Annotated in this window: 54 protein-coding genes and 2 pseudogenes (1 of these 56 cut by a window edge); 26 read left to right on the top strand and 30 right to left on the bottom strand. The window is 63.3% G+C overall.

Features of this window, described 5'->3' with window-relative positions; genetic code table 11:
- The first annotated feature begins 37 nt into the window (after positions 1–37).
- The 5 genes and pseudogenes from trpB (at position 38) to NKH57_RS09620 (ending at position 4907) form a co-directional block, all read left to right on the top strand.
- On the top strand, positions 38–1258 hold the full coding sequence (gene trpB / locus NKH57_RS09640) for a tryptophan synthase subunit beta (protein ID WP_352943763.1): 1221 nt from the start codon (positions 38–40) through the stop codon (positions 1256–1258).
- A 2-nt stretch (positions 1259–1260) separates the two neighbouring features.
- Complete coding sequence (gene trpA, locus NKH57_RS09635) at positions 1261–2100, top strand: tryptophan synthase subunit alpha (protein WP_023761150.1); 840 nt, start codon at positions 1261–1263, stop codon at positions 2098–2100.
- 47 nt (positions 2101–2147) lie between these two features.
- Entirely contained in the window at positions 2148–3074 is a 927-nt protein-coding gene (gene accD, locus NKH57_RS09630) for an acetyl-CoA carboxylase, carboxyltransferase subunit beta (RefSeq protein WP_023761149.1), read from the top strand.
- 62 nt (positions 3075–3136) lie between these two features.
- Positions 3137–4462, top strand: a complete 1326-nt coding sequence (locus NKH57_RS09625; RefSeq protein WP_352943760.1) for a bifunctional folylpolyglutamate synthase/dihydrofolate synthase — start codon at positions 3137–3139, stop codon at positions 4460–4462.
- A gap of 26 nt (positions 4463–4488) precedes the next feature.
- Positions 4489–4907: pseudogene (locus NKH57_RS09620) on the top strand (VOC family protein).
- A 34-nt stretch (positions 4908–4941) separates the two neighbouring features.
- Here the strand turns inward: NKH57_RS09620 and NKH57_RS09615 are convergent.
- The 15 genes from NKH57_RS09615 to NKH57_RS09545 all read right to left on the bottom strand — a co-directional run bounded on the left by NKH57_RS09615 (position 4942) and on the right by NKH57_RS09545 (position 23856).
- Complete coding sequence (locus NKH57_RS09615; protein WP_352835172.1) at positions 4942–5355, bottom strand: type II toxin-antitoxin system VapC family toxin; 414 nt, start codon at positions 5353–5355, stop codon at positions 4942–4944.
- Positions 5352–5600: a hypothetical protein gene (locus tag NKH57_RS09610; protein ID WP_023761145.1), complete on the bottom strand. Its 249-nt coding sequence runs from the start codon at positions 5598–5600 to the stop codon at positions 5352–5354. The genes NKH57_RS09615 and NKH57_RS09610 overlap by 4 nt, the downstream gene beginning before the upstream one ends.
- A 70-nt stretch (positions 5601–5670) precedes the next feature.
- Positions 5671–5952, bottom strand: a complete 282-nt coding sequence (locus NKH57_RS09605) for a cupin domain-containing protein (protein WP_352943758.1) — start codon at positions 5950–5952, stop codon at positions 5671–5673.
- 245 nt (positions 5953–6197) lie between these two features.
- Positions 6198–6521 (bottom strand): thioredoxin, encoded by a 324-nt coding sequence (gene trxA / locus NKH57_RS09600; protein WP_352603141.1) that lies wholly within the window; start codon positions 6519–6521, stop codon positions 6198–6200.
- 74 nt (positions 6522–6595) lie between these two features.
- Positions 6596–10114: a double-strand break repair helicase AddA gene (addA, locus tag NKH57_RS09595; RefSeq protein WP_352943755.1), complete on the bottom strand. Its 3519-nt coding sequence runs from the start codon at positions 10112–10114 to the stop codon at positions 6596–6598.
- Positions 10111–13245, bottom strand: coding sequence for a double-strand break repair protein AddB (addB, locus tag NKH57_RS09590; protein WP_352943753.1), 3135 nt, complete (start codon positions 13243–13245; stop codon positions 10111–10113). The genes addA and addB overlap by 4 nt, the downstream gene beginning before the upstream one ends.
- Complete coding sequence (locus tag NKH57_RS09585; protein ID WP_352943751.1) at positions 13242–13970, bottom strand: nucleotidyltransferase family protein; 729 nt, start codon at positions 13968–13970, stop codon at positions 13242–13244. The genes addB and NKH57_RS09585 overlap by 4 nt, the downstream gene beginning before the upstream one ends.
- The gene (gene tsaE, locus NKH57_RS09580; RefSeq protein ID WP_352943749.1) at positions 13967–15478 is read right to left on the bottom strand and encodes a tRNA (adenosine(37)-N6)-threonylcarbamoyltransferase complex ATPase subunit type 1 TsaE; all 1512 of its coding nucleotides are present in this window, start codon (positions 15476–15478) and stop codon (positions 13967–13969) included. The genes NKH57_RS09585 and tsaE overlap by 4 nt, the downstream gene beginning before the upstream one ends.
- Positions 15479–15486: 8 nt before the next feature.
- Positions 15487–18042, bottom strand: a complete 2556-nt coding sequence (locus NKH57_RS09575; protein ID WP_352943747.1) for an ATP-binding protein — start codon at positions 18040–18042, stop codon at positions 15487–15489.
- Positions 18043–18241: 199 nt separating this feature from the next.
- Positions 18242–19642 carry an adenosylhomocysteinase gene (gene ahcY, locus NKH57_RS09570; protein ID WP_352943745.1) on the bottom strand — a complete coding sequence of 467 codons (1401 nt, stop codon included), beginning with the start codon at positions 19640–19642 and terminating at the stop codon, positions 18242–18244.
- Between the two features lie 176 nt (positions 19643–19818).
- Positions 19819–20130 (bottom strand): HPr family phosphocarrier protein, encoded by a 312-nt coding sequence (locus NKH57_RS09565; RefSeq protein ID WP_352729305.1) that lies wholly within the window; start codon positions 20128–20130, stop codon positions 19819–19821.
- Entirely contained in the window at positions 20127–20528 is a 402-nt protein-coding gene (locus NKH57_RS09560; RefSeq protein WP_023761135.1) for a PTS sugar transporter subunit IIA, read from the bottom strand. The genes NKH57_RS09565 and NKH57_RS09560 overlap by 4 nt, the downstream gene beginning before the upstream one ends.
- 164 nt (positions 20529–20692) lie before the next feature.
- A complete protein-coding gene (locus NKH57_RS09555; protein WP_023761133.1) occupies positions 20693–21157 on the bottom strand; it encodes an HPr kinase/phosphorylase in 465 nt (154 codons plus the stop codon).
- Between the two features lie 71 nt (positions 21158–21228).
- Complete coding sequence (locus NKH57_RS09550; protein ID WP_352603129.1) at positions 21229–23013, bottom strand: sensor histidine kinase; 1785 nt, start codon at positions 23011–23013, stop codon at positions 21229–21231.
- A 141-nt stretch (positions 23014–23154) separates the two neighbouring features.
- Entirely contained in the window at positions 23155–23856 is a 702-nt protein-coding gene (locus NKH57_RS09545) for a response regulator transcription factor (RefSeq protein WP_013528337.1), read from the bottom strand.
- 343 nt (positions 23857–24199) lie between these two features.
- Here NKH57_RS09545 and NKH57_RS09540 point away from each other — a divergent pair, with 343 nt between their 5' ends.
- From NKH57_RS09540 to NKH57_RS09530, 3 genes are all read left to right on the top strand, one after another.
- Positions 24200–25810, top strand: a complete 1611-nt coding sequence (locus tag NKH57_RS09540) for a phosphoenolpyruvate carboxykinase (RefSeq protein ID WP_352943741.1) — start codon at positions 24200–24202, stop codon at positions 25808–25810.
- An 85-nt stretch (positions 25811–25895) separates the two neighbouring features.
- Positions 25896–26333: an alternative ribosome rescue aminoacyl-tRNA hydrolase ArfB gene (gene arfB / locus NKH57_RS09535; RefSeq protein WP_352943739.1), complete on the top strand. Its 438-nt coding sequence runs from the start codon at positions 25896–25898 to the stop codon at positions 26331–26333.
- Between the two features lie 141 nt (positions 26334–26474).
- Entirely contained in the window at positions 26475–27104 is a 630-nt protein-coding gene (locus NKH57_RS09530; protein ID WP_352943737.1) for an alpha-ketoglutarate-dependent dioxygenase AlkB family protein, read from the top strand.
- Here NKH57_RS09530 and coaA read toward each other — a convergent pair.
- The 9 genes from coaA to hisB form a co-directional block, all read right to left on the bottom strand.
- Positions 27091–28050, bottom strand: coding sequence for a type I pantothenate kinase (gene coaA / locus NKH57_RS09525; RefSeq protein ID WP_023761128.1), 960 nt, complete (start codon positions 28048–28050; stop codon positions 27091–27093). The genes NKH57_RS09530 and coaA overlap by 14 nt on opposite strands.
- A gap of 23 nt (positions 28051–28073) precedes the next feature.
- Complete coding sequence (locus tag NKH57_RS09520; protein ID WP_352943735.1) at positions 28074–28397, bottom strand: phosphoribosyl-ATP diphosphatase; 324 nt, start codon at positions 28395–28397, stop codon at positions 28074–28076.
- Positions 28398–28470: 73 nt separating this feature from the next.
- Positions 28471–29265: an imidazole glycerol phosphate synthase subunit HisF gene (gene hisF / locus NKH57_RS09515; protein ID WP_352943783.1), complete on the bottom strand. Its 795-nt coding sequence runs from the start codon at positions 29263–29265 to the stop codon at positions 28471–28473.
- Positions 29262–30098, bottom strand: a complete 837-nt coding sequence (locus NKH57_RS09510; protein WP_352943733.1) for an arginase family protein — start codon at positions 30096–30098, stop codon at positions 29262–29264. Before NKH57_RS09510 ends, hisF begins: the two co-directional genes overlap by 4 nt.
- On the bottom strand, positions 30095–30844 hold the full coding sequence (gene hisA / locus NKH57_RS09505) for a 1-(5-phosphoribosyl)-5-[(5-phosphoribosylamino)methylideneamino]imidazole-4-carboxamide isomerase (protein WP_352943731.1): 750 nt from the start codon (positions 30842–30844) through the stop codon (positions 30095–30097). Before hisA ends, NKH57_RS09510 begins: the two co-directional genes overlap by 4 nt.
- Positions 30845–30848: 4 nt before the next feature.
- Positions 30849–31139, bottom strand: coding sequence for a DUF1330 domain-containing protein (locus NKH57_RS09500; protein WP_352943729.1), 291 nt, complete (start codon positions 31137–31139; stop codon positions 30849–30851).
- Positions 31140–31145: 6 nt separating this feature from the next.
- Positions 31146–31796 (bottom strand): imidazole glycerol phosphate synthase subunit HisH, encoded by a 651-nt coding sequence (gene hisH, locus NKH57_RS09495; protein ID WP_352943727.1) that lies wholly within the window; start codon positions 31794–31796, stop codon positions 31146–31148.
- A complete protein-coding gene (locus tag NKH57_RS09490; protein WP_352943725.1) occupies positions 31796–32272 on the bottom strand; it encodes a DUF2628 domain-containing protein in 477 nt (158 codons plus the stop codon). Before NKH57_RS09490 ends, hisH begins: the two co-directional genes overlap by 1 nt.
- Before the next feature lie 4 nt (positions 32273–32276).
- Complete coding sequence (hisB, locus tag NKH57_RS09485) at positions 32277–32876, bottom strand: imidazoleglycerol-phosphate dehydratase HisB (RefSeq protein WP_352603109.1); 600 nt, start codon at positions 32874–32876, stop codon at positions 32277–32279.
- A 213-nt stretch (positions 32877–33089) separates the two neighbouring features.
- Between hisB and hslV the strand changes: the two genes are divergently transcribed.
- The 6 genes from hslV to NKH57_RS09455 all read left to right on the top strand — a co-directional run bounded on the left by hslV (position 33090) and on the right by NKH57_RS09455 (position 38520).
- A complete protein-coding gene (hslV, locus tag NKH57_RS09480) occupies positions 33090–33641 on the top strand; it encodes an ATP-dependent protease subunit HslV (RefSeq protein ID WP_023761119.1) in 552 nt (183 codons plus the stop codon).
- 53 nt (positions 33642–33694) lie between these two features.
- Entirely contained in the window at positions 33695–34207 is a 513-nt protein-coding gene (locus tag NKH57_RS09475; protein ID WP_352943723.1) for a GNAT family N-acetyltransferase, read from the top strand.
- Entirely contained in the window at positions 34204–35358 is a 1155-nt protein-coding gene (locus tag NKH57_RS09470) for a hypothetical protein (RefSeq protein WP_352943721.1), read from the top strand. The genes NKH57_RS09475 and NKH57_RS09470 overlap by 4 nt, the downstream gene beginning before the upstream one ends.
- Before the next feature lie 49 nt (positions 35359–35407).
- Positions 35408–36007, top strand: coding sequence for a DUF2585 domain-containing protein (locus NKH57_RS09465; protein WP_352943719.1), 600 nt, complete (start codon positions 35408–35410; stop codon positions 36005–36007).
- Between the two features lie 4 nt (positions 36008–36011).
- The gene (gene hslU, locus NKH57_RS09460; protein WP_352729331.1) at positions 36012–37325 is read left to right on the top strand and encodes an ATP-dependent protease ATPase subunit HslU; all 1314 of its coding nucleotides are present in this window, start codon (positions 36012–36014) and stop codon (positions 37323–37325) included.
- A gap of 235 nt (positions 37326–37560) precedes the next feature.
- A complete protein-coding gene (locus NKH57_RS09455) occupies positions 37561–38520 on the top strand; it encodes a DUF1402 family protein (protein ID WP_502907273.1) in 960 nt (319 codons plus the stop codon).
- A 66-nt stretch (positions 38521–38586) separates the two neighbouring features.
- Here NKH57_RS09455 and NKH57_RS09450 read toward each other — a convergent pair whose 3' ends face one another.
- Genes NKH57_RS09450 through NKH57_RS09440 form a run of 3 tightly spaced genes read right to left on the bottom strand, consistent with a single transcriptional unit; the run spans position 38587 to position 41280 of the window.
- Positions 38587–39825: an NAD(P)/FAD-dependent oxidoreductase gene (locus NKH57_RS09450; RefSeq protein ID WP_352943716.1), complete on the bottom strand. Its 1239-nt coding sequence runs from the start codon at positions 39823–39825 to the stop codon at positions 38587–38589.
- Positions 39822–40136 carry a Rieske (2Fe-2S) protein gene (locus NKH57_RS09445; RefSeq protein ID WP_352943714.1) on the bottom strand — a complete coding sequence of 105 codons (315 nt, stop codon included), beginning with the start codon at positions 40134–40136 and terminating at the stop codon, positions 39822–39824. The genes NKH57_RS09450 and NKH57_RS09445 overlap by 4 nt, the downstream gene beginning before the upstream one ends.
- 52 nt (positions 40137–40188) lie before the next feature.
- The gene (locus tag NKH57_RS09440; RefSeq protein ID WP_352943712.1) at positions 40189–41280 is read right to left on the bottom strand and encodes a fatty acid desaturase family protein; all 1092 of its coding nucleotides are present in this window, start codon (positions 41278–41280) and stop codon (positions 40189–40191) included.
- Between the two features lie 168 nt (positions 41281–41448).
- Here NKH57_RS09440 and NKH57_RS09435 point away from each other — a divergent pair, with 168 nt between their 5' ends.
- The 8 genes and pseudogenes from NKH57_RS09435 to NKH57_RS09400 all read left to right on the top strand — a co-directional run bounded on the left by NKH57_RS09435 (position 41449) and on the right by NKH57_RS09400 (position 49334).
- Positions 41449–42480 carry a LacI family DNA-binding transcriptional regulator gene (locus tag NKH57_RS09435; protein WP_352943710.1) on the top strand — a complete coding sequence of 344 codons (1032 nt, stop codon included), beginning with the start codon at positions 41449–41451 and terminating at the stop codon, positions 42478–42480.
- Positions 42481–42774: 294 nt separating this feature from the next.
- Complete coding sequence (locus tag NKH57_RS09430) at positions 42775–43716, top strand: sugar ABC transporter substrate-binding protein (protein WP_352943708.1); 942 nt, start codon at positions 42775–42777, stop codon at positions 43714–43716.
- A 100-nt stretch (positions 43717–43816) separates the two neighbouring features.
- Positions 43817–44893 carry an ABC transporter permease gene (locus NKH57_RS09425; protein WP_023761107.1) on the top strand — a complete coding sequence of 359 codons (1077 nt, stop codon included), beginning with the start codon at positions 43817–43819 and terminating at the stop codon, positions 44891–44893.
- Positions 44894–44895: 2 nt separating this feature from the next.
- Positions 44896–45663 carry an ATP-binding cassette domain-containing protein gene (locus tag NKH57_RS09420; protein WP_023761106.1) on the top strand — a complete coding sequence of 256 codons (768 nt, stop codon included), beginning with the start codon at positions 44896–44898 and terminating at the stop codon, positions 45661–45663.
- A gap of 171 nt (positions 45664–45834) precedes the next feature.
- Positions 45835–46830, top strand: a complete 996-nt coding sequence (iolG, locus tag NKH57_RS09415; protein ID WP_352943705.1) for an inositol 2-dehydrogenase — start codon at positions 45835–45837, stop codon at positions 46828–46830.
- 37 nt (positions 46831–46867) lie between these two features.
- Positions 46868–47662 carry an SDR family oxidoreductase gene (locus NKH57_RS09410; protein WP_352603087.1) on the top strand — a complete coding sequence of 265 codons (795 nt, stop codon included), beginning with the start codon at positions 46868–46870 and terminating at the stop codon, positions 47660–47662.
- Positions 47663–47753: 91 nt separating this feature from the next.
- Positions 47754–48006: pseudogene (locus NKH57_RS09405) on the top strand (type II toxin-antitoxin system prevent-host-death family antitoxin).
- A 236-nt stretch (positions 48007–48242) separates the two neighbouring features.
- Positions 48243–49334 carry a 3-deoxy-7-phosphoheptulonate synthase gene (locus tag NKH57_RS09400; RefSeq protein ID WP_352829249.1) on the top strand — a complete coding sequence of 364 codons (1092 nt, stop codon included), beginning with the start codon at positions 48243–48245 and terminating at the stop codon, positions 49332–49334.
- A gap of 201 nt (positions 49335–49535) precedes the next feature.
- Here the strand turns inward: NKH57_RS09400 and NKH57_RS09395 are convergent, their stop codons facing one another.
- Positions 49536–50171, bottom strand: coding sequence for a LysE family translocator (locus NKH57_RS09395; RefSeq protein WP_352829251.1), 636 nt, complete (start codon positions 50169–50171; stop codon positions 49536–49538).
- Between the two features lie 128 nt (positions 50172–50299).
- Between NKH57_RS09395 and NKH57_RS09390 the strand changes: the two genes are divergently transcribed.
- Complete coding sequence (locus tag NKH57_RS09390) at positions 50300–50998, top strand: helix-turn-helix transcriptional regulator (protein WP_352829253.1); 699 nt, start codon at positions 50300–50302, stop codon at positions 50996–50998.
- A 35-nt stretch (positions 50999–51033) separates the two neighbouring features.
- Here NKH57_RS09390 and NKH57_RS09385 read toward each other — a convergent pair whose 3' ends face one another.
- Positions 51034–52143 (bottom strand): Gfo/Idh/MocA family protein, encoded by a 1110-nt coding sequence (locus tag NKH57_RS09385; RefSeq protein WP_352943702.1) that lies wholly within the window; start codon positions 52141–52143, stop codon positions 51034–51036.
- Between the two features lie 156 nt (positions 52144–52299).
- On the opposite strand from NKH57_RS09385, the gene NKH57_RS09380 reads away from it, so the two are divergent.
- Positions 52300–53145: a MurR/RpiR family transcriptional regulator gene (locus tag NKH57_RS09380; RefSeq protein ID WP_352729421.1), complete on the top strand. Its 846-nt coding sequence runs from the start codon at positions 52300–52302 to the stop codon at positions 53143–53145.
- On the opposite strand, the gene NKH57_RS09375 is transcribed toward NKH57_RS09380, so the two are convergent.
- The gene (locus tag NKH57_RS09375; protein WP_352943700.1) at positions 53142–54032 is read right to left on the bottom strand and encodes an AraC family transcriptional regulator; all 891 of its coding nucleotides are present in this window, start codon (positions 54030–54032) and stop codon (positions 53142–53144) included. The two genes, NKH57_RS09380 and NKH57_RS09375, sit on opposite strands and share 4 nt — an antisense overlap.
- 138 nt (positions 54033–54170) lie before the next feature.
- Between NKH57_RS09375 and NKH57_RS09370 the strand changes: the two genes are divergently transcribed.
- Together NKH57_RS09370 and NKH57_RS09365 are read left to right on the top strand one after the other, a co-directional pair.
- Positions 54171–54899, top strand: a complete 729-nt coding sequence (locus NKH57_RS09370; protein WP_352943698.1) for an SDR family NAD(P)-dependent oxidoreductase — start codon at positions 54171–54173, stop codon at positions 54897–54899.
- Positions 54900–55085: 186 nt separating this feature from the next.
- On the top strand, positions 55086–55851 hold the start of the coding sequence (locus tag NKH57_RS09365) for a bifunctional 5-dehydro-2-deoxygluconokinase/5-dehydro-2-deoxyphosphogluconate aldolase (RefSeq protein WP_352943696.1). It continues 1169 nt past the right edge of the window; only the first 766 of its 1935 coding nucleotides appear in the window; its start codon is at positions 55086–55088; its stop codon lies beyond the right edge, outside the window.

Genomic DNA, 55851 nt, shown 5'->3' with positions numbered 1-55851 from the left:
AGCATGCTCAAGAAATCAAGATGCCAGGAGATCGGCGATGAACAAGCCGGCGATACCCAATTCCTTCCGCACCGGGCCCGACGAACAGGGCATGTTCGGCATTTTCGGCGGTCGTTTCGTTGCCGAAACGCTGATGCCGCTGATCCTCGACCTGGAGCGGCACTGGAACGAGGTCAAGGACGATGCGGATTTCAGGGCTGAACTGACTGACCTCTCGACCCACTATGCCGGGCGACCCTCGAAGCTTTATTTCGCTGAAGGCCTGACACGCCATCTCGGCGGCGCGAAAGTCTATTTCAAGCGCGAGGATCTGAACCATACCGGCTCGCACAAGATCAACAATTGTCTCGGCCAGATTCTGCTGGCCAAGCGCATGGGCAAGAAGCGCATCATCGCCGAGACCGGTGCCGGCCAGCACGGCGTGGCGTCGGCCACGGTCGCGGCCCGCTTCGGCTTTCCCTGCGTCGTCTATATGGGCGCCACCGATGTCGCCCGGCAAAGCCCCAACGTCTTCCGCATGAAGCTGCTCGGCGCCGAAGTGCGGCCGGTGACCGCTGGTCACGGCACGCTGAAAGACGCCATGAACGAGGCGCTGCGCGACTGGGTGACCAATGTCGAGGACACTTATTACCTGATCGGCACCGCCGCCGGCCCACATCCCTATCCGGAACTGGTGCGCGACTTCCAGTCGGTGATCGGCACAGAGGCGCGGGCGCAGATCCTCGAGCAGGAAGGCCGGCTGCCGGACACCATCATCGCCGCTGTCGGCGGCGGTTCGAACGCCATCGGCCTGTTCCATCCCTTCCTGGACGACAAGGAGGTGCGCATTATCGGCATCGAAGCCGGCGGGCGCGGCCTCGACGGCATCGAGCATTGCGCCTCGATGAACGCAGGAAAACCTGGCGTGCTGCACGGCAACCGCACCTATCTCCTGCAGAATGCCGACGGCCAGATCATGGACGGGCATTCGATCTCGGCCGGTCTCGATTATCCCGGCGTTGGACCGGAGCACTCCTGGCTGCGCGACTCGGGTCGAGTCGAATATGTACCTATTCTCGACGACGAGGCGCTGGAGGCCTTCAAGCTGACGACCCGGGTCGAAGGCATCATCCCGGCGCTGGAGTCGGCGCATGCCATCGCGCATGCGGTGAAGATCGTGCCTGCGATGGACAAGGACCAGATCGTGATCGTCAACCTGTCCGGTCGTGGCGACAAGGACGTGCATACGGTGGCCTCGATGCTGGGCATGGAGATCTGATCATGGTGACCCGCATCGACCGCCGCATGGCAAAGCTGAAGACCGAAGGCCGCCCGGCGCTCGTCACCTATTTCATGGGCGGCGATCCGGACTACGACACCTCGCTGTCGATCATGAAGGCACTGCCGGGCGCGGGCGCCGACATCATCGAGCTAGGCATGCCGTTTTCCGATCCGATGGCCGACGGTCCGGCGATCCAGGCCGCGGGCCTCAGGGCGCTGAAAGGCGGCCAGACGCTGGTCAAGACACTCAAGATGGCGGCGGAGTTCCGGACCGGCGACAATGAGACGCCGATCGTTCTGATGGGCTATTACAACCCGATCTACATCTACGGCGTCGACCGCTTCCTCACGGACGCTATCGCCAGTGGCATCGATGGGCTGATCGTCGTCGACCTGCCGCCGGAGATGGATGAGGAACTGTGCATTCCGGCGCTGAAAGCCGGTATCAATTTCATTCGGCTGGCGACGCCGACCACCGATGACAAGCGCCTGCCCAAGGTGCTGCAAAACACGTCGGGCTTCGTGTATTATGTGTCGATGACCGGCATCACCGGCTCGGCGCTGGCCGACACCGGCAAGGTGGCGGCGGCGGTCAAGCGCATCAAGGGCCATACCGGCCTGCCGGTCTGCGTCGGCTTCGGCGTCAAGACCGCCGAGCAGGCCCGCGTGATCGGCGCCAATGCCGACGGCGTCGTCGTCGGCACCGCGATCGTCAATGCGGTGGCCAATGTGCTGGGGCCGAAAGGCGAAAAGACCGCCGACCCTGCCGAAGCCGTGGCCACGCTGGTCAGCGGTCTTGCGCAAGGTGTGCGCTCGGCCCGCCTTGCTGCCGCCGAATAGTTTCCTACCTCTTTACCCAACTCTTCGTCAGGACAGGAGCCGAAGCGATGAACTGGATCACCAACTACGTTCGCCCGAAGATCAATTCGATGCTCGGCCGGCGCACCGACATGCCCGAGAATCTCTGGATCAAGGATCCGGAGACCGGCGAGATGGTGTTCCATAAGGATCTGGAATCCAACCAGTTCGTCATCCCTTCGTCAGGTCATCACATGAAGATCTCGGCCAAGGAGCGGCTGAAATTCTTCTTCGACGACGGCAAATACGAGACCCTGGACAACCCCAAGGTCATGCAGGACCCGCTGAAATTCCGCGACGAGAAGCGCTATGTCGACCGGCTGAAGGACGCCAAGGCCAAGACCGGCCTGGAAGACGCGATCATCAACGCGCTGGGGACCGTCGAGGGCCTGCCGGTTGTGGTGACGGTGCAGGACTTCGCCTTCATGGGCGGCTCGCTCGGTATGGCCGCCGGCGACGCCATCGTGCATGGCTTTGAAGTCGCCCTGCAGCGCAAGCGGCCGCTCATCCTCTTTGCCGCCTCCGGCGGTGCCCGCATGCAGGAAGGTATTTTGTCCCTCATGCAATTGCCGAGGACCACGGTCGGCGTCGACAGGCTGAAGGAAGCCGGTCTTCCCTACATCGTCGTCTTGACCAACCCGACCACCGGCGGCGTCACTGCCTCCTACGCCATGCTGGGCGATGTGCACATCGCCGAGCCCGGCGCGCTGATCGGCTTTGCCGGACCGCGCGTGATCGAACAGACCATCCGCGAAAAGCTGCCAGATGGCTTCCAGCGCTCCGAATATCTGATGGAGCACGGCATGGTCGACATGGTGGTGTCGCGGCTGGAACTGCGCGAAACCATCGCGCGCCTGCTCAGGATGCTGCTCAAGCTGCCGGAGGAGCAAAAGCCGATCGAGCCGGAAATCCTGCCGCCGGCCACCATTCCGACGGAAGCCCGACCGCACGCCTGACGCGACATTGTGCGCCGCGAACCGCGATTGCGCGTGCTTTGCGGCCCGCATAGGATTCTTCCATGATGACGCTTGCCGCCGACCGCGAAATCGAAGCCCTGATGGCGCTTCACCCGAAAGGCTTCGACCTTTCGCTCGACCGCATTTCGCGGCTGCTGGAGCGGCTTGACAACCCGCAGGACCGGCTGCCGCCGGTCATCCACATCGCCGGCACCAATGGCAAGGGTTCGTGCGCCGCGTTTTCGCGCGCCCTGCTCGAGGCGGCGGACTACCGCGTCCATGTCCACACCTCGCCGCATCTGGTCAATTGGCATGAGCGCTACCGGCTGGCCGCCGATGGCGGCGGCAGGCTGGTCGAGGACAGGGTGTTCGCCGATGCCATAGCGCGCGTCGCCAGGGCCAACGAAGGCGAGACAATCACCGTCTTCGAGATCCTCACCGCCGTCACCTTCCTCCTGTTTTCCGAACACCAGGCCGATGCCGCCATTATCGAGGTCGGGCTCGGCGGCCGTTTCGACGCCACCAATGTCGTGAAGGAGCCTGCCGTATCGGTGATCATGCCGGTGTCGCTCGACCACGAGGCCTATCTCGGCGACCGTGTCGAACTGATCGCCGCCGAAAAGGCCGGGATCATCAAGCCTGGCTGCCCGGTGGTCATCGGCGCACAGGAAAGCGAGACGGCACAGCAGGTGCTGATCGAAACCGCCGATCGGCTTGAGTGCCCGACCTTCGTCTACGGCCAGGATTTCCTCGCCTATGAGGAAAACGGCCGCATGGTCTACCAGGACGAGGACGGGTTGATGGACCTGCCGCCGCCACGGCTGCCGGGGCGCCACCAATTCGCCAATGCGGCGGCGGCGATCGCCGCGGTCAAGGCGACCGGTTTCGAGATCAGCCATCGCGCTGCCGAAAAGGCGATGATCAATGTCGCCTGGCCAGGCCGCATGCAGAAGCTGGCGCAGGGCCGGCTGGCGGAACTGGCACCGAAGGGTGCCGACATCTGGCTGGACGGCGGCCACAATCCGGGCGCCGGCATGGTGATTGCCGAAGCGCTGGCCGAGCAGGAAGAAAAGAACCCACGTCCGCTCTTCCTCATTTCCGGCATGATCAACACCAAGGACCAGAGTGGCTATTTCCGGGCCTTCAAAGGCTTGGCCCGGCATGTCTACACGGTGCCGGTGAGCCTCAGCGAGGCCGGCGTGCCTAACGACGAACTGGCGATCCGCGCGACGGAGGCGGGACTGACGGCCGAGCCGGTGAGTTCGGTTGCCAATGCGCTGATGCTGCTGCGCGATACCTGGGACGGCCCGCCGCCGCGCATCTTGATCGGCGGTTCATTGTACCTGGCCGGCGCGGTGCTGGCCGAGAACGGCACGCCGCCGACCTGAGGCCAGACCTTCGAGAGGAGCCAGTCATGATCAAGGTCAAGCAGCTCGCCCATGTCTGCATCTTCGCGAATAACCTGGAAGCGACGCGAAGCTTCTATCGCGACGTGCTCGGCCTCGACACCCAATTCAATTTCCTGCGCGACGGCAAGATTTTCGGGTTCTACCTCAATTGCGGCGGCAGCAGCCATGTCGAGGTGTTCCAGAAGGACGGCACCGCATATAGCGAGCAGAACCAGATCAACCACTTTGCCTTGAGGTTGAAAACATCGACGCGGCGATCGCCCATATCAGATCGAAAGGCGTCGATGTCACGGATAAGAAGCACGCCTGCGACGACACGTTTCAGGCCTGGATACGCGATCCCAACGGTGTGAAGATCGAGCTGTTTGAATACACCGCCAAAAGTGCGCAATTCGTCGGCGGTGATCGCATCGCCGACTGGTAGAGCATTCCGCCTGTTCCGTGAACGGTGAGACGCCCTAGAAATCCCAAGGTGAGATCAGCTCAAGGTTGGCCGGGCCGAAGTCGTTCAGGTTACGCGTTGCCAGCCGACCGCCATTCACGCGCACTGTCGCTGCAATCATGCCATCGGGTGCCGACATGCCCCGGCCCTGGCGCGTCGCCGTTCCCATAATCTCGCCATAAGCCAGAGCCGCCTCCTCCGTCAGCCCAAAAATGCGACCGGCAAAGCGATGGCGCCATTGGGAGAGACCTTGCTCCAGGCGATCGGCACGCTCGTCAGGTCGTATCTTTTGGATGCCGAAAGCGATTTCGGCAATCGCCACCGTGGGAAGCGCCAGTTCGGCATCGTTGCGGACCAGCCAAGCCATGACAGCCGCGTCAGGCGCCTTTCTAAGGCTCTCTGAAATCACATTGGTGTCGACGAAAATCAAAGCTCCGGCCCTGTATGGACCTTGCGGCTTTCCCGGATGATTTCTTCCAGATCGATGTCGACGCCAACGCTTGCCGTCAGGCGAGAGTAGAAGGCGGATGCCGGTTCTCGCCCGGCCTCCCGAATCTCATAGGATTCAAGCGCGCGTTCGACGATATCAGCTATTGAGCGGTTTTCGCGACGAGCGAGTCGATGCGCAAGATCACGTGCTTTTGCGCTGCGGACGGAAAGCTGGGGTTCGGCCATTTCAAACTCCCTTTTGAGAAAGATAGCCTTTTCTACTCCTGCCATCAAGATGGCAGATGATGGCATGCCATCACTTCAGCTCGATCTCGATGAAGGCATAGTCGCCGTCATTGGCGTTGATGACGTCATGCTCGACGCCTTCCCTGCGGAAATAGGGCGCGCCCTTCTTCATCTCGGCGAAGGATTCGCCGTCCTTGGTCAACAGCTTTACCTTGCCGTCCATCAGCGGCACGACGACATAGTCGTGGCCGTGGCGGTGCCAGCCGGTGTTCTCGCCCGGCGCGAAGCGGTATTCGGTGACGATGACGCGTTCATTGTCGATGAAGACGGTGGCCTTGGCGGATCCGGTCATGTCGTTTCTCCCTGCTTGCGCTGCCAACAGAAGACATCCTGCATCGACAACAGAAGACATGGAGTGCCCGGGTGTGAGGGCCAGAGCCGCCCAGCGCATGACCCAGAAACTCGGTCTCGATTTTCCGAAAGGATCATGCGCCAATCCAATTGCTACAGCGTGCGGCCATAGACGCGCGGCCCTGTAGTGACGCCAACAAAAAGCCCGGCGCGAGGCCGGGCTTGATATCAGGAATTTCAGATGGATCAGGCGAGGCTGCCATTGATCCAGTGCGACAGCGCGGTCTTGGGCGCCGCACCGACCTTCATGTCGGCCACTTCGCCGCCCTTGAAGATCATCAGCGTCGGGATCGAGCGCACGCCGAACTGCGCGGCAAGCTCGGGATTCTCGTCGATGTTCAGCTTGGCAATCTTAATCTTGGCGCCAAGTTCGCTGGCGATATCCTCAAGCGCCGGCGCGATCATCTTGCAGGGACCGCACCATTCCGCCCAGAAATCGACGACGACCGGTACGCTGGCGTTAAGCACATCGGCCTGAAAATTGCTCTTGTCGACCTTGACAGTGGTCATGCAGAAATCCTTTCGAAATTTTTCGTCGCACCAAATGTGGTGGTGATCGCACCCTTCTTCAAGCAGGTGTTGTGTCACGCTCCCGTGAGTCGAGCAAGGGCGTCGTCCATGGCGCTCGCCGGCAGCTCGATCAGCCGCGGCGCCTCGGTGAACAGCAAGGCCGCCTGGACCGCGCGACCGGGATAAAGCGGCTGCAGCAGGGCACGATAGAGCGCCAGCTGCAGGACATAGGCCGGCGGGACCTCGGCCAGAGAGGCGGGTGCCGGCCGGTTGGTCTTGTAGTCGACGATCGAGACCGCGTCCGGCGTCACCGCCAGCCGGTCGATCTTGCCGGAAATCGAGCGCTTTTTGCCCTTGACCTCCAGGCTGCCCATGATCGCGACCTCGGCACGCGACGACGGCGCAAACAGCTGACTGAAGCGGGGATCCGCAAGGATCGAAGTGACCGAAGCCAAGGCTTTCTCCCGCTCTGACGGAGGCCAGCCGGCGCCGGTTCGTGCGAGGTAGCGTTCCGCTGCTCCCGCGCGTTCGGGCTCGGCAATGCCGGGCAGCATCTGCAGCAGCTTGTGCAGGGCAAGCCCACGCAGCACGGCAAAACCTGGCTCCGCATCGGCATCGAGCACCGGCGACGCCTTGTCGATCACGGCTTCCTTGCCTTCGTCGATCAGCGCCGCGGCGCCGGATGGCGACAGGGGACGCGGCAAGTCCTCGAACGGCGGCAAGGGCCGGAACAGGCCAGTCGGCAAAGGCTCGAAAGCGTCGGCTTGCCGTGCCTGCTCGCTGGACACCAGTGCGACCGGCGGCAGCCTGGTGACATGGAAGCGATGCACAGGCTCGCCGCCGGCGGGATGCGGATGCTGCTGGCTCTCTGGCGCGCCGACCAGTGCGCGGCTGACGATCGAGTGCCAGGTGCCGGCGTTCGGCGCCCGCTTGCCGTGATAGCCGCAGACGATCAGCCGGTCCTCGGCACGGGTCATGCCGACATAGAGCAGCCGGCGGTATTCGTCGTCGGCAAGTTCCCGTGCCCGCGCTGCCGCTGCTTTGGAAAAGCCGTTGGCGACGTCGCTGGCCGAGCGCCAGAGATAGCCCTTGCCATCCCAGGTGGCGCCGGAGCCGTCAAAGGGCATCAGGCGCGGCAGATGCTGGTCGCTGAACGGGGCGGAACCGCCATCGACCAGGAACACGACCGGCGCCTCCAGGCCCTTGGCGGCATGCACGGTCATGACCCGGACCTCGTCGCGGGTCTGGTCCATCTCACGCTTGATCTCGGGACCGGCGTTTTCCAGTGTCGACAGGAAGGCTTCCAGCCCAGGCAGGCCGGTTCGCTCCTCGGCGAGGCAGAAACTCAGGAACTCGTCGAGAATGTCGCCCGCCTCGGGCCCGAGCCGCGCGATCATCTTTTTGCGCACGCCATCGCGCGCCAGCAGCCCGGCATAGAATTCGAACACCGGCTTGAAGGCGGCCTCGCCCGCCCAGGTGTCGAGCTGGGCGACGATCTTTGTCAGTCGCTCGCTTTCGCCGGCACGCTGGCGCAGCGATGCGAGCAACGACAGCCCAGCTGCCCTCTCCGCAGCGAGCGTGAACAGTTCCTCCTCGGGCAAATCGAAGATCGGACTGCGCAGCACGGCGGCGAGCGACAGATCGTCCTGCGGCTGGATCAGGAGATGGCCAAGCGCGATCAGGTCCCTGACGGCGATATGGCCGGGCAGGCTCAGCCGGTCGGCGCCGGCGACCGGGATGTCGCGCCGTTTGAGCGCCCGGGTCAGCGCATGGACGAAGCGGTCGCGCTTGCGCACCAGCACCAGCACGTCACCAGGCCGCAGCCGCTTGCCGCGGCCTTCGATAATCTCACTGGTGCCGATCCAGCCGGCAATGGTGGCGGCGACGTTCTCAGCGACGCGCACCGCCGGCGCATGGGCATGGTCGATGGCTTGCGTCCAATCGTCGGGCTCGTCGACAATATCGGCACCGACCGACGGCCACACCTCGACATAGCCCGGCGCATCGGTGCGGATCGCCTTGTGGCTCAGCGGATCGGGATCATGGCTGATGCCGCGCCGCACGAGGGGATCGGCGAAGACGCGGTCGACGGCGGCCAGAACGTCATCGGTCGACCGGAACGACCAGGTCAGCTTGAGGTCGGCGAAGGACGCTTCGGCGTCGCGCACTCGGCCAGCAAACAACAGCCGGCTGTCGGCGAAGGAATCCGGCGCGGCTCCCTGGAAGGAATAGATGGACTGCTTCTCGTCGCCGACAGCGAAGACCGTGCGATGGACCCTGTCGCGGGCGCCGAGGCCGGCAAAGAACTCTTCCGCCAGCCGCTTCACAACCTCCCATTGATCCGGGCTGGTGTCCTGTGCCTCGTCGAGCAGGATGTGGTCGATGCCCTGGTCGAGCTTGTATTGCACCCAGGGGCCGGCATCGGGCCGCGCCAGAAGGTTGACGGTGCGGGTGATCAAATCGTTGAAATCGAGAAAGCCGCGGCTGCGCTTCAGCACTTCATAGCGGGCGATCAGCCAGTCGGCGATGGTCAGCGCGGCAACCGTGCCTTCCAGCATCCGGAACAGGGCCAGCCGATCGACGGTTTCAACGATCGTGCTGGCTGCTGAGAGATAGCGCTCCGCCAGATCCGGCAGTCGGTCGACCAGCGCCTTCTTGAAGGCTTTTGCCGGGTCGTAGGCGTCGCCATCGGTCTTGAGGAAGGCTCTTGCGAGCAATTGCAGGCGGCGAATGGGATCGCTCTCGGCGAACGCCTGGCGCGCATAGGGCAGGATGTTGTTCAGCACCGTCCTGGCATCGGCGGCATCGGCGGCCTGGGCGAAGCCGGCAAAATAGTCGGGCAGGAAGCCCGGCAGCGGCCAGACCGATGCCGCTATGCCCTCGGCGGTCTGGCCGGGGCGGAAATGGAATTCGTCGAACAGCGCCTGGAAGCGCGTGCCGTCGCGCCCGACCGCGTCGATGAAATTGCGCAAGCCGTCGCGCTTGCGCACGATCTCGCCCAGCAAGGCATCGAGCCCGGCTTCGCCGCCCCGGTCGAGGATAGTGGCAAAGGCCTCGGCCAGATCCCTGTCGCCGGCGGCAGTTCCCGAGATCATGTCGCGGCGCGCCGCGGCGAACAACGAAGCCTCCATCTGGCCGTCGAGCATCTCGAAATGGGCTGGGATGTTGGCCTCTAGCGGGAACTGGTGCAGCACCGATTCGCAGAAGGCGTGAATGGTCTGGATCTTCAGCCCGCCGGGCGTTTCCAGCGCCTCGGCGAAAAGGCGCCGCGCGCGGCGCATGGTCTCCGGATCCGGCCGGCGGCCTTCCAGGGCCTCGACCTTCGACGCCAGATCCGCGTCACCAAGCGTCGTCCATTCCGACAGTGTCGAGAACACCCGATTGGACATGTTGGCGGCAGCGGCGCGCGTATAGGTCAGGCACAGGATCTTCGACGGATCGGTGCCGCGCAGCAGCAGCCGGATGACGCGCTGGGCCAGCACGTGGGTCTTGCCGGAGCCGGCGTTCGCCGACACCCAGGCGGAATTCTGAGGGTCGGCGGCGCGGGCCTGGCTGGTCGCGGTGTCGCTCGGGATAGGATAGGCCCTCTTCATGCCTCCCCTCCCTCGTCACCGGCGTCGCCGCCGGCCGACCATTCCAGCACGCGGGCAAGATGGTCGTAATCGCCATCGGTCTCGCCTTCGCGAAACGGCAGTGCGCGCGACAGGTATCCGGTCGCCGGATCGGCATAGTGGATCAGAAGCTTTTCCAGCCGTGCCCAGGCCTCTTCGGCAAGATCGGTGGCGGTGCGCGGCTGGCGGTTGTGTTCGAGGATGGATTCCTCGAACACTTCGCCATTCGGCTTCAGCCTGATGAAGGCCAGCTGCGAGGGTTCGCGCGCGCCCAGATCTTTGAAGGCGCCGCGCCTCAGCAGAGCGCCCTCCAGTGCCAGTTGCGGCGCCAGCAACGTGTGCGCCTGCGCCTTGGACGGCGAGGAGCCGGTCTTGTAATCCAATATGTCGGCCATGCCGCCAGCCAGCAGGTCGACACGGTCGGCATAGCCGGACAGCGTCACGCCGGACTGGCCGACGACGGTCTTTCCGGCACGCTCCTCGGCATGCCGCCGGATCACCGCGCCGGCGCGCGTGCGCTCCCACTCGATGATGTTGGCGGCAAGCTTTTCGAAACGCGGCCACCACACCGCTTCGACATCGACTGGAAGGGCTGCATCGGCAAAACAGGCACGGCCGGCTGATATGAGGCCAGCGAGCGCGTCGGGCGCGCGTGGGTCGGCGACGCGCGCCGCGAACAGGTGCAGGATGGCATGGAACAGCGTGCCGCGCTCGGCCGCACCGGGGTCGCGGATGACCGGATCGAGCGGCATCAGGCCGAGGATTCGCCTTGCGTAGACGGCATAGGGATCACGACGCAGTGTCTCGATCTCGGTGACCGAGAAATGGCCAGGGCGCACTGACAAGGGCGGCTTCGGCTGCGGCCGCGGCGCGAAATCCTGTCTTGGACCGGAGTCGAGCGCGCGCGCCCAGGTGAGCAGTTCGTCACCACGGCGGCGCAGCGCTGCCGCCTGGTCGTTGCCGATGAAGGTGAGCAGGCGCTGCAACCAGCGCGACGGCACCGCCGGTGCATCGCCGGCACGCGCCGAGCGGGCCAGCAGCACCTTCTTCGCGCCCATGGCCATCTGGAAATCATGCGCGGCAAGGCCGATGCGCCGTTCCGGCGGTTCGAGATCGATGCCAGTCTTCATCAGCCGCGACATGAAGCGGTCGCTCTCGGGCTTGCGCGGCCATACGCCCTCGTTCAGCCCGCCGACGACCAGCGTGTCGACAGTCTGCAAGCGTGCTTCCAGCGCACCCCAGATGGAGATATTCCTGTCGGTGCCTTGCGCCGGTTTTACCGTTTCAGGCGCGACCAGCGCCGCCATCACGTCGGGCCATTCGTTCGCCGCGAACGACAAGGGCGCGGAAGCCGCGATCAGCCCGCGCAGCAGTTCGGCAAGCTTTTCGCCGGCGTCACCGGCATAGAGTTCGCCAAGGCCGCCATCGGCGGTGCGGCCGAGATTTTCGAGTGCGACGACGCTGGCTGTGACCAGCGCGGCAAGGTCGGCGTCATCCTGGCCCCGGAAGGCCGCAAGTGGCGCCAGTGCTTGCGTGAGACGGTCCAGCAAATTCCGTGCGCTTTCGATGGTGCGCACGGTCAGCCGGGAAAACCAGAAAGGTGGCCGGCTGCCGCTGCCCAGGCCGGTGAGGCGAGCCTCGAACAATTCCGGAAGCGAAACGATGTCGGGGCGGCCGGTGCCGCCGCGCAGCGCCACCAGTTCGACAAGCTCCGCCGCACCGCGCACATCAGCCCGTTCGAGGCCAAGGCCAAGCAGCGGATGCTTGAGCAGCGACAGCAGGCCGACGGGATCGCCTGGCCGGAACACCGCCTCGAGCGCCAGCCTGAGCAGGCTGGCCGCCGGGGTGTTGGCGAGCGGCGTGCCGCCGGAATCGTCTGCGACGACGCCGAAGCGCTGGAGCTCGATCGAGACGCGCCGCGCCAGCGCGCGGTCGCCGGTTACGAGAGCCGCCTTTTGGCCTGATACTTCGACCGCGCGCTTGAGCGCGACGGCGATGGCGACGGCTTCGTCGCGTTCGCTGGCCGCTTCGAGCAGGGTCACGCCGGCGAAGGCCCCGGCGATGTCGGATGCTGAAAAACCGTCGCGCGTCTCGGCCCACAATTCGGTGGTCTCGGCCGGCCGCAACGCTTCGCCGACAAGAGCGGCGCGAAGCGCGAGCCGTGGCACGGGCGCGCCGATCTCCTCGACATCGCCGCGCAACACCCCGATCTTGGCGATCAGCCTGGCCAGGCCATATTGCGGATGGCCTAGCACGGCCGGACGCGCACCCGGCGCGGCGATTGCCTGGAAGGACGCTTCGTCCAGCGTCCGGTCGAGGCCTGGCAGCACGATGGCGCCGCCGGGCAAGCGGGCGATCGCCGCAAGCAGCTCAGCGGTGGCCGGAATGGAGCCGGTCGAGCCGGCGGCGATGACCGGTCCAGCGGGCGGATTGCGCTGCAGCCGCGCCGCCTCGGCGCGGATCAGCGCGCTGCGATGCGCGGCTGGATTGGAGCGATCGCTTTCCGCGAGGAATTTCGGCCAGGCGTCGGTGACGATGCCGAGGAATTCAAGCGTCACCTGCCACCATCCGGCAAGATTGCCGGTCACCAGGTCGGTGAGCTTGGCCCAGTCCGTGCCTTCCGTCTCGATCTCGTCCATCAGCCTTGCCAGATCGCGCGCCAGCCAGATCGCATCGGCGGTGGAGGCCGGGATGACGATCTCCTCGGCGAAGAGCGCGGCGACATGCGCCGGCAGCCGGCGTTTCCAGGCGCGCACCAGCGGCGTCAGCAGCAACAGGCGCTCAGTCGCGGCTATCGGCGGTGCGAGATCGATCGCCGCCGCTGCCTCGGTCTCGAACGCGGCCTCATCCTCATCGAACTCGCCGAGTGGCCGGACAACCGGCAGGATCGCCGAACCGCCGCCGCCGCGTGCCGCCAGGCTGTCGACGAAGACACCCCGCAGCGCGCGCGCGGCGCGGCGCGTCGGCACATAGATGGTGACATCGGCCAAAGCGAGCGGGTCGCCGTCGAAGCGAAAGCCAGGAACAAGGCGGCCGGCAAGCAGCGCTTCGGCAAGCGTCGGTAGAAACGGCGCTCCGGGCGGGATCGAGAAAACGCGGCTTGAGCCGCTCATTGCGACTCGATTAACGCGCCGGCGACCGCCGCTTCGGCGAGCGGAATGGCATCGGGCGTGCCGACGGTGATCCACTGGCCGTGCATGGGCATGCCGAACAGCCGCCCGGCGGCGATGCTCGAATCGAAATAGGCGTTGAGCGAGTGCGGCCCGGCAGCTGCTTGCCCGAACAGCCGCGGATGGACGATCGCCGCGCCGGCGTAGATCAGGCCCGCCGGATCGCCTTTTGAACGCCGCAAGCCACCATCCGGCGCCACCAGGAAATCGGTGCTGCCGCAGTGTCCGGTCGCCTGATGGAGATCCGCCAGCATCAGCAGAATATCCATTTTCGCCGCGTCCCATGCAAGGGCGAGGCGCTTGAGATTGAGAGGACCGTCGTCGATCCAGAACGTGTCGGCGTTGAGGATGTAGAAGGGCCGCTCACCCAGTTCCGGCAATGCCTTGACGATGCCGCCGGCGGAATCGAGCAGTTTCTCACTTTCATCGGAGATAACAATCTTCGGCGACTGGCGCGCCGCGACATGGGCGACGATCTGTTCGGGAAAATAATGGACGTTGACCACGGCCTTGCCGACACCGGCGGCGGCCAGGCTGTCGAGGCTCCAGTCGAGCAGCGTCTTGCCGGCGATCCTGACCAGCGGCTTGGGAATGGTGTCGGTGATCGGCCGCATGCGTTTGCCGAGCCCGGCGGCAAGTACGATGGCAGTGTCCGGTTTTGCTGTCACAGCGCTCGCTCCTCCAGCAAACCGTTGGCGTTGTAGAAATCGCGCATGCTTGCCAGCGCCGGATGAGACAAGGCCCGACGCAGATAATCGCGAATGCGCGGCAGATGTTTTAGATAATAGGGCTTGCCGTCGCGCTTTTCGAGCCGGACGAAGATGCCGAGGATCTTGGAGTTCCGCTGCGCCGCCATGATGGCGTAGGATTCCAGGAAACTTGCTTCGTCGAAAGCGCCGGCTGCGTGGCGCGCCGCGATATAGGCATCGAGCGTCTCTCTCTCGATCTCGGGCGACATCGTGACGCGCGCGTCCATGGCGAGCGAGGCGACGTCATAGGCGGACGGGCCGATCAGCGCATCCTGGAAATCGACAATGCCCAGCCGGTCATGCCCGAAACGATCGCCGCGCCAGATGATGTTGGGCGAATGGAAGTCGCGCAGCATCAGCGTGACTTCGCGGCCGTGCAGACGGTCGAGAAGCGCATTCCACTCCCTGTGGTAGCCGGCGCGCAAGCTGTCGCTTGCCGGGCTGCCCGATAGCGCCGGCACGTACCAATCGACCAGCAGATCGACTTCGATGATCATGGCATCACGGTCGAAAGGCGGCACGTCGTGGAAACCGCCGTGCCCTGTTTCCAGGCGCTGCGGCCAGGTCCTGCCATGCATCATGGCCAGCAGCTCGGCCGCCGCCGTGCAGCGCTCGGCCACTGGCTGGCCATCGCCGCCGAGAAATCCTTCAGAACCAAGGTGTTCGAGCAGCAGGAATCCCTGCTCCTGGTCCTCGGCATGGATTTCCGGAACGCTGACGCCGCCGGCCTTCAAGGCGCGGTCGACGGCGACGAAGGCGGAGACCGACTGGGCGGTATGAGCGATCTCGGCATAGGCTCTGCCGTCGCGCACGGGTGGGCCGAGCACCAGCCGAGGCGAGTTCATCAGCACTCGCGGCTTCCGGTCCGGCAGCGAAACGATCTCGTAGGAGCGGGCCGAAGCATCGCCAACGAAATGGCGGCGCTGCGCTTGCCCCCAGCCGGCGTTCACGAGAAAGTCGCGCATGGCCAGCGATCGTGCCGCCCGATCGAAGGGAGCGCCCTGCCCCGACAATCTCGCCAACCGGCCGTCGCCATGCTGGACGAGCTCGATCAGGACCGTGGTTTTCGGCAGATAATCTTCGGCCCGTTCCGGCCATTCGACCAAAGCGGCGCCTTGGGTCAGGGCTTCGTCGAAGCCGAGCTCATCGATCTCGGCCGCCGAGGACAGGCGGTAGAGATCGAAATGATGGACCGGGATGCGCGTGTCGTAGCTCTGCACCAGCGTGAAGGTCGGGCTCGGAACATCGAGACCGGCATCGTCGGCCAAGGTCCTGATCAAGGCCCGCGCCAACGTCGACTTGCCGGCGCCGAGATCGCCCTTGAGGGCAAGCACATCACCCGGGCGCAGTGACAGGGCAAGATCTTCGCCCAGCCGTGCTGTCTGTGTCTCGTCGGCGAGCAAACGCTCCAGCACCAATCCCGTCATCGAGCGTGCTACTCGGCCGCGGCGCGGATGCCCGGCATGTCGGGAAAGGTGCAGATGACGGTCGTGCCCTTGTCCTTGCCGGTTTCGATGCGAACGCTGCCGCCATGCAGCTCGACAAAGCTCTTGACGATCGACAGGCCGAGACCGGCACCGCGCCGGCGGCCGCCATTGGCGCGCGGCTCGAAGCGGCGAAACACCGAATCGAGCACATCGGGCGGCATGCCGGGGCCGTCGTCATGAACCGAGAATTCCACCCCGTCCGCCAGATTGCGGCAAGTGAGCCGGATGGTGCTGGCTTCCGGCGCGTAGTTGGCGGCGTTGCTGAGCAGATTGTAGAGTATCTGGCGGACACGGATTTCGTCGCCGTGGAACGTCTTCGGCGCGGCAGTGGCGTCGATCTCGAGCCTGATCGAATGCTCTTCCAGCCGGTCGGCCACCAGTTCGGCCGCGGCCGCAATGGTGCGATCGACCTGCACCTCGGAAATGTCGAGCTCCATGATGCCGGCGTCCACCGTCGCCAAATCGAGGATGTCGTTGACGATGGTGAGCAGCACCGAGGACGACGAGCTGACATGCTCGACATATTCGCGCTGTTTCTGCGTCAGCGGACCGGTCGTGGGCTGCGACAGCAGTTCGGTGAAGCCGATGATGTTGGTCAACGGTGAGCGCAGTTCATAGGAGACGTGCTGGACGAATTCGTTCTTGAGCTGGTCGGATTTTTGCAGCGCCTCGTTCTTGTCCTTCAGCGCCCTTTCGACATGAACGCTGTCGGTAACGTCGACGAAGGTCATCATCACCTGCCCGTTGGGTAACGGGATCATGGCGTAGCTCAGCACATTGCCGTTGTTGAGTTCGGTCTGGCCGTGGCGGTCGCGGCGCTCGTCGTCGAAGCCGGTGATGGCGGCGACGAAGCCTGGCCAGGGACTGTCCGCCGCCTGCCGGTCGCAAAGGTCGCGGACCGTGGAGACGTGGACATTTGGCTTGGCCGCTTCGCCGCTCAAACCCCAGAGTGTGGCAAAGGCGGGATTCGACAGCCGAAGCCTGCCGTCGGGGCCGAACACCGCGACGCCTTCGGCAAGATTGTCGAGCGTCTCGCCCTGGACCCGCACCGCTGTCTGGTAGCGGCTTTCGAGGTCCATCTTCTCGGTCAGGTTCTCGAACACCCAGGTCACGCCACCCTTGGGCTGCGGGTTGGCGACGACGCGGATGGTCTTGCCGTCCGGCAGATGCCACCAATGCTCCTGCGATTCCACGGCACGATAGGCGCCGAGCAAACCTTCCTTCCAGCGGCGCCATTCCGGTTGCTCGGCGATCTTGCCCTCGCTGCGCAGCCGGTCGAGCAGCAGCGCATTGTCGGGAGCGCTGTGCAGGAAACCACTGTCGAGGCCCCATAGCTTCTGAAAGGCCTGATTGAAGAACCGCAGCTTTTCGTCGGTGTCGAAAATGGCGACCGCCGTATTGAGCTGGTCGAGCGTGTCGGCGTGGCTCCTGACGGTCCGCTCGTATTCGCCGCGAACCGTCTCGATGGCGCTGGTGTCGCAAGCAAGGCCGGCCGAGCCTTCGCTGCCGGCGAAATCGGTGACCGCAAACACACGGCGATCACCTTCGATCACGGTGGAAAGCGACTGTTCGAAGACCGGATGCGTCTTGTGCTGGGCGGCAATCGCGTCGCGTGCCTGGCCACCGAGGAACTCTTTTGCCTCCCGAACCGCGGTTTCGGCATTTTCGGATTCGACCGCATCGGCATAGGCCCGGTTGACCCACTTCAGCCGCCCATCCGCGCTGCGAAGCCAGGCCGGCATGTTCAGCGCGTCGAGCAGGCCGATCATCGTATCATGGTCGGCGGCCAGCCGTTGGTTCTCGATCTTCAGCCTGGCCTGGCTGCGCTGCGTCTCCGAAAGCGAGATAAAACGCACGAGCACATGCGCCGCGCTCTTGCGACCATGCACTTCGAGCGGAGCGCCGGCCTGCGATTCGATGACGAGGTCGAAGGGTTTGGCCTTTTCGCGCAATCCCGCAACGGCATGTTCAAGTGCTGCCGCCGAACGCGGCATCAGCCACCGGCCGAAAGCAAGGAAAGCGGCCCGGTCCTCCGGAGCGCCGCTTTCGACGGGCAATGTGCCGATGAGTTCCGGCTTCTTGTTTTCCGCGGCCCAGACGACCACGCGCTGGTCGCGCAGATTGAGCAGCGCCTCCGAGCGGCGGAGCGCCGCGTTGATATCGGCGAGGCGGCTCCTGAGCTCGACATTTTCCGCCGAGGTGCGGGCTCTTTCGCGGATGAGAACGATGGCCGAGAGAAGGGCAGCGCCCGTCACCCCGACAAACACGGCAAGCTGCATCACCTCGACGGCGCTCATCGACAATCCGGCGACGGCGGAACCAGCGGTCTCGGCATGCGCGACAGCACCTGCCAAAGGACCGGCAAGCGCGGAGGTGGCAAGGAAGATCGACGCACGGACGCGCCAGGACACGCCCCCGCTTTGCAAGGCGGAGCCAGTGATCCTCGAATCGTCATGGCCGCCGGAAACGGCCCGTCCCGCTCTGTGCGGGTGTTGCCCCGGCATGTCTTGGTCCTCTCCGCCGCCTGAATGCAAGACCGCCCTGATGCACACCTCTCTTGAACCCCTCTCGGGCTGGAAGCGTCGCGAATCACCTGACAATAAACCCTCGCCGAATCGTCGTGAAGGCGATTGCGCGCAAAAATAAAGCCGGGCGAAAAGTCAATCGCCCGGCCTCAATATCTGGTAGCACTTTTAGATTTGGTTAATAGCGGTAGTGTTCCGGCTTGAACGGACCCTGCGGCGTGACGCCGATATAGGCCGCCTGCTCGCCAGACAATTCGGTGAGGCGGGCGCCAAGCTTGTCGAGATGCAGGCGCGCGACCTTTTCATCGAGATGCTTGGGCAGGACATAGACCTGGTTCTCGTACTGGCCGGGCTTGGTGTACAGCTCGATCTGGGCAAGCACCTGGTTGGTGAAGGACGCCGACATGACGAAGCTCGGGTGGCCGGTTGCGTTACCGAGATTGAGCAGGCGGCCTTCCGACAGAAGGATCATCCGCTTGCCGTCCGGGAAGGTGATCATGTCCACCTGCGGCTTGACGTTGGTCCATTTCAGGTTGCGCAGCGCGGCCACCTGGATCTCGTTGTCGAAGTGACCGATGTTGCCGACGATCACCATGTCCTTCATCGAGCGCATGTGGTCGAGGGTGACGACATCCTTGTTGCCGGTGGTGGTGATAACGATGTCGGCGGTGGGTGCCGCGTCTTCCAGCGTGACGACTTCAAAACCATCCATCGCCGCCTGCAGGGCGCAGATCGGATCGACCTCGGTGACCTTGACGCGGGCGCCGGCGCCCTTGAGCGAGGCCGACGAGCCCTTGCCGACGTCGCCGTAACCGCAGACGACGGCAACCTTTCCGGCCATCATCGTGTCGGTGCCGCGACGGATACCGTCGACCAGCGATTCCTTGCAACCGTATTTGTTGTCGAACTTCGACTTGGTGACCGAGTCGTTGACGTTGATGGCGGGGAAGGGCAGCAGGCCCTTCTTCTGCAACTGGTAGAGCCGGTTGACGCCGGTCGTCGTCTCTTCGGTGACGCCGCGGATTGCCGCCTTCTGCTTGGTGAAGAAGCCGGGCGAAGCCTTCAGGCGCTGCTTGACCTGCGCGTAGAAGTATTCCTCTTCCTCGCTCTGCGGGTTGGACAGCACGTCCTCCCCGGCCTCGGCGCGGGCGCCTATCAGGATGTACATGGTGGCGTCGCCGCCATCATCGAGGATCATGTTGGAGAGGCCGCCGTCGGTCCACTGGAAAATCTTGTCGGTGTAGTCCCAGTACTGCTCAAGCGACTCGCCCTTGACGGCGAACACCGGGATACCGGCCTCGGCGATGGCCGCGGCCGCGTGATCCTGGGTCGAGAAGATATTGCAGGAGGCCCAGCGGATGTCGGCGCCGAGCGCCTTCAGCGTCTCGATCAGCACCGCCGTCTGGATGGTCATGTGCAGCGAGCCGGTGATGCGCGCGCCCTTGAGCGGCTGCTTGTCGCCGAATTCCTCGCGGCTGGCCATCAGGCCCGGCATTTCGGTCTCGGCGATCTCGATTTCCTTGCGGCCCCAGCCGGCAAGCGAGATGTCGGCGACCACATAGTCCTTGCTACCCGTCATGGCAGTGCTCCGAAGTTTTGTGCTGCGAATTGGTTGCGGATGCGCCCACGCCGGCCGGCGCGTCGAAGGGCGCGAATTGCCGGATTGACTAGCAGATCGGCACCGGGACGACAATGGGATATAAAGAAATCTTTATCCCTGCATGTCTCTCGGACATGCGTTCGCGGTGTGGCGGATCAGCTTTCCTCGCCGAAGCGGGACGCCACCAACTGCTCCAGAGCGTCGATGACCTGCCGCGCCTGCGGCCCGCTGGCGGTGACGCGGATCGAGTAGCCGGGGCTTGCCGCCAGCATCATCAGGCCCATGATCGAGGTGCCGCCGACCTGGACGCCGTCCTTCTCGACATGCACCGAGGCGTCGAAACCGCTGGCCAGCTGGACGAATTTCGCCGAGGCGCGGGCGTGCAGGCCGCGCTGGTTGATGATGGGGAAGTCCCTCGTGATGGTATCTTTGGCGATCTGATCTTTTTCCGGGGACAGCGCGTTCATTTGCTGCTCAGAAGCTGACTGGCGACATTGATGTATTTGCGGCCGGCCGCCTGAGCCTCGTCGAGCGCGGCGGCCATATTGTCGCCCTTGCGGATCGAGGAGAGCTTGATCAGCATCGGCAGGTTCATGCCGGCGATCACTTCGGTGCGGCCGGACTCCATCACCGAGATGGCAAGGTTGGAGGGCGTGCCGCCGAACATGTCGGTCAGCACGATGACCCCCGCCCCGGTGTCGACACGGGCAACAGCGTCGACGATATCGCGGCGACGCTGCTCCATATCGTCATCGGCGCCGATCGCCACGGTTTCGAAATTGTCTTGTGGCCCGACGACATGTTCCACGGCATGTCGAAACTCGGCGGCCAGTTGACCGTGCGTTACAAGCACGAGTCCGATCATTCTTTGGTGGCTCCCGTCATCGCCGCTTCACAGGCGCATTTTATGCTCGCCAGCCATTCCAGGCGGCGGGAGCGCTATCTTGTCGACGCACGGCCCGTTGACAAGCCCAAAATTGCGCAGGTCCATGCCATTTTGACGCATTGCAGCAAAAAAGCCGGGGCGGATCATAGAAAAGGCGCGATCGACAGCCGCGCCATCACGGCGGGCAGTGCCGTGGCGGCGTTACGCTCGGCAAGGTCGATACGCGGCACCGGGCAGCCTGCGACAGGCTCGCTGATTTCCTCCTCCTGGAAACGGGCCATCTCTGCCTTTGGCACCAGCCTCACATGCAGGTCGATCACTCCGCCCGGCTCGAACGGCAGCGGTCGCGGCAAGAACCCAGGCACTTCGGCGAGACCGGCGATGGTCGCCGGCACGCGACAGACCAGCCGCCCGGCGCGGGCGGCGGCAAGCAGCCTGTCGTCGCCGATCAGCCGCGAGAACAGTCCGCGCGCGCGGCAATGGTCCAGGAGTGTCAGCGCCAACGTCGTCTTACCGGCGCCGGACGGCCCGGTGATAAGGACGCCGCGCTCGCCGATCAGGATCGCGGTTCCGTGAATGTTTTCTGGCTGCGCAACTGGATCAGGCACGATCTTGCACGATCATGTTTTTGGATGAAGCATGATGATCTTGTCCGAAAACCGGTTTCCACTTTTCGGGATCATGCTTCGGCCGGCAGCGTCACGACAAAGCGCGCGCCCTTGATCTCGCCGGGTTTGGTGCCGGGGATGTTCTCGGCGGTCAAGGTGCCGCCATGGGCCTCGACGATCTGCCTGGATATCGACAGGCCAAGGCCTGAATTCTGGCCGAACGCCTCGCCGGCCGGCCGGTCGGTGTAGAACCGTTCGAAGATGCGGTCGATGTTGTCGGCGCGGATGCCGGGACCATTGTCGTCGACGGTGATGATGTTGAACTTGCCGGCGCGCGCCAGCGACAGGCCGATGTGGCCATGGTCCTCGGGAACGAAGGAGCGGGCGTTCTCGATCAGGTTGGTGATGACCTGGCCGATGCGCAGATCATGGCCGACGACGAAATAGCCTTTGACGCCCTGCGGCAGTTTGGCGACCTTGAACTCAATCTCGACCGCCTTCTTGTTGCGCGTGGCTTCACGCGAAACGACGACGAGATCGGTGATGAATTTCTTCAAGTCGACGGTCCCGGCATCTTCGCGTGCGAGCTCCGCGTCAAGACGGGAGGCATCGGAAATATCGGTGATGAGCCGGTCCAGCCGCCTGACATCGTGCTGGATGACGTCCATCAGCCGGCCGCGCGAATCGTCGTTCTTGGCCAGCGGCAAGGTTTCCACCGCGCTGCGCAGCGACGTCAGCGGGTTCTTCAATTCATGCGACACGTCGGCCGCAAAGCTTTCGATCGCCTCGATGCGGGCGTAGAGAGCGTTGGTCATGTCGCGTATCGCGATCGAGAGATTGCCGATCTCGTCCTGGCGGTCGGAAAAGTCGGGGATTTCCTCGCGGCTCTTGACGCCGCGCCGCACCCGCACCGCAGCCGCCGACAGCCGGCGCAGCGGATTGGCTATGGTGGAGGCGAGCAGCATCGACAGGATGGCGGTGACCAAGGCCGCGATGCCGAAGACGCGCAGGATCGCCTTGCGCTCTGCGGCGACGATCTTGTCGATATCGCCGCCTTCGGTCGACAGCATCAGAACACCGAGAACGGCGCGGAAGCGTTGGATTGGCACCGCCACGGAAACGATCTGCTCACCCTGTTCCGATATGCGAACGATGGTCGACGGGCTGCCGGTGAGCGCCTTGACCACTTCCGGGAAGGCGGCGCCATTGCCGCCCGGCTGCTCGTGATAGACCGGCAGCTCGGTGTTGCGGAAGAAGTCGAAGACGAATTTCTGGATGCGCTCGAGCAGATCGGGCTGTTCCTCTTCCACCGGCGGCAGGTCGTAGCGCAGGATTTGGCCGCGCGAATAGAGATGGCGTGAATCGAGCAGCAGATTGGCGTCGCGGTCATAGATGCGGGCGCGGGTCCGGGTCGGCGAGATCAGCCTTCTCAGCACCGGCGCGACACGTTCCGGGTTGATCGGGAAGTCGAGATTGTCGAGTTGGTCGGAGCCCGGTCCAAGGCTTTCGCCGGCCTGCAGCTCAAGCAGCTTTTCCGGGTCGATGCTGATCGAATCCGTCTCGACCGTCGCCGACGCCGCGATCGCGCCGGCGATGATCTCGCCCTGCGTCATCAGGCTTTCGACGCGGGCGTCGATCAGCCCGTCGCGGAAGGTGTTGAGATAGAGAATGCCGGTCACCAGGACGGCAAGGCCGGCAAGGTTGAGGAAGAGGATACGCCGCGTCAGGCTGGAAAAGATATGATGGCCGAGGAAGCGGCGCATCGGGACCGTGATCTTCGACACGAAGGACGGCATGATCCGCGACGGCCGCCTCGAGGCGCCCGCCGGTCTGCTTCGCTGTGCCTCGACTGCCATCGAATAGCAGCTCCCGCCTAGTCTCTAGTTAGACGCATGTCGTCATCCCAAACCGGGACCACTTTTGGGCGACATGAAATACCTTGCTCTGGTGCATGTCGTCACCCCAAAAACCGGGACCACTTTTGGGCGACATGCACCTTACGCCTCGCGGAACCGGTATCCGACTCCGTAAAGGGTTTCGATCATCTCGAAGTCGTCGTCGACGGCCTTGAACTTCTTGCGCAGCCGCTTGATGTGGCTGTCGATGGTGCGGTCGTCGACATAGACCTGTTCATCATAGGCCGAATCCATCAGCGCATCACGGCTTTTTACGACGCCGGGACGCTGCGCCAGCGAATGCAGGATCAGGAACTCGGTGACGGTGAGCGTCACCGGCTCGCCCTTCCAGGTGCAGGTGTGGCGCTCCTGGTCCATGACGAGCTGACCGCGTTCGAGCGAGCGGGCCTGCTGGCTGGGTGTCTTGGCGGCGGCCTCGCGGGCACTGGCACGGCGCAGCACGGCGCGCACCCGCTCGACCAGCAGACGCTGCGAGAACGGTTTGCGGATGAAATCGTCGGCGCCCATCTTGAGGCCGAACAATTCATCGATTTCGTCGTCCTTTGAGGTCAGGAAGATCACCGGGAGGTCGGACTTCTGGCGCATCCGGCGCAGCAGTTCCATGCCGTCCATGCGCGGCATCTTGATGTCGAGGATGGCAAGGTTAGGCGGGCGTGCCGCCAATCCCTCCAGCGCTGACGCACCATCCGTGTAGGTCTCAACGCGATACCCCTCGGATTCGAGGGCGATCGACACCGATGTCAGAATGTTGCGGTCGTCATCGACAAGCGCGATTGTTGCCATTTCAAGCGGCTCCCTCATGAGCTGTCCCTTCTTTCGTAGAGAAGGGGCTTTTGCAGGACAAATTAGGTACAAAATGTGGCATAGGCCTTGCCCGCTGTCACGCGCGGCATGCCGGCGGCCACAATCCTACCTCGATATGGATTGGACGAACGTACATCGCCAATCCTTTGGGCAACCGCCGAACTTTTTGCACATATAAACGATTTAAACAACTTTCAAAATATTTAAATCGATTAATGATTTGATATCATTCGCCTTTTCTGTTTCTGAGCATTTCAGTCCGCGGTGCGGGCTTGTCGGAAACACGCCGGCAAAGATGCGGCAAATCCAAGAAGGGACACCCATGTCGGAAGTCGGCAAACGCAATCCTGCCTGCGCGATCGATCATATCGGCCTGAAAACCACCGGCGTGGTGCGCTATAATTTCGGTGCGGCAGCCCTTTATGAGGAATCGATCCGACTCGGCGAAGCCAGGCTGACCGCGCACGGCGCGCTGCTCGCCGAGACCGGCCAGCACACCGGCCGCTCGCCCAAGGACAAATTCGTCGTCCGCGACGGCGCCACCGAGCCGCATATCTGGTGGGACAACAACAAGGCGATCTCGCCGGCCCAGTTCGACGCGTTGCTTGCCGATTTCCAGGCGCACGCCGGCGACAAGGATATTTACGTCCAGGATCTGGTTGGCGGCGCCGATGAGGAGCTGAAGCTGCCCACCAGGGTCATCACCGAGTTTGCCTGGCACTCGCTGTTCATCCGCAATCTGCTCATCCGGCCGAATGCCGCCGAGCTCGAGCATTTCGTACCGGACATGACCATCATCGACCTGCCGTCCTTCCGTGCCGATCCAGCCCGCCACGGCAGCCGTACCGAAACGGTGATCGCCGTCGACCTCACGCGCAAGATCGTGCTGATCGGCGGCACCTCCTATGCCGGCGAGATGAAGAAGTCGGTGTTCACCATGCTCAACTATCTGCTACCGGCGAAAGGCGTGATGCCGATGCATTGCTCTGCCAATGAGGGCGCGGCCGGCGATGCAGCCATCTTCTTCGGCCTGTCGGGCACCGGCAAGACGACGCTCTCGGCCGATCCCTCGCGCACGCTGATCGGCGACGACGAGCATGGCTGGGGGCCGCATGGCATCTTCAATTTCGAAGGCGGCTGCTACGCCAAGACGATCAAGCTGTCGTCGGAAGCCGAGCCGGAAATATTTGCCACCACGCAGCGCTTCGGCACCGTACTGGAAAATGTCGTGCTCGATGTCGATGGCGTGCCGGATTTCAACGATGGGAGGCTCACCGAAAACACGCGCTGCGCCTATCCGCTGGACTTCATCCCCAATGCCAGCAAGACGGGACGCGCCAACCATCCCAACAACATCATCATGCTGACCGCCGACGCCTTCGGCGTGATGCCGCCGATCGCGCGGCTGAGCCCGGCGCAGGCGATGTATCATTTCCTCTCCGGTTACACCGCCAAGGTGGCCGGAACCGAAAAGGGCGTGACTGAGCCCGAGGCGACCTTTTCCACCTGTTTCGGCGCGCCGTTCATGCCGCGCCATCCATCGGAATACGGCAACCTGCTGCGCGAGCTGATCGCCCGCCATGGCGCCGATTGCTGGCTGGTCAACACCGGCTGGACCGGCGGCGCCTACGGTACCGGCAAGCGCATGCCGATCAAGGCGACGCGGGCCTTGCTTGCCGCCGCACTCGACGGCTCGCTGAAGGCGGCCGAGTTCCGCACGGATCCTCATTTCGGTTTCGAGGTGCCGGTGGCGGTTCGCGGCGTCGACAGCGCCATTCTCGACCCCCGCTCGACCTGGGCTGACAAGGCCGGCTATGACCTGCAGGCGGCAAGACTGGTCGGCATGTTCGCCGTCAACTTCGAGAAATTCGAACGCCATGTCGACGCCGTGGTGCTGGGCGCCGCGCCACGCATGCAGGAAGCGGCGGAGTAATCACGCCATCGGGCTAAGCCGTCGTTGAAAGGCCCGGTCTCGATCGGGCCTTTTCTTTTTTGATCCGCCGCGCCATGACTGCGGCATGGCGAGCGACGACAACATCATCATTGCCGACGATGCGGTGATCTACCCGGGCGACCTGCACGAGGACTTCATCCGTTCGTCCGGTCCGGGCGGCCAGAACGTCAACAAGGTGGCGACGGCGGTGCAGCTGCGCTTCGACGCGGCCAACGCAACGGGCCTGTCGGAGCGCGTGCGCGAGCGCACGATCAAGCTTGCCGGCCAGCGTGCCACCAAGGACGGTGTCATCGTCATCGAGGCAGGCCGCTTCCGCACCCAAGAACAGAACCGGGCGGACGCACGGGCACGGCTCGCGGCGCTGGTCGCCAAGGCCGCCGAACCGCCGCCGCCGCCGCGCAAGAAGACGCGGCCGTCGAAGGGTGCGGTGGAGCGGCGGCTGAAGAGCAAGGCCGGACGCGGCACGATCAAGAAACTGCGCGGCCGGGTGGAGAACGATTAAGCACTACACACCCAATGGCGAGCACACAAAACAACTTCCAATTTCGAACCGCAAATGACATGAGCGGCGACTTTCGGGTCGCCGTTTTCATTTGGCGATGGCATGCTTGACTTTTGACGAACGGATCTAGCGACCAAGCCTATGCTCGTCCTGCCCAAAGGCGTCCGCCACATGCCGGCTTACCTGTCACGCAGCGTGCAGGAAGTGCTGGTCGATGAGGTGAGAAGCATCGTGCAGCAGGCGCCGCTGTTCGTGCCGGCGATGCCGCGCACCGGCAAGGAGATGAGCGTGCGCATGACCAATTGCGGCCCGCTCGGCTGGGTTACCGACAAGGAGCAAGGCTACCGCTACCAGCCGACACATCCGATGACCGGAGCGCCATGGCCGCCAATCCCGAACAGCCTGCTCGAGCTGTGGCGGCAGGTCTCGGGCTATCCGCATCCGCTTGAGGCGTGCCTGGTCAATTTCTACACGCCAGAGGCAAAGATGGGCCTGCACCAGGACCGCGACGAGGGCGATTTTTCGGCGCCGGTGGTTTCCGTCTCGCTCGGCGACGATTGCCTGTTCAGGGTTGGCCAAGTGACCCGCGAGGGCGGCACAAAGTCGTTTCGACTGAAAAGCGGCGATGTCGTGGTGCTCGGCGGCGAAGGCCGCCTGTGCTTCCACGGCGTCGACCGGATCTATCCTTCGACTTCGGCGCTGCTGAAAAATGGCGGCCGCATCAATCTGACGCTGCGGCGGGTGACGAAGCCGGCCGTCACAGCTTCCTGAGCGCCACTTCCTCGACCCGGTGGTCGGCGCCCTTGCGCAGGATCAAGTCGGCGCGGGCCCGCGTCGGCAGGATGTTCTCGCGCAGGTTCTTCAGGTTGATGTTGGTCCACAGACCTTCGGCGATGGCGCGCGCCGAACCCTCCGAGAGCTGCGAATAGCGGTGGAAGAAGGACTCCGGGTTGCGGAAAGCGGTCTCACGCAGCCGCATGAAGCGGGAGATGTACCAATTGTGGATCAGCTTCTCGTCGGCATCGATATAGATGGCGAAGTCGAAGAAATCCGACAGGAAGGGCACGATCTTGCCGTCCTGCGGCAGCTTGCCGGGCTGCAGGACATTGATGCCTTCGAAGATCAGGATGTCGGGCCGATCGATGGTGACGAACTCGCCGGGAATGACATCATAGGTCAGATGCGAATAGACCGGCGCGCGGACATCGGGCAGCGCCGACTTGATGCCCGAGAGGAAGCGCAGCAGCGCGCCGACATCGTAGCTGTCTGGAAATCCCTTACGTTCCATAAGGTTCTCGCGGCGCAGGACCTCGTTGGGAAGCAGGAAGCCGTCGGTGGTGATAAGGTCGACCTTGGGGCTCGACGGCCAACGCGCCAACAGCTCCTTCAACACGCGCGCCGTGGTCGATTTGCCGACCGCGACGGAACCGGCAATGCCGATGATAAAAGGCGTCTTGACGATGTCCACCGCGTTGAAAAAGGCCTGGCGTTGCCTGAACAGCAGCTGGCTCGCCTCGACATGCGCGGACAAAAGCCGCGACAGCGACAGATAGATGCGCTTGACCTCTTCGAGGTCGATCGGGTCGTTGAGCGAACGCAGGCGGCGGAATTCGTCCGCGCTCAGCGTCAATGGCGTGTCGGCGCGGAATTGCGACCATTGCTCGGCGGAGAAGAAACGAAAGGGGGAATATTTCTCGGTTGGCGCGAGCTGATCCATCGAGATACCTGCCCTCCTCGCGGTCAGCCCTTGGGCCGTGACGCCTTCTCGGCGATGCCCGAATGCCCGGTGCGGCGTTCGAGTTCCCTAAGCACGTCGCTCAGCGGAACCCCGGAGAGGCCGAGAACGACGAGCCAATGATATACAAGATCGGCGCTTTCCGAAACGAGGGCCTGTTTATCGCCCTTGACGGCGGCAATGACGGTCTCGACCGCTTCTTCACCAAGCTTCTGCACCGCCTTGTCGATGCCGCGCGCAAACAGGTTTGCAGTCCAGGAGTCCGGATCACCGGAATGGGCGCGTTCCCCAACGATTTTTTCCAGATCGGATAGCGAAAACTCGGTCATGACCGTCATCTATCTGCTTGTTTCAGCATGATCTTTTTGCCGAAAACCGGTTCCCACTTTTCGGGATCATGCTTTAGGACCGATTGCCAAGCGAGTCCAGCCGCATCGGCAGCCCCGCGGCGGCCATATGCGCCTTGGCCTGCGCTATCGTATAGGTGCCGAAATGGAAGATGGAGGCCGCCAGCACCGCGCCGGCATGGCCGTCGCGAATGCCTTCGACCATGTGATCGAGCGTGCCGACACCGCCGGAAGCGATGACCGGCGCCCGCACCGCGTCGGCAATCGCGCGGGTCAGCGCGATGTCGTAGCCGGCCTTGGTGCCGTCACGATCCATCGATGTCAGCAGGATCTCGCCGGCGCCGCGATCGACCATTTTTCGCGCGAACTCGACCGCATCGATGCCGGTCTTTTCTCGCCCGCCATGGGTGAAGATCTCCCAGCGGTCGGCCTCGCCGGCGCCGGACACTTTCTTGGCATCGATGGCGACGACGATGCACTGGTTGCCGAACTTGTCGGCGGCTTCGGCGACGAAATCCGGGTTCTTCACCGCCGCCGTGTTGATCGACACCTTGTCGGCTCCGGCCAGCAGCAGCTTCCTGATATCGGCGACCTGGCGCACGCCGCCGCCGACGGTCAGCGGCATGAAGCATTGTTCGGCGGTGCGGGCGATGACGTCGAAGATGGTCTCGCGATTGTCCGACGAAGCGGTGATGTCGAGAAAGCAGAGCTCGTCGGCGCCGGCGGCGTCATAGGCCGTGGCCGCCTCGACCGGATCGCCGGCGTCGATCAGATCGACGAAGTTGACGCCCTTGACGACGCGACCGTTCTTGACGTCGAGGCAGGGGATGACACGGGCTTTCAGCATCAGCGGCCCTCTATCGTGGCGATGAGATCGTTGAGCAACTGACCGACCAGCGGCGGGACATCGCCCTGCGCGTCGAAGGCCGGATCGTAGGCGGAAACAGTGATGCCGACGACCGGCACCGCAAGCGCCACGGCACAAGCCGCGTCGCGCAACTGTTCCGGGCTCGGCCCGCCGGAACTGACGTAGCGGTTGGCCTGCAGCTGCTGGGGGTCATGCACGTCGAGGTCGAGATGCATGTGCACGCGTCTGGCGCCGGCGACCTTCAGTCTTTCGGTCGCCTGGGCCACTCCCGGACATTCCGTCCGGATGATCGGCAACGTCTCGAGGAGCTGCTTTTCCGCGACATCGAGATCGCGTGCGTTGATGAGCACGCAGCGTGACGGATCGATCGGCTTGAAGCCGGGAATGGCCGCCGCCATCGGGCGCCAGCACAGGCCCAGAACAGTGGCCAGCGCCATGCCGTCGAGAAAGCCATATATGGATGTCTCGGGCGTGTTGAGGTCACCATGCTGGTCGGCCCAGATGATCGCATCGGCGTCCTCGCCGGCGACCGCGCCAGCGCTGGTCAGGCAGTTTCCGGCAAGAACGATGGGAAACCGACCGGCGTCACGGGCAAGGCGAACCTCGGCGGCAACCGCGTTGCAGACGGCAAAGCCGGTGGCGATCTCGCGCTCCTGAATGTCTCCGACCTTGCCGATGTCTTCCACAGCAACGTCGTGGCCAGCTATGGTCAGCGCGTCCACGAGACCGCCCGATATCAGCGAATCTGGACCTTGGCCCATGCCGCCATGGTAGTGGCCGCTGTCATAAGAGGCCAGAATGATGGAGATTTTCACGACCGCGTCTCCGCCGCAGGCCGGCCTTTCAGGATCGCCAGCGCCTCGGTCGGATCGATGCGGCCATCATAGAGCGCGCGGCCGGAGATCGCGCCCTCGAGCTTTCCCGCGTCGGGCATGGTCATGCGCACGATGTCCGCGATCGAGGCGAGGCCGCCGGAAGCAATGACCGGGATCGACACGGCGTCGGCAAGGTCGATGGTGGCATCCCAGTTGATGCCGGTCAGAACGCCGTCGCGGTCGATGTCGGTGTAGATGATGGCGGCGACGCCGGCGCCCTCGAACTTCTTCGCCAGTTCGATGACGCCGAGGCTCGACGCCTCGGCCCAGCCTTCGACGGCAACCTTGCCGCCCTTGGCATCGATGCCGACGGCCACCTTGCCGGGGAAAGCCATGCAGGCCTGCTTGACCAGGCCGGGGTCACGCACCGCCACCGTGCCGAGGATGACGCGGGCCAGCCCACGATCGAGCCAGTCCTCGATCTGCGCCAGCGTGCGGATGCCGCCGCCGAGCTGCACCGGGTTTTTCGTCGCCTTGAGGATGGCGCCGACCGCCGCGCTGTTGACGCTCTGGCCCTGGAAGGCGCCATTAAGGTCGACGACGTGCAGCCATTCGAAGCCCTGTTGCTCGAAGGCCTTGGCCTGGGCCGCCGGATCGTCATTGTAGATGGTCGCGGTGGCCATGTCGCCGTGCTTGAGGCGCACGCATTGGCCGTCCTTGAGGTCGATGGCTGGGAAAAGGATCATCCGTTCAGGCGCCTTCAACGATGACGAAATGGCCTGATGAGGCGGCAAGCCGAAACGTCGAGGCGTGCTGATACTCAGGCGAATGATAGCATTCGACCGCCTTGTCGTAGGACTCGAACTCGACCAGCACGTGACGGTTGCCGGTCGGTCCTTCGGGGCTCTCGTAACGACCGGCCCGCACCGGGAGTTTCGCGCCGTATTTCGCGAAGGCGACGGCATTCGCCTCGATGTACTGCTTGTACACATCGGGATCGCGGACATCGATCATCGCGATCCAGTAGCCCTTTTTACTCATGGTGTTTCAGGGCCTCCAGCGCAGGAAATTGGTGATCAGCGCCAGGCCCAGCGCCTGGCTCTTTTCAGGATGGAACTGCGTACCGACGAGATTGTCACGGGCGACGGTCGCCGTCACCGGGCCGCCATAGTCGGCGACCGCCAGGACCTCGTCCGCTTGGCGCGCATCAAGATGGTAGGAATGGACGAAATAGGCATGCAGCCCGTCCGGCCCGGTCGGAATGCCGGCGAACAGCGGATGCTGGCGCTTGAGGTCGATCGTGTTCCAGCCGATCTGCGGGATTTTCAGTGCCGGATCGGCCGGCCTGATCTCCTTGACGTCGCCTGATATCCAACCGAAGCCGTTGGTGACAATCTTTTCCAGGCCGCGCTGCGACATCAGCTGCATGCCGACGCAGATGCCCAGGAAAGGCCGGCCCTTGGCAATCGCGACCTCCTCGACCGCCTCCCACATGCCTTCGACCGCGTGCAAGCCTGCCGCGCAGTCGGCATAGGCGCCGACGCCGGGCAGAACGATGCGATCGGCCGTGCGCACCCTCTCCGCATCGGCGGTCAGGTCAATGTCCGCGGATATGCCGGCTTCACGCGCGGCGCGCTCGAAAGCCTTGGTGGCAGAGCGCAGATTGCCCGAGCCGTAATCGATGATCGCAACCCGCATCAGCGTCTTCCCGGAATGTGCGTCAGGCCCAGCGCCATGCCCGGCTGCGATGGCCGCGCCAGGGCAGCGTCCGGGACCATGCGCGGTGCCGGTGCGGGCCGATCGGAAAGCGCTTCCGTCTCAAGCGCATAGCGCGTATCGGCGTCATCGAGCCATCCGGCCTCGACCACGCCCCATTCGTGCCAGCCGCGCCGGCGAAGTGCCGATATGCGCAGCCCCTGCCCTTCCAGTCCGACATACAGCGAAACCAGCATCGACAGCAGCGATGCGGCCGGGCCAAGGCCGAGCTTTTGGCCAAGCATGGAAAGCAGGCCCATGACGATGAAGGCAAGGGCTGCCTCGATCCACAGCCGGTGCCAGGCGAGCCATAGCGGCGGCACCAGAAAACCGAGCCAGGCGAAGCCATCGCGGACAAAGGCCGTTGTATCGGCCTTCTCGCTGCGGCCGGGCGGTTCCATGACGACATAGGCGGTCATGACGCTATCCCTTCAAAGATCCCTTGGTGGAGGGTACCGCGTCCGGCTGGCGCGGGTCGCGTTCGAGTGCCATGCGCAGCGCACGCGCCACCGCCTTGAAGCAAGTCTCGGCGATATGGTGGTTGTTGGCGCCATAATGGTTGGTGACATGCAGCGTGATGCCCGCATTCTGCGCCAGCGCCTGGAAGAACTCGCGCACCAGTTCGGTGTCGAAGGTGCCGATCTTCGGCGACGAGAAGGAAACGTTCCAGACCAGGAACGGACGGCCGGACACGTCGATCGCCGCACGCGTCAGCGTCTCGTCCATGGCAAGGTCGATCGAGGCATAGCGCATGATGCCGCGCCGTTCGCCGAGCGCCTTGGCCAGCGCCTGGCCGAGTGCGATGCCGGTGTCCTCGACCGTGTGGTGGTCGTCGATGTGCAGGTCGCCCTTGGCCTTGACCGTCATGTCGATCAGCGAGTGACGGGAAAGCTGGTCCAGCATATGGTCGAAGAAGCCGACGCCCGTCGAAATGTCCGACTTGCCCGAACCGTCGACATGGACCGATACCGCGATGTCGGTTTCCTTGGTCTTGCGGCTGGCTTCGGCGGAGCGGGGCGACATGACCTTGTCCTTGTCCCAGGGTTTTCATGCGTTCCAAGCCTTCACCGGCTTGAAAACGAGAGCCTTCTAGCAGCATGATCCGGCGATTGCCAGTTGCCATCCGGGTGGGTATCGAGCGGTTTGCAATCATCGGGCCCATGCATACATATGGCCGATCAAGTTACTCGTACCGCGCCAATCGCCTTTTGGGATAGCGCTGCTCGGAGCCGGAAAATGTCGAACGAACTGACCATGCACGCCACGACCATCGTGACGGTGCGCAAAGGCAACAAGGTGGTGATCGCCGGCGACGGCCAGGTCAGCCTTGGCCAGACCATCATGAAGGGCAACGCCAAAAAGGTGCGCCGGATCGGCAAGAGCGGCAATGTGATCGCCGGTTTCGCCGGCGCCACGGCGGACGCCTTCACCCTTCTGGAGCGGCTCGAAGCCAAGCTCGAACAATATCCCGACCAGCTGACGCGCGCCTGCGTCGAACTCGCCAAGGACTGGCGCACCGACCGCTATCTGCGCCGGCTGGAAGCGATGATGCTGGTTGCCGACAAGTCGGTCTCGCTGGCGCTGACCGGCACCGGCGACGTGCTCGAGCCCGAACATGGCGTCATGGCCATCGGTTCGGGCGGCAATTTCGCGCTGGCCGCGGCGCGCGCCCTGATGGACAGCGACAAGGACGCCGAGGAGATCGCCCGCAAGGCGATGCAGATCGCATCCGATATCTGCGTCTACACCAACAACAATTTCGTCATCGAAACGCTCGATGCCGGCTGACCCGGCCGCCGACCATGATCCCGAAAAGTGGAAACCGGTTTTCGGGAAAGATCATGGTTGAACAAGAAGATAGATATGATTTTCGGCCGGTGACCGAGAAAGACCTGCCGATGATCGCCGGCTGGCTCGCCGAGCCGCATGTGGCAGAGTGGTGGGACGATCCCGAAACGGAAATCGCCGAGATTCGCGATCATATCGACTCGATCTCCGTCGAGCCGCTGATCGTCGAACTCCACGGCAAGCCGATCGCCTACCTGCAGAGCTACGACCCGCATCTGGAAGACGACCACCCCTATGCCGACCAGCCTTACGGAACGCTCGGCATCGACCTGTCGATCGGCCGGCCGGAGCTGCTCGGGCTCGGCCATGGCTCGGCAATCGTGCGCCAGTTCGTCGAACAGCTGTTCGAGGAAGGCGTGCCGCGCGTCATCATAGACCCGGGTCCCGCCAACGGGCGGGCTATCCGCGCTTATGAAAAGGCTGGCTTTGTTGCCTTTGACTCCAGAATATCGGAATACGGGCCAGCATTGATGATGGCGCGCGACGCGCCACAGGAGCCCGATTGATCCGCGCGGAAACACTCGACAAGGCAATCGCCTCGGGTCTGATTTCGCAGACGCTGCGGGATCAACTTGAGGCCATGGAACGCTCGGTCGCGGCTGAGGCCCAGCACGTCAATGATGAGGGTGACGAGGAAAACCTGCGACTGGTCGGCGGCGGCAATGATCTCTTCATCACCGTGGGGACTGTTCTGCTCAACGCCGGTATCTTCTTCGTCCTCATCACCATGCTTCCTGGTCAGACGTTCTGGATTGCGGGCATTCTTGCGGTTTTCGCCTGGGCGCTCGCCGAAATTGTCACGCGTCAGCATCGGATGAAATTGTCTTCTTCCGTGCTTGCCCTGATCTTCACGGTCGCCATCCTGGTCGCGCTGGCACTGCGGGTTGAGGCCAGCTTTGACATCCGCATGCCGGAGACCATCTGGCAGCTATTGGCGTTGCGCCAGACGGCTTCCCGGGCCGGATACCTGTTTCTCGGCGGGGGAATAGCGGCGGCGGCGATCTATTTCTGGCGCTTTCGCGTCCCCGTCCTTGCCGGGGTCATCGCCATCGCCTTCACCCTACTTGCTTTCCTGCAAACGGCGATAGTCCTGTACGACGGCGTGACGACAGGCGCGGTTGCGCCGCCAAGCCTCGAGGATGTTCCCGAATTACTCCGCGCGGCACTCTACATGCCGCTGATCTGCGGCCTGATCGTATTCTCGACGGCCGTGGCTTTCGACATACACGACCGGGATCGACGCAAGATCTGGTCCGATTGTGCGTTCTGGCTGCATGTCGTATCGGCGCCCATGCTGGTGCATCCGCTCTTTATCATGGCAACTGGCCAGAACGTCGCATTCGGACATATCGCGCCCGACGCCAATGCGACCATCATGCTGACGATCCTGATCCTTGGCTTCGTTTATGTTGCGCTCGCCATAGATCGCCGTTCGCTGTTGGTTCCCACATTGGCCTATTTCGGCTCGCTGGGCATCTACTATCTGGTCAACTCCGCCTCCCATTCGACTGGCATTCCACCTTTTGCCTTGATCTTGGTCGTTGTCGGCGCGTTGATCATCCTTTTCGGGGCGGGCTGGCAACGTATCCGGCGAATTGTCGTCAAGCCCACTTTGCCGGCGGCCGTAATCCGCTGGCTGCCGCCGCTGAAGGCGTAGCGGGCTGTGATGACCGAAGAGCACGACGGGCACGAGGGGGAATGACGGCATGAAAGCATCCGGTGAGGACAAAGACCTCTCGGCCTACGAAAACAGCTGGCGGATGGGGGTTCTCATCGTGCTCGGGCTGATCATCGTCCAGGCCGTCACGCTCTATTTGATGGGACGGACACCGATCTGCACCTGCGGCTACGTCAAGCTCTGGCATGGAATCGTGCAGAGTTCGGAGAATTCCCAGCATATTTCCGACTGGTACACGCCATCGCATTTCATCCACGGCTTCCTGTTCTATGCCTTGGCGCGATTCCTGTTTCCGCGCTCACCGATCGGACTGAGGCTGGCATTCGCCGTCCTCATCGAAGGCGGCTGGGAGCTGGTCGAGAACAGCCCTTTCATCATCGACCGCTACCGCGCCGGCACCATCTCGCTCGACTATTACGGCGACAGCATCATCAATTCGGTGTCCGACACACTGGCCATGGTGCTGGGATTTGTGATGGCGCGAACGCTACCTATATGGGTGATCGTCAGTCTCGCCGTCGTCTTCGAACTGGGTACCGGTTATCTGATCCGGGACAATCTGACACTCAACGTGATCATGCTGCTGCATCCGTTAGAGGCCATCAAGCAGTGGCAAAGTGGAATTTAGTCATATGAGCACATTTTCTCCCCGCGAAATCGTTTCCGAACTCGACCGCTTCATCATCGGCCAGAAGGACGCCAAGCGCGCCGTGGCCATCGCCTTGCGCAACCGCTGGCGCCGCCAGCAGCTGGAAGGCCAGATGCGCGAGGAGGTGATGCCGAAGAACATCCTGATGATCGGGCCGACCGGCGTCGGCAAGACAGAGATTTCGCGCCGCCTGGCGCGGCTGGCCGGTGCGCCTTTCGTCAAGGTCGAGGCGACCAAATTCACCGAAGTCGGTTATGTCGGCCGCGATGTCGAGCAGATCATCCGCGACCTGGTCGAGATCGCCATCGGCCTGGTGCGCGAGAAGATGCGCGAGGACGTCAAGGCGCGCGCCCATATCAATGCCGAGGAACGCGTGCTGGAATCGCTTGTCGGCAAGACGGCGAGCCCTGCCACCCGCGATAGCTTCCGCAAGAAGCTGCGCGACGGTGAGCTCGACGACAAGGAGATCGAGATCGAAGTCGCCGACACCGGCACTGGCGGCATGCCCGGCTTCGAGATTCCCGGCATGCCGGGCGCCAATATCGGCGTGCTCAACATCAACGACATGCTGTCGAAGGCGATGGGCGGCAAGAAGACCAAGTCGCGCAAGACGACGGTCAAGGAATCCTACGCGCTGCTGGTCAACGATGAGTCCGACAAGCTGCTCGACCAGGATGAGGTGGTGCGCCGGGCGCTCGATGCGACCGAAAATGACGGCATCGTCTTCCTCGACGAGATCGACAAGATCGCGTCGCGTGAAGGCGGCATGGGCGCCGGAGTTTCTCGCGAAGGCGTGCAGCGCGACCTGCTGCCGCTGATCGAGGGCACGACGGTGGCGACCAAATACGGACCGTTGAAGACCGACCACATCCTGTTCATCGCCTCGGGCGCGTTCCACGTTTCCAAACCTTCCGACCTTTTGCCGGAATTGCAGGGCCGCCTGCCGATCCGCGTCGAGCTGCGGGCGCTGGAGAAGGACGATTTCGTCCGCATCCTGACCGAGACCGAGGCCAGCCTGATCAAGCAGTATATCGCGCTGATGAAGACCGAAGGCGTCGACCTGACCTTCACCGACGACGCCATCGATTCGCTGGCCGGCATCGCCGTCGACCTCAACGCCAGCGTCGAGAACATCGGCGCAAGGCGGCTGCAGACGGTGATGGAGCGAGTGCTGGATGAAATCTCCTATGACGCGCCGGACCGCAACGGCACGAGCGTCACAATCGACGCCGCCTATGTGGAAAAGCATGTCGGCGATCTGTCGCGAAACACAGATTTGTCGCGATTCATCCTTTAAACGACGGCGCCGGGGTCATTCCGGCGCCGGTCCGGACGACACGGTTCCTGCAAACAGTTTGGGGTGTGGCCAGATGGTACCATCCGGCCATGTTTCGTAGTGCTAGGCGAAGGGGTGCTCTCGACTCGATCAAGAGCTTTACCTAGTTTGCGCGGCATTCTCGATCTCTTGGTTGACGCAATTCCGGGCGGAAAACCGTTTCACACTTTTCCTGGAATTGCTTGGGCGGCGGCGCATGAAAAAACTGATCCTGCTCATTCTCGGCTTGACGCTGGCGGCGACGCTGTACGCCACTGAAGCCGCGACATTGGTGCCGGCGGGAAACCGCAATGCCGTGCAGCCGGACATTCCCGGCGCTTCAAGCCGGCGCACGCAGGCGACCAACACCACCTTCCAGGCGAAGTACCGCAAGGTCTACGCCCTGCTGCAGAACGACGCCGACCTGCGCGGCAAGATCAAGAAGGCAGCAGCCACCTACGGCATTGATCCGATGCACATCGTCGGCGCCATCGTCGGCGAGCACACCTACAATGTCGATGCCTACGACCGGCTGCAGACTTATTACGTCAAGGCGATCTCTTACCTGTCGAGCAAGCTGTCCTTCGCTTATGACGGCGAGGACGTCACTGATTTTGTGCAGCGGCCGGAATTCAAGAAATGCGCCGGCGTGTCGGACAGCTATGATCTGTGGGAATGCCGTGAGCAGGTGTGGAACCATTCGTTTCGCGGCAAAAGCGTCGGCGGGACAAGCTTTCCAGACGACCGCTTCGGCGCCACCTTCTTCCAGCCCTATTATGCCGGCCAGACCTTCGGCCTGGGCCAGCTCAATCCGCTGACCGCCCTGCAGATGAGCGACCTGGTGCACAAGGTTTCCGGCCTGCCGGAGCTCGATGTCGCCGATCCCAACTCGGTCTACAAGACCATCATGGATCCCGACCTGACGCTGCCTTACGTCGCCGCGACGATCAGGAAATCGATCGACGCCTACAAGAGCATTGCCGGCTTCGACATTTCGGGCAATCCGGGGCTGACCGCCACGCTCTACAATGTCGGCAATCCGGAGCAGCGCGCGCATGCGCTGAAGGCGGAGAACGACAGGCGCCGTGCTGCTGGAGAGCCGGAGAAGCTGCCGGAGGAGAATTACTACGGCTGGCTGGTCAACGACAAGCTGCCGGAGCTGAAGGCGCTGTTTTAGAGCGCGCACTGTGGCTCAGCGTGCGACATTGAATTCCCGGCTGAACTCGAAGAGCGACGCGGTGGCTCAGGCCGCCAGCAATGACTTCAGCTTGACGGACTGCGAACCGAGCGCTTGCGATGCCGGTTTCGCCTGCTTGCCGATCAGCATTTCGGCCAGCCTGATGTCGCGGGCGACTGCATTGCCGGGGCCGATGCCGCTGGCCGCCACCAGCCTGCCGTCTTCGGCCAAATGGAAGAGGATGAAGGCGCCATCGCCGACATCACGGCGCACCGTGCTGCGGCCTTCGTCGGAGAGGCCTGCAATCTGCAGGGACAGGCCGTACTGATCCGACCAGAACCACGGCACCGCCGCATGCGCCTCGCCGGCACCCAGCATGTTCCTGGCCGCCAGCGCGCCTTGTTCCTGGGCGCTGCGCCAGGCTTCCAGCCGGACGCGGCGGCCGCCATAGACGGCAAGCGGAAACGAGCAGCAATCGCCGGCGGCAAAGATGTCGGGATCACTGCTGCGCAGCTCGGCATCGACAGCGATGCCGTTGTCGATCGCCAAGCCGGCTTCGGCGGCAAGCCCGGTCACCGGCACGGCGCCGATGCCGATGACGGCGAGGTCGGCTGATATCTCCTGTCCATCGGCAACCGTGATGCGCACCTCGTTGCCATCGTCGGCGATGGACGCGATGCCGGTCCCGCACAGGATTTTCACGCCTTCGGCGACATGCGCCTCATGGATGATCTCGGCGATTTCAGCGGGCACGCCGCGCATCAGGATGCGCGGCTGCGCCTCGATGACGGTAACCGACGCTGCGAGCTTGCGCGCGGCGGCGGCGAGTTCGAGGCCGATGAAGCCGCCGCCGATGATGGCGATACGATTGCCGGCCTTGAGATGCGCGCGAATGGCGAGTGCATCGGCGAAGGTGCGGAGATAAACGCAGCGCGAACCCAATCCCGGCATCGGCAGCTTGCGCGGCGTCGAACCGGTTGCCAGCAGGAGCTTGTCATAGGGCAGGACCGAGCCGTCCGACAGGCGAACCGCATGCGCGGCGCGATCGATCGCGATTGCCTGAACGGAATGGATATGCCGGATCGATTTCTCGGCGAGAATTGCGTCACTGGCGATCGCCTTGATATCGGGCGTATCGCTGACCATGGCGTCCTTGGACAGCGGCGGGCGTTCGTAGGGCAGATGCGGCTCCTCGCCGACCAGCGTCACAGGCCCCTCATAACCGAGTTCGCGCAGAGCCAACGCTGCGCGCCCACCGCATTCGCCGGCGCCGATGATGACCATTCCCCGCGCCATGTCGGTCATCCGACCTGAATCAGGACTTTGCCGGCATCGACCTTGACCGGATAGGTTTTCAGGTTGACGCAGACCGGCGCGCCTCGGGCGTTACCCGTCTTGTAGTTGAAGCGGCCATTGTGCTTGGGGCATTCGATGATGTCGTCCATCACCAACCCGTCGGCCAGATGCACCTTTTCATGCGTGCAGAGGCCGTCGGTGGCGAAGAACTCATCATCTGGGCTGCGGTAGATGGCGAAGGTGCGTCCGCCATGATCGAAGCGCATCACATCCTCCTCGTCGATGTCGCCGGTGTCACAGGCCTCGACCCAGTCGCTCATAGATTCCTCCTCAAAAATCGGGGCTCGCCTGGAAATCCGGACGACCGAGCGATCATTCCGCCGCGGCCGCGAGGGCATCGTTGTGGAATTCCTCGCGGTATGGCCTGGCGGTCGGCGGCAGCTCGCGCTTGAGGAAATAGTCCTCGTTGCGCAACTGGCGCAGGAAGACCGGGATCATCTCGCGGTAGCCGGCGAGGATCGACGGCGTCGGCGCCGGCAGATCGTCCTTGATCAGTTCGTGCAGCTTCGGCAGCGCGTGATAGGGCACCATCGGGAACATGTGATGCTCGACATGGTAGTTCATGTTCCAGTAGATGAAGCGGCTGATCGGGTTCATGTAGACGGTGCGGCTGTTGAGCCGGTGGTCGGTGACATTGTCGGCCAGGCCGCCATGCTGCAGAAGGCCGACCATGACGTGATGCCAGGCCCCATAGAGCCTGGGCAGGCCGATCAGCATCAGCGGCAGAAACGAGCCGGTGTAGAGCGCCAACGTAATGGTCGCGGCATAGATCGCCGTCCAGATACGGGCGACGCGGATCGCCCTTGGCTGCTCCTGCTCGGGAATGAAGGTCTTTTCCGCGGCGCTGATGTTGCCGGCGGCGTTGCGCAGCATGTCGCTCATCGCATGCCAGGCGTCGAGCACACCGACGAACCCCAGGACGACGCGGACCAGGTCCGGCGGTCGCATGACCGAGATTTCCGGGTCGCGGCCGACGATGATGGTGTCGGTATGATGGCGCGTATGGCTCCAGCGCCAGGTCACCGGATTGCGCATGATCATGAAGCAGGCGATCTGGTAGACCGCATCATTCATCCACTGCGTCCGGAACGCGGTGCCATGGCCGCACTCGTGCCAGCGGGAATCCGTCGAGGAGCCGTAGAGAACGCCATAGACGAAGAAGAACGGCACGCACCACCATGTGCCCCAGAACCAGGCACCGGCGGCGCCGCTGACGATCAGGGCAGCGAGCCAGATGATGGTATCGCGGATCGCCGGCCCGTCGGAGCGCTGCATCAGCTCCTTTATCTGCTTGCGCGGAATCTCGGTGTGATACCATTCGGCCGCCGACAGCCCGGTCTCGACGGCGAGCTTGGCGTCGCGGCCGATCAGGCTGTAGTCACGCCGGGACGGCGCAGCATGCATGGTTGCCTCCCTCGGCGAGGCACTCGTCGGAACGAATGCCCGAAATCCATTTGGCTTCGAGCCTGAAAAATAGTGCCAGATCATGATAGACTCAACATCATAAAGATAGTTTCTATCATTTCCCATCAGAATGGTGTAGGAAGCCTCAGGCGATCCAATGAGGCAAGCATGGCGAAACGGCCCACCATCACCGATCTGGCGCGCGTCTCGGGCGTCAGTGTCGCCACCGTCGACCGCGTGCTGAACAACCGGCTGCCGGTGCGCGAGGAGACCGCGCGCCGCGTCTACGAGGCCGCTACCGATATCGGCTATCACGCCGCCGGACTTATCAAGCAGCGCATGCGCCAGGAATTGCCGGAGTACCGGCTGGGCTTCCTGCTGCTGCGGGGCAATGATGCCTTTTACGGTGACTTCGCGCGGGAACTCGAACTGGCCATCTCGCAATCGCAGCGCTTCCGTGGCGTTGCGACCATCGACTTCGCCAGTTCCCTGGCTCCCGACGAGATCGCCTCCCAGATGCGCAGGCTGGCGGCAAAATCGCGGGCTATCGCCGTTGTCGGCCCGGACCATCCGACCCTGACAGCGGTCGTGGAAACCTTGAAGGCGAGAGGCCAGCCGGTCTTTTCGGTGCTGTCCGACTTAGCCGCCGGCATCCGGGAGGGCTATATCGGCCTCGACAACCGCAAGGTCGGGCGCACCGCCGCATGGATGATCTCCAAGGCAGCGAAGGAGCCTGGCAAGGTCGCCCTCTTCGTCGGCAGCCACCGCTTCCACGGCCACGAGCTGCGCGAGATCGGGTTTCGCTCCTTCTTCCGCGAGCATGCGCCGGACTTCAGCGTGCTTGAAACGCTGGTCAATCTGGAAGCCAACCAGGTGACCCATGATGCGATGATCGATCTTCTGGCGCGCTATCCGGATCTTGTCGGCTGCTACGTCGCCGGCGGGGGCATGGAAGGCGCGGTTTCGGCGCTGCGGGCAGCAAAGCCCGCGAAAATGCCGGTTGTCGTTTGCAACGAGATCAACGCCGAATCGCGCGCGGCACTCGCCGACAACATCCTCACCATGGTGATCTCGACGCCGCTCGCCGCTTTATGTCGTGAGCTTGTCGACCTGATGGCGCATGCCATCGAAACCGGCGCCGCCAACGCTCCAGGCCAGACCTTCCTGCCCTTTGACATCTATCTGCCGGAAAACATCTAGCTGCCGTCGCGCGAGCCGCCGAGGCAAATGATAGAATCCATCAGGGCGATGCGTAAATAGGCCCGCAGGCCGCTGAATCGCCCTTGACGCCCCGATGTGAAATGGAATAAATATTTCATCAGCTACGTATTTTGGTCCTTTCGTTCCGGACATCTGTTTCAAACTGGGAGCTTGGCGTTCCCCCTAGGAAAACGCCATCCGGAACAGAAAAGGCCGTGGGAGAGATTCCCCGGGGAGTCGGGGATTCCGGATAAATCGGTGAAACCGGACACCAATATGTGGAGGAGAAACACAATGAAGAAACTGCTTTTGGGCGTCGCCTTCGCGGCGCTGATGAGTTCATCTGCCATGGCCGCCAAGGTCGGCGTGTCGATGGCCAAGTTCGACGACAACTTCCTGACCGTGCTGCGCAACGGCATGATCGCGCAGGCCAAGGGCATGAGCGGCGTTGAGCTGCAGGTCGAAGACGCGCAGAACGATGTTGCCAAGCAGCTCGACCAGATCAAGAACTTCGCCGCCTCGGGCGTCGACGCGATCATCGTCAATCCGGTCGACACCTCGGCCACGCAGGCGATGTCGGATGCCGCGGCGGCCGCCAAGATTCCCCTTGTCTACGTCAACCGTGAGCCGGTCAATGTCGACACGCTGCCCGACAACCAGGCCTTCGTCGCCTCGAACGAGGCCGATTCCGGCACTCTCGAGACCAAGGAAGTCTGCCGCTTGTTCAAGGAAGCCGGCAAGAAGGAAGCCAATGTCTATGTGATTATGGGCGAGCTCTCCAACCAGGCCGCCGTGCAGCGCACCAAGGATATCGAAGAGGTGATCGCCACGCCGGATTGCAACTTCATCAAGATCATCGACAAGCAGACGTCGAACTGGAACCGCGACGAGGCGCAGAACCTGATGACCAACTGGCTGTCGACCGGCAAGCCATTCGACGGCGTCATCGCCAACAATGACGAAAGCGCGATCGGCGCCATCCAGGCGATGAAAGCCGCCAACATCGACATGAAGGCGGTTGTCGTCGGCGGCGTCGACGCCACCCAGGACGCGCTGGCCGCCATGCAGGCGGGCGACCTCGACGCAACCGTGTTCCAGGACGCGGCCGGCCAGGGCGCCGGTGCGCTGGATGCGGCGCTCAAGCTCTCCAAGGGCGAAAAGGTCGAACATAAGGTCTACGTCCCCTTCCAGCTGGTGACGCCGGCGAACATCGACAAGTTCCTGAAGAAGAACTGAGCAGCGGACATGCGGAGCGGCGCTCTCACTGCGCCGCTCCTCTTCCCCTCAGCGCCGGCAAGGCAGCAGGGGAGAACTGCGGCTGACGGAGGATAGAACGATGGCACAGACATCTCATGGCGTCGGCGGCCTCACCTATGATGCGAAGAAGCGCGCATGGCCTGCCGAACTCAACGTCTTCCTGGCGCTCGTCATTCTTGTTGTCGTCTTCGAATTGATCGGCCGGCTCTTTCTTGGCGACAGCTTCCTGTTCAACACCCGCAGCGACGTCAGCGCGATCTTCAATGAAGCGCGGCTGCAGATCATCATCCTGCAGGTGTCGATCGTCGGCATCATCGCCATCGGCGTGACGCAGGTGATCATCACCGGCGGCATCGACCTGTCCTCGGGTTCGATCGTCGGCGCGACGGCGATGATTGCCATGAGTTTTGCCCAGGTGGCGACCGTCAATGGCAATCCCAACCCCAAGGCGATGTTCCTCGCGCAGGGCTGGACCGACCTGCCGGTGATCGTGCCGGTGCTGGTCGCGATCGGCTGCGGCCTGTTTGCCGGCCTGATCAACGGCGCCTTGATCGCCTACACGCGCATTCCGCCGTTCATCGCCACGCTCGGCATGATGGTGACCGCGCGCGGCATCGCCAAATGGTGGTCCAAGGGCCAGCCGATCTCGTTTCCCACCGAGAGTTTCGCGGCGATCGGCAAAGGCCTGATGCCCGTCATCATCTTCCTGTCTCTGGCGGTGCTGTTCCAGCTGATCATGAGCTACACAAGGTACGGCAAGCATTGTTACGCGATCGGCTCCAATGAGGACGCCGCGCGTATGTCCGGCATCAAGATCGCCAACCACAAAATCCTGGTCTACGTCATCGCCGGCGTGCTCGCCGCGCTCGCCGCCGTGGTGCTGAGCTCCAAGAACCTCACCGCACAGTCCGGCATGGGCGTGATGTACGAACTCGACGCCATCGCCATGGCGGTCATCGGCGGCGTCTCGCTGTCAGGCGGCCGTGGCTCGATCATCGGCACGGTGATAGGCTCGCTGATCTTCGGCGTCATCATCTCCGGTTTCACCTTCCTGCGCCTCGACGCCTACTACCAGGAGATGGTCAAGGGCGTGATCATCGTCGGTGCTGTCGTTCTCGACCAGTGGCGCCAACGCCTGCGGGCAATGAGGGCTTGACCATGTCAGACATCGTCCTGAAGACCGAAAACCTGACCAAGCGCTATGGCGGCGTGCATGCACTGGAAGGCGCGAACTTCGAGCTGCGCAAAGGCGAGCATGTCGCCATCATGGGCGACAACGGCGCCGGCAAATCGACCTTCGTGCGCCAGATCACCGGTGTCGAGCAACGCACCAGCGGCCAGATCTGGTTCGACGGCAAGGAAGTGAACTTTACGGGGCCGATCGAGGCGCGCGAGGCGGGCATCGAAACGGTGTTCCAGAACCTGGCGCTGGCAGACGACCTCGATGTGCCGTCGAACCTGTTCCTCGGCCGCGAAAAGGTGCTGTTCAATCTCGGCCCGTTCTCGATCCTCGACCGCAAATACATGCGCAAGGCGACCGAGGCCGCACTTGTGCGCACGGCGGTTAAGATCCCCAATCTATCCAACACCATCCGCCATATGTCGGGCGGCCAGCGCCAGTGCGTGGCGATCGCCCGGACCGCGACTTTCGCTTCAAAGCTGATCATCATGGACGAGCCTACCGCCGCCCTTGGCGTGCAGGAGACGGCGCAGGTCGAAAACATCGTCCGCACGCTGAAGGACAATGGCGAGCCGCTGATCCTGATCAGCCACAATATGCGCCAGGTGTTCGACCTTTGCGACCGCATCGTCGTGTTCCGACGCGGCCGCATCGTCGCCAATCTGCGCAAGGAGAACACCGACGGAAACGATATCGTCTCCTACATCACCGGCGCCAAGACCGGGGAGGCAGAGCTCGCGGCCTAAACAGGGTGATCACCCGGTTTAGGCACAATCTGGCGCATTGAGCATTCCGGGAAAGGTGTGACACGGTTTTCCGGCCGGAATTGCGCCCAAACAAAAAATACGCCTGCCACCTTTCACTGACAGGAAGGTGGAGACACCACTCTCTCGAACCCATCCCCAGAGGAAATTTCCATGACTCTCCGCTTCGCCCTCCTCGGTGCCGGCCGCATCGGCAAGGTCCACGCCCGCGCCGTCGGCTCCAATCCGCAGGCCAAACTGGTTGCCGTCGCCGACGCGTTCGAGAAGGCGGCGACCGAGTTGGCGAGCGCCTATGGCGCCGAAGTGCGCACAATCGACGCCATCGAGAAATCCAAGGACATCGACGCCGTCGTCATCTGCACGCCGACCGACACCCACGCCGACCTGATCGAGCGTTTCGCCAAGGCCGGCAAGGCGATTTTCTGCGAGAAGCCGATCGATTTGAACGTCGAGCGGGTCGAGAAATGCCTGGCGGTGGTCGACAAGACAAAGGCGACGCTGATGGTCGGCTTCAACAGGCGCTTCGATCCGCATTTCGCCGCCGTGCGCAAGGCGATCGACGACGGCGCGATCGGCACCGTCGAGATGGTGACGATAACCTCGCGCGATCCGGGTGCGCCGCCGATCGATTACATCAAACGCTCGGGTGGCATTTTTCGCGACATGACCATCCATGATTTCGACATGGCGCGCTTCCTGCTCGGCGAGGAGCCGGTGGCGGTCAGCGCGCATGCCTCGGTGCTGGTCGACAAGAAGATCGGTGAGGCCGGCGATTTCGACAGCGTCAGCGTCATCCTCGAAACCGCATCCGGCAAGCAGGCCGTCATCTCCAACTCGCGCCGCGCTACCTATGGCTACGACCAGCGCATCGAGGTGCACGGCTCGAAAGGCATGATAGCGGCCGAGAACCAGCGCCCGGTGTCGATCGAACTGGCCAACGAGAAGGGCTATACGCGCCCGCCGTTGCACGACTTCTTCATGACCCGCTATCTCGACGCCTATGCCAATGAGATCGCTGCCTTCATCGCAGCGGCGACGTCGGGCAAGAAGGCGGCGCCAAGCGGCGCGGATGGCCTCGTGGCACTGAAGCTGGCGGACGCAGCACTAAAGTCCGCGACATCGGGCAAGACCGTCCGCCTCGACAAGTAAAAACCGGATTTCGGACCCCAGACACAGGAGCATCGCGATGAGCGCATCAGCCGATCGCAATTCACAGACACGCGCCATCGTCACCGGTGGTGCGCAAGGCATAGGCTTTGCCGTTGCCGAGGCGCTGGCCGACGAGGGCTGCCGGGCGCTTGCGCTCATCGGCCGCTCGCAGGAGAAGGGCGACAAGGCTGTTGCCCATTTCAGGAAACTGGGTGTCGACGCCATCTTCATCAGCGCCGACGTCTCGAAGGTCGCCGACTGCAAGCGCGCGGTCGCCACCGCGATCTCGCATTTCGGCACCGTCAACGCCCTGGTCAACGCCGCCGCCACATCGGCGCGCGGTTCGCTGGTCGAGACTTCGGAGGAGCTTTTCGACCAGATCTTCGACACCAATGTGCGCGGCCCGTTTTTCCTGATGCAGGGCCTGGTGGCGCATCTGCTCGATCGCAAGGCGCCTGGCTCGATCGTCAATGTGCTGTCTATGTCGGCGCATTGCGGGCAGTCTTTCCTGACGCCCTATTCCACGAGCAAGGGCGCGCTGATGACGCTGACCAAGAATGTCGCCAACGCGTATCGACACAATCGCATCCGCAGCAACGCTGTGCTGCCCGGCTGGATGGACACCGAGGGTGAGGATATCGTCCAGAAGAAATGGCACGACGCGCCGGACGACTGGCTGGCAAAGGCCGAAGCCGCGCAGCCGATGGGGCAGTTGGTGAAGCCGGACCAGCTGGCGCGGCTGATCAGCTACATGGTGAGCCCGCAATCGGGCGTCATGACCGGATCGCTGGTCGACTATGACCAGGGCGTTGCAGGGTCGGCGCCGGAATAGCGCCGGCAAGTCCAGCGGAAACGCCCGTCACCCGCGCCCTGTTGCCGACGCATCGCCATTCCATGTAGTCAGGATGGTCACGGAGGTCGAGATGCAATCTGCACCCAAAGAGGGTACCAACTGGACGGTCGCCGGAGCAAAGGCCCGGCTCTCGGAGGTTATCGCGCGCGCAGTCTTCACCGCAGACGATCACCAGAAACGGCAAACCAAGCGTGGTTGTCGTCTCGGCCGAGGAATGGCATCGCAAGACCGCGCGCAAGGTCACGCTTGCTGAGTTCCTGCAGGGCTCGCCGCTGCGCGGCGCCGATCTTGACCTTGAGCGCCGGCGCGACGAACCCGCGTGATCTGCCGTTGTGAGGCTGCTGCTCGGTTGCCATCGGGGCACGTGACAAACACTTCGGCTTCGACTATATGAGCTTCATGATCAACCTGACCGCCACGTATTGGTACTTTAGGAGCTCGCTGGCGGCGGGAGGATTGCGCTCGATCTGAAGATTGCAGCAACAAGATCCGAACAGCCGCCATACCTGGCGGCTTTTTTGTTTCAGCCGGCAGGTTCCCCAAACAGGAGCAGAAAGCCGTGTTGACCACTACAGATGATCTTCGGGTCAAGGAAATCAGGGAATTGAGTACGCCGGACCAGGTGATGCGGGAAATACCGCGCACGCTGACGGCGACGCGCACCGTCAGCGCTTCACGTAATGCCATCCACGCTATCTTGAACGGCACCGACGATCGGCTGCTCGTCATCGTCGGCCCGTGTTCGATCCACGATCCGGTCGCTGCGGTAGACTATGCCAGCCGTCTGGCGGCGCTGCGCGAGAGCCTGTCGGACCGGCTTGAGATCGTGATGCGGGTCTATTTCGAGAAGCCGCGCACCACAATAGGCTGGAAAGGCCTGATCAACGATCCCGATCTCGACGGCAGCTTCAACATCGACAAGGGACTGCGGATGGCGCGCAACGTGCTGTCTGCCGTCAACAATCTCGGCCTGCCGGCTGCGACCGAATTCCTCGACATGACCACGCCGCAATACATTGCCGACCTCGTCGCCTGGGGTGCCATCGGCGCGCGCACGACCGAGAGCCAGATCCACCGCGAACTGGCATCGGGCCTGTCCTGCCCGGTCGGCTTCAAGAACGGCACCGACGGCAATCTGCGGATCGCTGCCGAGGCGGTGAAATCCGCCGCCCAGCCGCATCATTTCATGGCGGTGACCAAGGGCGGCCGCAGCGGCATCGCGACGACCACCGGCAACGAGGACTGCCACGTCATCCTGCGCGGCGGCGTCCAGCCGAATTATGACGCGGCGAGCGTCGAAGCTGCCTCTGCGGAACTCGCCCGCATCGGTGTCGCGCCCCGTCTGATGATCGATGTCAGCCACGCCAACTCAGCCAAGAAGCCCGAGAACCAGCCCAAGGTGGCGGCCGATGTCGCCGGCCAGGTCGCGGCGGGCGACGAGCGCATTATCGGCGTCATGATCGAGAGCAACCTCGTCGCTGGCCGGCAGGACGTGGTGGCAGGCAAGCAGCTCGTCTACGGCCAGAGCATCACCGATGGCTGCATCGACTGGGCGACCACCGAGACGGTGCTGCACGGCCTTGCCGGCGCCGTCGAGTGGCGCCGCTCGGTGCGCCGCGCCATGATCGACAGCCGCCAGGGAGCCGCCTAAGCCACTATTGCCGGCCGTTGCCCGGCACGGACCCCCGCCCCTAACCCCTCTCACAAGGGGGAGGGAGACTCCAGTCGGCGCTGACAACGGCAAACTGCCAACGTTCAGGCGCCAAAAGGATCGAATTGGAGTGCGCGGCAGTGTTCCCTTCCCCTTGTGGGGAGGGTTAGGGTGGGGTCCTCTTCGCAAGAAATCCGTGTCCTACCCCGCTCTCAGTCCTTCCCATGCCGTGAATACCGAGACCGCAACCAGGAGCAGTCCGGCTGCCCGGCCGGCAAAGGCGGTCGCCTGGGGATTGGCGACCAGCAGATTTCGGCTGCGGCCGGCGGTGACGGCGAGCCCGCCATAGACGGTAAACTGCATGGTGATCGTCATCAATCCCATGATGGACGCCTGGATCCAGATCGGACCGTAGGCCGGCTTCAGAAATTGCGGATAGACCGCGAAGACGAAGAGATAGGCCTTTGGATTGATCAGGCAGATCACCAGCCCCTGGCGAAACGCCTTCCATGCGGAACGGCTGCCGGCAGGCCCCGCAGCGCCGACCCTGATCGAGCTGCGCATCAGCGACAGGCCTATGAAGGCCATGTAGGCGGCGCCGGCAATCAGCAGCGGATTGTAGAGGATCGGCACGAAATGCATCAGCAGGCCGACGCCGAGCGCGCCGTTCAGCGTGTGTACCATGCCGCCCAGCATGATACCGCCGGTCGCGGCAAGTCCCCTGTTGCCGCCACCGGTCAACGCATTGGCAAGCACGAAAAGCATGTCCATGCCCGGCACGATGATGATGCCGAACAGGAGGAGACAGAAGAGCCAGAGATTTGCCGCGTAATCCATGTCAGTTGCCTGTCGCTTCGCCGGCCAGGCCGCAGCGGAATGTGTTGATTCTCAACCCGATAGGCGCTCCTATAGAACAGCCCAACTGACGATGGTGTGTCAGTTGTCATCGGAAACCCGGGTGAAAAATGCGAAAGGCGTCACGCCTGTTCGAGATCATCCAGATCATGCGGTTGGCGCGGCAGCCGGTAACGGCGGCGACGATTGCCGAGCGGTTGGAAGTCACGGTGCGCTCGATCTATCGCGATATCGCGGCACTTCAGGCGATGCGCGTGCCGATCGAGGGCGGGCGTGGCATCGGCTATATACTGCGCCCCGGCTTCGACCTGCCGCCGCTGATGTTCTCGATCGAGGAGATGGAGGCGATCGTCCTGTCGCTGGCGCTGCTGGAGCGAACAGGGGACAGCGAGCTCAAGCAGGCGGCCAAGCGTGTCAGTGCCAAGATCGCCGGTGCGGTGCCGCCACCCTTGCGCCAGGCGTTCGATGCCAATGCGCTGCATGCGTGGGGGTTCGCCGCGCCTTCGACCGGCGCGATCGATCTGGCCCTGGTGCGCCGCGCCATCCGCGACGAGGAGAAGCTCGACATCTCCTATCGAGACGAAATGGGCCGCGCCTCCGAGCGGCTCGTCCGCCCGATCGCCCTGATCTACTACGCCGAGACCGCCAATATCGTCGCCTGGTGCGAATTGCGCCAGGCGATCCGCAATTTCCGCAGCGACCGGATCGAGGATTGCCAGGCGACGGGGCTACGGTTCAAGGGCGAAGGCGACCGGTTGCGGCAGGTCTGGGTAGACGGGTGGGAGACGAATGCCTCGAACGCTGGCTAAAAGCGGCCAACGCAAAGCGAATGCCAGAAGCGGACCTACCTCACATCCACCCAGCGCTTTTCCTCGAACGAGCGCGCCATCGCGTGCACGGTGCGCTCGATCTCCAGTCCTTCGGCGAATTCGATGAGCCGCGCCGGCGGGCCGGAAAGCCGCGTCAGCAATTCGTGGCACTCGATGATCTTGAGATCGTTGAAGCCGAGGCCATGGCCTGGCGCCGGCAGGAAGGCGTCGTAGGGCTTGTGGTGCGGCGCCACAAGGATGGTGCGATAGCCTTGCTCGGTCGGGCGGTCGGCGGTGACATAAAGCTGGATTTCATTCATCCGCTCCTGATCGAACAGGATCGACCCCTTCGATCCGAATATCTGGATGGCGATGCGACCCTTGCGGCCCCAGGCCGATCGGTTGACCAGCAACGTGCCGGCGATGCCGTTCTCCAGATGCATCAGCACGCTGGCAATGTCGTAGGTCTCCACCACACGGCGGCCGCCGCTGGCCACCTTGCGATCGGCATAGGGTTTGGCCATGTCGCAAATGACGCTGGCGACACGGCCGAACAGGGCGGAAACTAGCGACAGTGGGTGCACGGCGAAATCGTCAAGCGCGCCATAGCCGGAAGCCGCTTCGTGCTTCCAGAAAAACAGCGCTTCGGGATCGGCCATGAAATCCTCGTCCATCTCGATGCGCAGATGGTTGACCTCGCCGATGATCTTCTCGTCGAGCAGCGTGCCGATGTGGCGGATGGACGGGCTCTGGATGTAATTGTAGCCGAGGGCCGCGACCTTGCCGGACTTTTTCGCCGCCGCCGCCATCGCTTCGGCCTCGGCAAAACCTGGCGCCATCGGCTTCTCGCACCACAGATGTTTGCCGGCTTCCAGGATGGCGATGGCCATTTCCGGGTGGAACTGGTTGGGCGTGGTCAGCGAGACGATGTCGACCTCCGGGTCGTTGACGACGGCGCGCCAGTCGCCGGAGGCCTTGGCGAAACCGAACTCGGCCGCCTTGCGCCGGGCAAGCTCTTCATTGACTTCGCCGAGATGGACCAGCCGCGGCTTGGCGACATCGGGAAAGACGGCGCCGACGGCGCTCCATGCAATGGCGTGACACTTGCCCATGAAACCCGTGCCGATGAGACCGACTCCGACCATTTTCAGTTTCTCCACTGCCTGAAGCGCTGCGTGGATGAATTAATCCATTTTCTCTTGGAATGGAATGTCTGCCTCATTTTTTATGGCATTCTTGCGCAGGCTCACTATGATGAGGCACAGAGGGACGCTTCACGCATGAGCTTGGACAGAGCGACGATGGACGAACGGGTACCTCGCGACTTCGAGACGCTACGCGCAACGATCCTCGATCGGCGCGAAAGCCTGCCCAGGCGCATCGCCCAGATCGCCGCCTACGCGCTCGACAATCCCGACGACATTGCCTTCGGCACCGCCGCAAGCATCGCCGCTTCGGCCGGCGTGCAGCCGTCTACCCTGATCCGCTTTGCCCAGCAGCTCGGCTTCGACGGGTTCACCAGTTTGCAGCAGGTATTCCGCGAACGGCTGCGCGAGCGCAATTCATCCTACGACGAAAGGCTGCAAGCCTTGCGCGCCAAGGCCGAAGGCGCCGCGGGCCACCGGGCGATCTTCGACGGCTTCGTCGCCGCCGCCAGCACCTCGCTCAACGACATCTCGCGCACGCTGGACGACACGCATCTGGAAGACGCAATTTCGCTGCTGGCAAGGGCGGAGACCATATACGTGCTGGCCAAACGCCGCTCCTATCCGGTGGCGTCCTACATCGCCTATGCGCTGGGCAAACTGAAGATCCGCAACCAGCTGATCGAATCGGCCGCCGGCCTGAATGCCGAGATGATCGGTTTCGCCACTCCGGCGGATGCCGTCATCGCCATCTCCTTCTCGCCTTACGCGCCGGCCACCATCGAAGAGGCGCGCAGCATTTCGGAACGGGGCGTGCCTATTGTCGCCATCACCGACAGCTCGTTTTCGCCGCTCGCCCAGTTCGCCAAGGTCTGGTTCGAGGTTGCCGAGGCCGATTTCGCCGGCTTCCGCTCGCTGTCGGCGACCATGGCGCTGGCCATGGCGCTGACCGTCGGCGTCGGTGAGAAACGAGGCGACACGGGCCGCAAGCGCAAAGGTTAGAGAATTTCTGCGGAAGCCTCGCCTGCCGCCGAAAGCCGCGCTGCGTCGCGCGCGGGCGGCAAGCCGAACTGGCGGGCGTATTCGCGGCTGAACTGGGAAGCACTCTCGTAGCCGACGGCGAAGGCAACGCTTGCAACATTGCCTGGCTGGGCAGCCAGCAAATGGCGGGCTTCCAAGAGCCGGATTTGTTTTTGATACTGGATCGGGCTCATGGCCGTCGCCGCCTTGAAGTGGCGGTAAAATGCAGCGTTGCTCATATGGGCGATTTCTGCCAGGTCTCTGACCTGGACCGGCTGATGGCAATGTGCGCGGATCCAGGCGATCGCCTGGCCAATCCGGGACAGATGGCCGTCGGCGCGCGCAAGCTGGCGAAGCTTTGCGCCCTGGGGGCCTTGCAGCAGCCTGAACAACATCTCGCGTTCGAGCATGGTCGACAGCACGGGAATCTCACTTGGCCGGTCGAGCAGCCGCATTATTCGCCGCAATGCGTCGAGCAGATCCTCATTGACGGGCGAGGTGGAGAAATTGTCTCCGCCGAGTGCCGGCTCGTGCTCGACGAGAAGAGCGGCAATGGCCTGCAGATCGAGGGTAAAGCCGATTGCCAGGTAGGGATGTCTGGGGCTGGCTGCCACCAACTGGCTGATGGTGGGCGTGTCGACGGTGTAGATGAAATAGCTGGCGGGATCATAGCGGAGGGTCCGGTCTCCGATCAGAACCGTTTTCGCGCCCTGCAGCACAAACAGGATTCCCGACCCCCATACCCCCGCCATTGGCGCCGTGGCGACTTCGCTGCGGCCGATCGAAACGCGGGGGATCGCCGTTGTCGTTCGTCGCCCGCGCGCATGACGGCCGGCGATATCGATCAGCTCCTGCAGTGCCTCGCTCATGGCATCAGCATCGCGCGTCCATCGTGGCCGCGCAACCCATATGAGAGGATTAGGCAAGAGCCGAAGAGTTTTCGGCGCGCGGCATTCCTCATAGGACGCCATCTCTGGGTCTTCGACATGGAGAGATGGAGAACCCAAATGACGAAATCGAAAACCGCCGTGGTGACAGGCGCCAACAAGGGCATCGGCCGCGAGATTGCCCGGCGTTTGGCGACGATGGGCTTCAAGGTGTGGCTTGGCGCCAGGAATGCCGAGCGCGGCATGGCGGCAGCGCAGGAATTGTGCAGCGAAGGCCTGGATGTTCAATGGCTTGCGCTGGATGTCACACAGGACGAAAGCGTCGCGGCGGCCGCCAGAACTGTCGAGGCGGAAAGCCCTTGTCTCGACGTGCTGGTGAACAATGCCGGCGTCGCCATCAACTACGAGCTGCCGCCGAGCCAGCAGCAGCTTGCCGATGTCAGGGCGACCTATGACGTCAATGTCTTCGGGCCGATCCGCGTGACCCAGGCTTTCCTGCCGCTGCTGCTTGCAGCGCCGGCCGCCCGCATCGTGATGGTGAGCAGTTCCACGGGATCCATCGGGCGCGCGCTCGATTCGGGCACGCCGAACCAGTCGGTCAACCTGATGGGTTATGGCAGTTCCAAGACGGCCCTGAACGCCATCACCGTCGCCTTCGCCCGCGAACTTGCGCCACAAGGCATCAAGGTCAATGCCGCGGCGCCCGGCTATACCGCCACCGACCTGAATGGATTTAGAGGCCACCGCACCGTGCAGCAGGCGGCCGAGATCGTCATACACCTGGCGACCTTGGCTGCCGATGGTCCGAACGCCGGGTACTTCAACGACCATGGCCCGCTGCCGTGGTGAACGGGGCCAGGCCCGGCAGAGTCTCCTCCTGCAAGCATCACCAAGCGGCACTTTTCGCCGAAGGAACGCTCATTCCATATTGACTATGGATTGGAATTATTATTTCATATTCCCGGCACCACGCTGCCGCTCGCGCGTGTTACCCAACAATGTTGTTCATGACAACAAGGCCGACGGGAGGTTCCAATGAGCGAAGCCGTGGACGCGAAACAGGCGCCGCTCGACGTGATCACCATCGGTCGCGCTTCCGTCGACCTTTATGGCCAGCAGATCGGCTCGCGGCTGGAGGATATCACCTCTTTCGCCAAGTCGGTCGGCGGCTGCCCGGCCAACATTTCGGTCGGTACGGCCAGGCTCGGCCTGCGCTCGGCGCTGTTGACCCGCGTCGGCGACGAGCAGATGGGCCGCTTCATCCGCGAGCAGCTCAAACGTGAAGGCGTCAACGTCGACGGGCTGAAGGCCGACAAGGAGCGGCTGACGGCGCTGGTGCTGCTCTCGGTCGAGGACGAAGGCGTCTCGCCGATGATCTTCTACCGCTCGGACTGCGCCGATATGGCGTTGGCCGAGGAGGATATCGACGAAGCGTTTATCTCTTCGGCCCGTGCCGTCGTCGTCACCGGCACCCATTTTTCCCGCCCCAACAGCGATGCCGCGCAGCGCAAGGCGATCCGTATCATGAAGGCCAAGGGCGGCAAGGTGGTGTTCGATATCGACTACCGGCCCAATCTCTGGGGTCTTGCCGGTCATGCCGAAGGTTTCGAGCGCTATGTCAAATCGGACCGCGTCTCGGCCCAGCTGAAGACGGTGCTGCCCGATTGCGACCTCATTGTCGGCACCGAGGAAGAGATCATGATCGCGTCGGGGGCCGATGATTGCCTGAGCGCGCTGAAGGCGATCCGCTCGCTGTCGTCCGCCACCATCGTATTGAAGCGCGGCGCCATGGGCTGCATCG

Source organism: Mesorhizobium sp. M1050 (assembly GCF_040318715.1).
Classification (GTDB): domain Bacteria; phylum Pseudomonadota; class Alphaproteobacteria; order Rhizobiales; family Rhizobiaceae; genus Mesorhizobium.
This window is presented reverse-complemented; position numbering and strand designations above follow the sequence as displayed.

What these genes read in the sequence shown, in the direction of transcription:
- trpB (WP_352943763.1), top strand. Translation starts at nt 38, where the DNA reads ATGAACAAGCCGGCGATACCCAATTCCTTCCGCACCGGGCCCGACGAA.
- trpA (WP_023761150.1), top strand. Translation starts at nt 1,261, where the DNA reads ATGGTGACCCGCATCGACCGCCGCATGGCAAAGCTGAAGACCGAAGGC.
- accD (WP_023761149.1), top strand. Translation starts at nt 2,148, where the DNA reads ATGAACTGGATCACCAACTACGTTCGCCCGAAGATCAATTCGATGCTC.
- NKH57_RS09625 (WP_352943760.1), top strand. Translation starts at nt 3,137, where the DNA reads ATGATGACGCTTGCCGCCGACCGCGAAATCGAAGCCCTGATGGCGCTT.
- NKH57_RS09610 (WP_023761145.1), bottom strand. Translation starts at nt 5,600, where the DNA reads ATGGCCGAACCCCAGCTTTCCGTCCGCAGCGCAAAAGCACGTGATCTT.
- NKH57_RS09605 (WP_352943758.1), bottom strand. Translation starts at nt 5,952, where the DNA reads ATGACCGGATCCGCCAAGGCCACCGTCTTCATCGACAATGAACGCGTC.
- trxA (WP_352603141.1), bottom strand. Translation starts at nt 6,521, where the DNA reads ATGACCACTGTCAAGGTCGACAAGAGCAATTTTCAGGCCGATGTGCTT.
- addA (WP_352943755.1), bottom strand. Translation starts at nt 10,114, where the DNA reads ATGAAGAGGGCCTATCCTATCCCGAGCGACACCGCGACCAGCCAGGCC.
- addB (WP_352943753.1), bottom strand. Translation starts at nt 13,245, where the DNA reads ATGAGCGGCTCAAGCCGCGTTTTCTCGATCCCGCCCGGAGCGCCGTTT.
- tsaE (WP_352943749.1), bottom strand. Translation starts at nt 15,478, where the DNA reads ATGACGGGATTGGTGCTGGAGCGTTTGCTCGCCGACGAGACACAGACA.
- NKH57_RS09575 (WP_352943747.1), bottom strand. Translation starts at nt 18,042, where the DNA reads ATGCCGGGGCAACACCCGCACAGAGCGGGACGGGCCGTTTCCGGCGGC.
- ahcY (WP_352943745.1), bottom strand. Translation starts at nt 19,642, where the DNA reads ATGACGGGTAGCAAGGACTATGTGGTCGCCGACATCTCGCTTGCCGGC.
- NKH57_RS09565 (WP_352729305.1), bottom strand. Translation starts at nt 20,130, where the DNA reads ATGAACGCGCTGTCCCCGGAAAAAGATCAGATCGCCAAAGATACCATC.
- NKH57_RS09560 (WP_023761135.1), bottom strand. Translation starts at nt 20,528, where the DNA reads ATGATCGGACTCGTGCTTGTAACGCACGGTCAACTGGCCGCCGAGTTT.
- NKH57_RS09550 (WP_352603129.1), bottom strand. Translation starts at nt 23,013, where the DNA reads ATGGCAGTCGAGGCACAGCGAAGCAGACCGGCGGGCGCCTCGAGGCGG.
- NKH57_RS09545 (WP_013528337.1), bottom strand. Translation starts at nt 23,856, where the DNA reads ATGGCAACAATCGCGCTTGTCGATGACGACCGCAACATTCTGACATCG.
- NKH57_RS09540 (WP_352943741.1), top strand. Translation starts at nt 24,200, where the DNA reads ATGTCGGAAGTCGGCAAACGCAATCCTGCCTGCGCGATCGATCATATC.
- arfB (WP_352943739.1), top strand. Translation starts at nt 25,896, where the DNA reads ATGGCGAGCGACGACAACATCATCATTGCCGACGATGCGGTGATCTAC.
- NKH57_RS09530 (WP_352943737.1), top strand. Translation starts at nt 26,475, where the DNA reads ATGCTCGTCCTGCCCAAAGGCGTCCGCCACATGCCGGCTTACCTGTCA.
- coaA (WP_023761128.1), bottom strand. Translation starts at nt 28,050, where the DNA reads ATGGATCAGCTCGCGCCAACCGAGAAATATTCCCCCTTTCGTTTCTTC.
- NKH57_RS09520 (WP_352943735.1), bottom strand. Translation starts at nt 28,397, where the DNA reads ATGACCGAGTTTTCGCTATCCGATCTGGAAAAAATCGTTGGGGAACGC.
- hisA (WP_352943731.1), bottom strand. Translation starts at nt 30,844, where the DNA reads ATGATCCTTTTCCCAGCCATCGACCTCAAGGACGGCCAATGCGTGCGC.
- NKH57_RS09500 (WP_352943729.1), bottom strand. Translation starts at nt 31,139, where the DNA reads ATGAGTAAAAAGGGCTACTGGATCGCGATGATCGATGTCCGCGATCCC.
- hisH (WP_352943727.1), bottom strand. Translation starts at nt 31,796, where the DNA reads ATGCGGGTTGCGATCATCGATTACGGCTCGGGCAATCTGCGCTCTGCC.
- NKH57_RS09490 (WP_352943725.1), bottom strand. Translation starts at nt 32,272, where the DNA reads ATGACCGCCTATGTCGTCATGGAACCGCCCGGCCGCAGCGAGAAGGCC.
- hisB (WP_352603109.1), bottom strand. Translation starts at nt 32,876, where the DNA reads ATGTCGCCCCGCTCCGCCGAAGCCAGCCGCAAGACCAAGGAAACCGAC.
- hslV (WP_023761119.1), top strand. Translation starts at nt 33,090, where the DNA reads ATGTCGAACGAACTGACCATGCACGCCACGACCATCGTGACGGTGCGC.
- NKH57_RS09475 (WP_352943723.1), top strand. Translation starts at nt 33,695, where the DNA reads ATGGTTGAACAAGAAGATAGATATGATTTTCGGCCGGTGACCGAGAAA.
- NKH57_RS09465 (WP_352943719.1), top strand. Translation starts at nt 35,408, where the DNA reads ATGAAAGCATCCGGTGAGGACAAAGACCTCTCGGCCTACGAAAACAGC.
- hslU (WP_352729331.1), top strand. Translation starts at nt 36,012, where the DNA reads ATGAGCACATTTTCTCCCCGCGAAATCGTTTCCGAACTCGACCGCTTC.
- NKH57_RS09455 (WP_502907273.1), top strand. Translation starts at nt 37,561, where the DNA reads ATGAAAAAACTGATCCTGCTCATTCTCGGCTTGACGCTGGCGGCGACG.
- NKH57_RS09450 (WP_352943716.1), bottom strand. Translation starts at nt 39,825, where the DNA reads ATGACCGACATGGCGCGGGGAATGGTCATCATCGGCGCCGGCGAATGC.
- NKH57_RS09445 (WP_352943714.1), bottom strand. Translation starts at nt 40,136, where the DNA reads ATGAGCGACTGGGTCGAGGCCTGTGACACCGGCGACATCGACGAGGAG.
- NKH57_RS09440 (WP_352943712.1), bottom strand. Translation starts at nt 41,280, where the DNA reads ATGCATGCTGCGCCGTCCCGGCGTGACTACAGCCTGATCGGCCGCGAC.
- NKH57_RS09435 (WP_352943710.1), top strand. Translation starts at nt 41,449, where the DNA reads ATGGCGAAACGGCCCACCATCACCGATCTGGCGCGCGTCTCGGGCGTC.
- NKH57_RS09430 (WP_352943708.1), top strand. Translation starts at nt 42,775, where the DNA reads ATGAAGAAACTGCTTTTGGGCGTCGCCTTCGCGGCGCTGATGAGTTCA.
- NKH57_RS09425 (WP_023761107.1), top strand. Translation starts at nt 43,817, where the DNA reads ATGGCACAGACATCTCATGGCGTCGGCGGCCTCACCTATGATGCGAAG.
- NKH57_RS09420 (WP_023761106.1), top strand. Translation starts at nt 44,896, where the DNA reads ATGTCAGACATCGTCCTGAAGACCGAAAACCTGACCAAGCGCTATGGC.
- iolG (WP_352943705.1), top strand. Translation starts at nt 45,835, where the DNA reads ATGACTCTCCGCTTCGCCCTCCTCGGTGCCGGCCGCATCGGCAAGGTC.
- NKH57_RS09410 (WP_352603087.1), top strand. Translation starts at nt 46,868, where the DNA reads ATGAGCGCATCAGCCGATCGCAATTCACAGACACGCGCCATCGTCACC.
- NKH57_RS09395 (WP_352829251.1), bottom strand. Translation starts at nt 50,171, where the DNA reads ATGGATTACGCGGCAAATCTCTGGCTCTTCTGTCTCCTCCTGTTCGGC.
- NKH57_RS09390 (WP_352829253.1), top strand. Translation starts at nt 50,300, where the DNA reads ATGCGAAAGGCGTCACGCCTGTTCGAGATCATCCAGATCATGCGGTTG.
- NKH57_RS09385 (WP_352943702.1), bottom strand. Translation starts at nt 52,143, where the DNA reads ATGGTCGGAGTCGGTCTCATCGGCACGGGTTTCATGGGCAAGTGTCAC.
- NKH57_RS09380 (WP_352729421.1), top strand. Translation starts at nt 52,300, where the DNA reads ATGGACGAACGGGTACCTCGCGACTTCGAGACGCTACGCGCAACGATC.
- NKH57_RS09375 (WP_352943700.1), bottom strand. Translation starts at nt 54,032, where the DNA reads ATGAGCGAGGCACTGCAGGAGCTGATCGATATCGCCGGCCGTCATGCG.
- NKH57_RS09370 (WP_352943698.1), top strand. Translation starts at nt 54,171, where the DNA reads ATGACGAAATCGAAAACCGCCGTGGTGACAGGCGCCAACAAGGGCATC.